This window comes from Streptomyces sp. NPDC100445 (assembly GCF_044759735.1).
Taxonomy (GTDB): Bacteria; Actinomycetota; Actinomycetes; order Streptomycetales; family Streptomycetaceae; genus Streptomyces.
The window spans coordinates 299,653-353,882 of sequence record NZ_JBIVZV010000010.1; the positions used below are offsets into that span (position 1 = coordinate 299,653).

The 54,230-nt window shown below is 72.9% G+C and carries 39 protein-coding genes, 8 tRNA genes and 1 riboswitch (1 of these 48 running past the window's edge); of the genes, 23 read left to right on the forward strand and 24 right to left on the reverse strand.

Going from position 1 to position 54,230, the window contains the following annotated elements:
• From ACIQVT_RS24210 to ACIQVT_RS24230, 5 genes are all read right to left on the reverse strand, one after another.
• On the reverse strand, positions 1–579 hold the 5' portion of the coding sequence (locus ACIQVT_RS24210; protein ID WP_403757598.1) for an ABC transporter permease. The gene continues 246 nt to the left of window position 1, outside the view; only the first 579 of its 825 coding nucleotides appear in the window; the start codon lies at positions 577–579; its stop codon lies off the left edge, out of view.
• Positions 576–1,514, reverse strand: coding sequence for an ABC transporter ATP-binding protein (locus tag ACIQVT_RS24215; protein WP_403757601.1), 939 nt, complete (start codon positions 1,512–1,514; stop codon positions 576–578). The genes ACIQVT_RS24210 and ACIQVT_RS24215 overlap by 4 nt, the downstream gene beginning before the upstream one ends.
• A 148-nt stretch (positions 1,515–1,662) precedes the next feature.
• Positions 1,663–1,735: transfer RNA gene (locus tag ACIQVT_RS24220), tRNA-Gly, on the reverse strand.
• Positions 1,736–1,814: 79 nt separating this feature from the next.
• Positions 1,815–1,886 (reverse strand) — tRNA-Gly (locus ACIQVT_RS24225).
• 167 nt (positions 1,887–2,053) lie between these two features.
• Complete coding sequence (locus tag ACIQVT_RS24230; RefSeq protein ID WP_403757605.1) at positions 2,054–2,371, reverse strand: Lsr2 family protein; 318 nt, start codon at positions 2,369–2,371, stop codon at positions 2,054–2,056.
• A gap of 333 nt (positions 2,372–2,704) precedes the next feature.
• Here ACIQVT_RS24230 and purS point away from each other — a divergent pair, with 333 nt between their 5' ends.
• The 7 genes from purS to purM all read left to right on the forward strand — a co-directional run bounded on the left by purS (position 2,705) and on the right by purM (position 10,272).
• A complete protein-coding gene (gene purS, locus ACIQVT_RS24235; RefSeq protein ID WP_014673609.1) occupies positions 2,705–2,968 on the forward strand; it encodes a phosphoribosylformylglycinamidine synthase subunit PurS in 264 nt (87 codons plus the stop codon).
• Positions 2,965–3,645 (forward strand): phosphoribosylformylglycinamidine synthase subunit PurQ, encoded by a 681-nt coding sequence (purQ, locus tag ACIQVT_RS24240; protein ID WP_403757609.1) that lies wholly within the window; start codon positions 2,965–2,967, stop codon positions 3,643–3,645. The genes purS and purQ overlap by 4 nt, the downstream gene beginning before the upstream one ends.
• Positions 3,642–5,900, forward strand: a complete 2,259-nt coding sequence (gene purL / locus ACIQVT_RS24245) for a phosphoribosylformylglycinamidine synthase subunit PurL (protein ID WP_403757612.1) — start codon at positions 3,642–3,644, stop codon at positions 5,898–5,900. Before purQ ends, purL begins: the two co-directional genes overlap by 4 nt.
• Before the next feature lie 116 nt (positions 5,901–6,016).
• Positions 6,017–6,814: a sterol carrier family protein gene (locus tag ACIQVT_RS24250; protein ID WP_403757615.1), complete on the forward strand. Its 798-nt coding sequence runs from the start codon at positions 6,017–6,019 to the stop codon at positions 6,812–6,814.
• 119 nt (positions 6,815–6,933) lie between these two features.
• Entirely contained in the window at positions 6,934–7,389 is a 456-nt protein-coding gene (locus ACIQVT_RS24255) for an META domain-containing protein (RefSeq protein WP_403757619.1), read from the forward strand.
• A gap of 200 nt (positions 7,390–7,589) precedes the next feature.
• Positions 7,590–9,119 (forward strand): amidophosphoribosyltransferase, encoded by a 1,530-nt coding sequence (gene purF, locus ACIQVT_RS24260; RefSeq protein WP_403757622.1) that lies wholly within the window; start codon positions 7,590–7,592, stop codon positions 9,117–9,119.
• Between the two features lie 43 nt (positions 9,120–9,162).
• Positions 9,163–10,272, forward strand: coding sequence for a phosphoribosylformylglycinamidine cyclo-ligase (gene purM / locus ACIQVT_RS24265; RefSeq protein ID WP_403757625.1), 1,110 nt, complete (start codon positions 9,163–9,165; stop codon positions 10,270–10,272).
• 66 nt (positions 10,273–10,338) lie between these two features.
• On the opposite strand, the gene ACIQVT_RS24270 is transcribed toward purM, so the two are convergent.
• Together ACIQVT_RS24270 and ACIQVT_RS24275 are read right to left on the reverse strand one after the other, a co-directional pair.
• Positions 10,339–10,587 (reverse strand): DUF3073 domain-containing protein, encoded by a 249-nt coding sequence (locus ACIQVT_RS24270; RefSeq protein WP_403757629.1) that lies wholly within the window; start codon positions 10,585–10,587, stop codon positions 10,339–10,341.
• Positions 10,588–10,877: 290 nt separating this feature from the next.
• On the reverse strand, positions 10,878–11,984 hold the full coding sequence (locus tag ACIQVT_RS24275) for a Leu/Phe/Val dehydrogenase (RefSeq protein ID WP_403757632.1): 1,107 nt from the start codon (positions 11,982–11,984) through the stop codon (positions 10,878–10,880).
• Positions 11,985–12,183: 199 nt separating this feature from the next.
• Between ACIQVT_RS24275 and ACIQVT_RS24280 the strand changes: the two genes are divergently transcribed.
• Both ACIQVT_RS24280 and bldC read left to right on the forward strand, forming a co-directional pair.
• Positions 12,184–13,026 carry a hypothetical protein gene (locus ACIQVT_RS24280; RefSeq protein ID WP_403757635.1) on the forward strand — a complete coding sequence of 281 codons (843 nt, stop codon included), beginning with the start codon at positions 12,184–12,186 and terminating at the stop codon, positions 13,024–13,026.
• Between the two features lie 541 nt (positions 13,027–13,567).
• Positions 13,568–13,774 (forward strand): developmental transcriptional regulator BldC, encoded by a 207-nt coding sequence (gene bldC / locus ACIQVT_RS24285; protein WP_003949541.1) that lies wholly within the window; start codon positions 13,568–13,570, stop codon positions 13,772–13,774.
• Positions 13,775–14,234: 460 nt separating this feature from the next.
• Here the strand turns inward: bldC and ACIQVT_RS24290 are convergent, their stop codons facing one another.
• The 3 genes from ACIQVT_RS24290 to hrpA all read right to left on the reverse strand — a co-directional run bounded on the left by ACIQVT_RS24290 (position 14,235) and on the right by hrpA (position 18,727).
• Entirely contained in the window at positions 14,235–14,438 is a 204-nt protein-coding gene (locus ACIQVT_RS24290; protein ID WP_403757638.1) for a DUF6274 family protein, read from the reverse strand.
• A gap of 175 nt (positions 14,439–14,613) precedes the next feature.
• Positions 14,614–14,688: transfer RNA gene (locus tag ACIQVT_RS24295), tRNA-Asp, on the reverse strand.
• Positions 14,689–14,782: 94 nt separating this feature from the next.
• Positions 14,783–18,727, reverse strand: coding sequence for an ATP-dependent RNA helicase HrpA (gene hrpA / locus ACIQVT_RS24300; protein ID WP_403757640.1), 3,945 nt, complete (start codon positions 18,725–18,727; stop codon positions 14,783–14,785).
• A gap of 147 nt (positions 18,728–18,874) precedes the next feature.
• Here hrpA and ACIQVT_RS24305 point away from each other — a divergent pair, with 147 nt between their 5' ends.
• Positions 18,875–19,933, forward strand: a complete 1,059-nt coding sequence (locus tag ACIQVT_RS24305) for an ABC transporter permease (RefSeq protein ID WP_403757643.1) — start codon at positions 18,875–18,877, stop codon at positions 19,931–19,933.
• On the opposite strand, the gene ACIQVT_RS24310 is transcribed toward ACIQVT_RS24305, so the two are convergent.
• The 6 genes from ACIQVT_RS24310 to ACIQVT_RS24335 form a co-directional block, all read right to left on the reverse strand.
• Positions 19,930–20,259 carry a hypothetical protein gene (locus ACIQVT_RS24310; protein ID WP_403757647.1) on the reverse strand — a complete coding sequence of 110 codons (330 nt, stop codon included), beginning with the start codon at positions 20,257–20,259 and terminating at the stop codon, positions 19,930–19,932. The two genes, ACIQVT_RS24305 and ACIQVT_RS24310, sit on opposite strands and share 4 nt — an antisense overlap.
• Before the next feature lie 69 nt (positions 20,260–20,328).
• On the reverse strand, positions 20,329–21,948 hold the full coding sequence (locus ACIQVT_RS24315) for a hypothetical protein (RefSeq protein WP_403757650.1): 1,620 nt from the start codon (positions 21,946–21,948) through the stop codon (positions 20,329–20,331).
• Between the two features lie 74 nt (positions 21,949–22,022).
• Positions 22,023–22,096, reverse strand: a tRNA-Phe gene (locus tag ACIQVT_RS24320).
• Between the two features lie 24 nt (positions 22,097–22,120).
• A tRNA-Asp gene (locus ACIQVT_RS24325) sits at positions 22,121–22,195 on the reverse strand.
• A 36-nt stretch (positions 22,196–22,231) separates the two neighbouring features.
• A tRNA-Glu gene (locus ACIQVT_RS24330) sits at positions 22,232–22,304 on the reverse strand.
• An 80-nt stretch (positions 22,305–22,384) separates the two neighbouring features.
• On the reverse strand, positions 22,385–23,947 hold the full coding sequence (locus tag ACIQVT_RS24335) for a metallophosphoesterase (RefSeq protein ID WP_403757653.1): 1,563 nt from the start codon (positions 23,945–23,947) through the stop codon (positions 22,385–22,387).
• An 83-nt stretch (positions 23,948–24,030) separates the two neighbouring features.
• On the opposite strand from ACIQVT_RS24335, the gene ACIQVT_RS24340 reads away from it, so the two are divergent.
• The 6 genes from ACIQVT_RS24340 to ACIQVT_RS24365 all read left to right on the forward strand — a co-directional run bounded on the left by ACIQVT_RS24340 (position 24,031) and on the right by ACIQVT_RS24365 (position 30,709).
• A complete protein-coding gene (locus ACIQVT_RS24340; RefSeq protein WP_403757756.1) occupies positions 24,031–24,381 on the forward strand; it encodes a metallopeptidase family protein in 351 nt (116 codons plus the stop codon).
• Between the two features lie 87 nt (positions 24,382–24,468).
• Entirely contained in the window at positions 24,469–24,978 is a 510-nt protein-coding gene (locus tag ACIQVT_RS24345) for a hypothetical protein (protein ID WP_403757656.1), read from the forward strand.
• A gap of 214 nt (positions 24,979–25,192) precedes the next feature.
• Complete coding sequence (locus ACIQVT_RS24350; protein WP_403757659.1) at positions 25,193–27,364, forward strand: DEAD/DEAH box helicase; 2,172 nt, start codon at positions 25,193–25,195, stop codon at positions 27,362–27,364.
• 164 nt (positions 27,365–27,528) lie between these two features.
• The gene (locus tag ACIQVT_RS24355; protein ID WP_403757662.1) at positions 27,529–29,112 is read left to right on the forward strand and encodes an amino acid permease; all 1,584 of its coding nucleotides are present in this window, start codon (positions 27,529–27,531) and stop codon (positions 29,110–29,112) included.
• A gap of 99 nt (positions 29,113–29,211) precedes the next feature.
• Positions 29,212–29,287: transfer RNA gene (locus ACIQVT_RS24360), tRNA-Lys, on the forward strand.
• Positions 29,288–29,575: 288 nt separating this feature from the next.
• Positions 29,576–30,709: a dihydrofolate reductase family protein gene (locus tag ACIQVT_RS24365; RefSeq protein WP_403757665.1), complete on the forward strand. Its 1,134-nt coding sequence runs from the start codon at positions 29,576–29,578 to the stop codon at positions 30,707–30,709.
• A gap of 47 nt (positions 30,710–30,756) precedes the next feature.
• Here ACIQVT_RS24365 and ACIQVT_RS24370 read toward each other — a convergent pair.
• Positions 30,757–30,830 (reverse strand) — tRNA-Met (locus ACIQVT_RS24370).
• 300 nt (positions 30,831–31,130) lie between these two features.
• A riboswitch (cyclic di-AMP (ydaO/yuaA leader) is annotated at positions 31,131–31,299 on the forward strand.
• A gap of 9 nt (positions 31,300–31,308) precedes the next feature.
• Between ACIQVT_RS24370 and ACIQVT_RS24375 the strand changes: the two genes are divergently transcribed.
• Both ACIQVT_RS24375 and ACIQVT_RS24380 read left to right on the forward strand, forming a co-directional pair.
• Positions 31,309–32,391: a M23 family metallopeptidase gene (locus tag ACIQVT_RS24375; RefSeq protein WP_403757668.1), complete on the forward strand. Its 1,083-nt coding sequence runs from the start codon at positions 31,309–31,311 to the stop codon at positions 32,389–32,391.
• A gap of 78 nt (positions 32,392–32,469) precedes the next feature.
• A complete protein-coding gene (locus ACIQVT_RS24380) occupies positions 32,470–33,420 on the forward strand; it encodes an aldo/keto reductase (protein ID WP_403757759.1) in 951 nt (316 codons plus the stop codon).
• Between the two features lie 25 nt (positions 33,421–33,445).
• On the opposite strand, the gene ACIQVT_RS24385 is transcribed toward ACIQVT_RS24380, so the two are convergent.
• The 4 genes from ACIQVT_RS24385 to ACIQVT_RS24400 form a co-directional block, all read right to left on the reverse strand.
• Positions 33,446–34,735: a PrsW family intramembrane metalloprotease gene (locus ACIQVT_RS24385; protein ID WP_403757671.1), complete on the reverse strand. Its 1,290-nt coding sequence runs from the start codon at positions 34,733–34,735 to the stop codon at positions 33,446–33,448.
• A gap of 68 nt (positions 34,736–34,803) precedes the next feature.
• The gene (gene trmB, locus ACIQVT_RS24390; RefSeq protein WP_403757674.1) at positions 34,804–35,628 is read right to left on the reverse strand and encodes a tRNA (guanosine(46)-N7)-methyltransferase TrmB; all 825 of its coding nucleotides are present in this window, start codon (positions 35,626–35,628) and stop codon (positions 34,804–34,806) included.
• A gap of 452 nt (positions 35,629–36,080) precedes the next feature.
• Positions 36,081–37,292 (reverse strand): L-2-hydroxyglutarate oxidase, encoded by a 1,212-nt coding sequence (gene lhgO / locus ACIQVT_RS24395; protein ID WP_403757677.1) that lies wholly within the window; start codon positions 37,290–37,292, stop codon positions 36,081–36,083.
• Positions 37,293–37,350: 58 nt separating this feature from the next.
• The gene (locus tag ACIQVT_RS24400) at positions 37,351–38,775 is read right to left on the reverse strand and encodes an MFS transporter (RefSeq protein ID WP_392197422.1); all 1,425 of its coding nucleotides are present in this window, start codon (positions 38,773–38,775) and stop codon (positions 37,351–37,353) included.
• A gap of 724 nt (positions 38,776–39,499) precedes the next feature.
• Here ACIQVT_RS24400 and ACIQVT_RS24405 point away from each other — a divergent pair.
• Both ACIQVT_RS24405 and ACIQVT_RS24410 read left to right on the forward strand, forming a co-directional pair.
• On the forward strand, positions 39,500–41,575 hold the full coding sequence (locus tag ACIQVT_RS24405) for an asparagine synthase-related protein (RefSeq protein ID WP_403757681.1): 2,076 nt from the start codon (positions 39,500–39,502) through the stop codon (positions 41,573–41,575).
• A gap of 207 nt (positions 41,576–41,782) precedes the next feature.
• Positions 41,783–45,052 carry a BTAD domain-containing putative transcriptional regulator gene (locus tag ACIQVT_RS24410; protein ID WP_403757684.1) on the forward strand — a complete coding sequence of 1,090 codons (3,270 nt, stop codon included), beginning with the start codon at positions 41,783–41,785 and terminating at the stop codon, positions 45,050–45,052.
• Between the two features lie 26 nt (positions 45,053–45,078).
• On the opposite strand, the gene ACIQVT_RS24415 is transcribed toward ACIQVT_RS24410, so the two are convergent.
• The gene (locus tag ACIQVT_RS24415) at positions 45,079–46,980 is read right to left on the reverse strand and encodes a sigma-70 family RNA polymerase sigma factor (protein ID WP_403757687.1); all 1,902 of its coding nucleotides are present in this window, start codon (positions 46,978–46,980) and stop codon (positions 45,079–45,081) included.
• A 403-nt stretch (positions 46,981–47,383) separates the two neighbouring features.
• Positions 47,384–48,184 carry a TetR/AcrR family transcriptional regulator gene (locus ACIQVT_RS24420; RefSeq protein WP_403757690.1) on the reverse strand — a complete coding sequence of 267 codons (801 nt, stop codon included), beginning with the start codon at positions 48,182–48,184 and terminating at the stop codon, positions 47,384–47,386.
• Between the two features lie 378 nt (positions 48,185–48,562).
• Here ACIQVT_RS24420 and ACIQVT_RS24425 point away from each other — a divergent pair, with 378 nt between their 5' ends.
• Together ACIQVT_RS24425 and ACIQVT_RS24430 are read left to right on the forward strand one after the other, a co-directional pair.
• Positions 48,563–49,939 (forward strand): NAD(P)/FAD-dependent oxidoreductase, encoded by a 1,377-nt coding sequence (locus ACIQVT_RS24425; RefSeq protein WP_403757695.1) that lies wholly within the window; start codon positions 48,563–48,565, stop codon positions 49,937–49,939.
• A 133-nt stretch (positions 49,940–50,072) separates the two neighbouring features.
• On the forward strand, positions 50,073–51,719 hold the full coding sequence (locus tag ACIQVT_RS24430) for a SpoIIE family protein phosphatase (protein WP_403757698.1): 1,647 nt from the start codon (positions 50,073–50,075) through the stop codon (positions 51,717–51,719).
• 69 nt (positions 51,720–51,788) lie between these two features.
• Here ACIQVT_RS24430 and ACIQVT_RS24435 read toward each other — a convergent pair whose 3' ends face one another.
• The gene (locus tag ACIQVT_RS24435) at positions 51,789–53,054 is read right to left on the reverse strand and encodes an MFS transporter (RefSeq protein WP_403757762.1); all 1,266 of its coding nucleotides are present in this window, start codon (positions 53,052–53,054) and stop codon (positions 51,789–51,791) included.
• A gap of 121 nt (positions 53,055–53,175) precedes the next feature.
• Here ACIQVT_RS24435 and ACIQVT_RS24440 point away from each other — a divergent pair, with 121 nt between their 5' ends.
• Positions 53,176–53,724 carry a MarR family winged helix-turn-helix transcriptional regulator gene (locus ACIQVT_RS24440; protein ID WP_403757701.1) on the forward strand — a complete coding sequence of 183 codons (549 nt, stop codon included), beginning with the start codon at positions 53,176–53,178 and terminating at the stop codon, positions 53,722–53,724.
• Positions 53,725–54,230 lie beyond the last annotated feature (506 nt).

The following is a 54,230-nucleotide window of genomic DNA, read 5'->3' on the forward strand; positions in this document are numbered from 1 at the left end:
CGAGGTGACCTGGGCGCTCTCCACGGACCGGGTGACGGAGGCGGTCAGCGCGGCGAGCGCGGCGGACAGCACCAGCCCGGCCGCGAGCCCCAGCGGGATCAGGTACGGCGCCCTGGGGGTCCCGGCGTGCAGCAGCACCGCGGCCCCGGCGCACAGCAGCAGCGCCTGCGTGAGGCCCACGGCCATGGCGGGCAGGGCGGTGCCGGTGAGGATCTCGGCGTCGGTCGGTTCGCCGGTGCGCAGCCGCTTGAGGACGAGTTCCTCGCGGCGGGCGACGTAGACGTTGACCAGCGCGGTGTAGACGGTGAAGAGCAGGGAGAAACCGACGGCGGCCGTGAGCATCGCCGTGCCGGCGTTCAGACCGTGTTTCTGCACGTCGAGCTGGTCCAGGGCCGGCCGCACGCTGAACGGCAGCGAGAGCGGCACGACGAGCGCGGTGAACAGCACACCGCGGTTGCGGCCGAGCAGGGTCAGCTCGGCCCGGGCCAGCGCGCGCAGCCGCCGGGACGCGGGCGCTGGGGCGACGGGGTACGGGGCGCGCGCGGGGGCGGCTCCGGTGCCGGGGGACACGCCGTTCACGCCGCCACCCCCGGGTCCCGCGCGATCTGGAGGAACGCCTCCTCCAGGGAGGCCGAGCGCACCTCCAGGCCGCGCAGTTCGACGCCGGTCCGCTCGGCCCAGGTGAGGACGGCGGTGGCGGTCCGCTGGACCTCGCGGGTGCTCAGCCGCACGACCCGGCCGTCGCTCTCGTGTCCGCAGACGCCGATACCGGGCAGGGGCGGCAGGTCGCCGGGGAAGTGGCCGGCGGGCAGTTCGAAGGAGATCCGGGACGGCCGGCCGGCGCTGACCTCGGCCGGGGTGCCGGAGGCGGCGACCCGCCCCGCGTGCAGGATGGCGAGCCGGTCGGCGAGGTCCTCGGCCTCCTCCAGGTAGTGCGTGGTGAGCAGCACCGTGGTGCCGGCGTCCCGCAGCTCCCGCACCAGCGTCCAGGTGTCCCGGCGGCCCTCCGCGTCGAGGCCGGTCGTCGGCTCGTCGAGGAACAGCACCTCGGGGTCGCCGAGCAGGCAGAGTGCCAGGTCCAGGCGCCGGCGCTCCCCGCCCGACAGCTGCTTGACCCGCACCCCCCGCTTGCCCGCGAGCCCGGCCCGGGCCAGGACGTCGTGCCCGGGCCGGGCCCCGCTGGTGCATCCCGCCCACATCCGGGTGGTCTCGGCGACGGTCAGCTCGGCGGGGAAGCCGCCCTCCTGGAGCATGACGCCGGTGCGGGGCCGTACGGCGGCCCGTTCGCGGTACGGGTCGTGGCCGAGCACCCGGACCCGGCCGGCGGCGGGCGGTGCGAGCCCTTCCAGCAGTTCGACCGTGGAGGTCTTCCCGGCACCGTTGGTGCCCAGCAGGGCGAAGATCTCCCCGCGCCGCACGGAGAGGGTGACGCCGCGTACGGCCTCGAACCCGTCCCCGTAGACACGCCTGAGGCCGGTGGCCTCGATCACGTGCTCGTGTCCGTCGATGTCCATGGAGCCAGCGTCCCGGCGGTCCGGCCCGGCGGGCAGTGCGCGGTGTCATCACTCGGCATGACACATGTCAGATGGCCGGACGCCGGACGCCGGGAGGGGACCGGACAACGAGAAGGCCCCGGTCCACTGGACCGGGGCCTTCTCACCGAGCGGACGACGAGGCTCGAACTCGCGACCTCAACCTTGGCAAGGTTGCGCTCTACCAACTGAGCTACGTCCGCACTGCCCCCGACCGGCTCCCACCGATCGGTGCGGCACCAGCCTACCCGATCCACCATGGTGGTCGTGTCGGCGGTGCAGAGCGGGTGACAGGAATTGCACACTGCGCCTTCCCCCTGGAAGGGGGATGTTCTACTACTGAACTACACCCGCGTGTCCTCGGGATCCGGCCTTTCGGCCTCGCCCCTCGGCGTGTCCCAGACATTAGCCGATCGGCGGGGGGGTAGCGCAAGTCGGCTCCCCTCGTGACCCGGTTCGCCCCAAGTGCCCGTTCCTCAGGACCCGCTGACGGACCCCGAGGACGCACCCCCCGCACGGGCTCACTGCGCGGCGCTGAACGCCTCGTAGACCTTCTTCGGGATGCGCCCGCGTGCGGGGACGTCCATCTTGTTGGCCTGGGCCCAGGCGCGGACGGCCGCCGGATCGGGGGCGACCTCCGTCTGCTTGTACGCCTTGCCGGACCGCGACCGCTTGCGGCCGGCCTCCACGTAGGGCGCGAGCGCCTTGCGCAGTTTCCTGGCGTTGGATTCGTTCAGGTCGATCTCGTACGACCGGCCGTCGAGTCCGAAGGCGATCGTCTCCGCCGCTTCCGAGCCGTCGATGTCGTCGAAGAGAGTGACCACGACCTTTTGCGCCACGAATATCGGTCCCTTCGTGCGGCACGTCGATACAGCTCATCGCCGACGACGTGCCGGGTATCGGCTATTGCCAATTCATTTGTATGGTGCCCGGCAATGCAAATGTACCGCGCCCGGCAATGCAAAGTGAAGCCCGACTAAATCCGCCCGCGTGTCCGAGCGCAATAGACGGATCGCGGGGATGGTCGAACTTTCCCAGAACTTTTCGCGGGCGGGTGGCTTCGACACCCGATCGTGATGCGCCTCACGTAGTTTCCTCCAACTCTACTCGCGTAGAAATTTTGTGCGGGTAGTCTGAAGGGACCTGCTCAGCACCACACACCGGGAGTGCCAGTGGCACGCGTCGTAGTCGACGTCATGCTCAAGCCGGAGATCCTCGACCCCCAGGGCCAGGCGGTCCAGCGTGCGCTGCCGCGCCTGGGTTTCGAGGGGATCTCGGACGTACGTCAGGGAAAGCGTTTCGAACTGGAAGTTGACGGGCCGGTCGACGAGGCCGCGCTCGCCCGCATCCGCGATCTTGCGGAATCCTTCCTCGCCAACACCGTGATCGAGGACTTCACCGTCCGGGTGGACGAAGTCGCGGAGGCGGCCAAGTGACCGCTCGTATTGGCGTCGTCACTTTCCCGGGCAGCCTGGACGACCAGGACACCCGGCGCGCGGTCCGTCTGGCGGGCGCCGAACCGGTCGCCCTGTGGCACAAGGACAAGGACCTCAAACAGGTCGACGCGGTCGTCCTGTGCGGCGGTTTCTCCTACGGCGACTATCTGCGGGCCGGCGCCATCGCCCGCTTCTCGCCGGTCATGGAGTCCGTGATCGAACAGGCCAGGGCCGGGCTGCCGGTGCTCGGCATCTGCAACGGCTTCCAGATCCTCACCGAGGCCCACCTCCTCCCGGGCGCCATGCTCGGCAACGACCACCTCCACTTCATCTGCCGCGACCAGAAGCTGCGGGTGGAGAACGCGGAGACGGCCTGGACCGGCGACTACCGCGCCGGCCAGGAGATCCACATCCCGCTGAAGAACATGGACGGCCGGTACGTCGCCGACACGTACACGCTGGACAAGCTGGAGGCGGAGGGCCGGGTCGCCTTCCGCTACCTGGACTTCAACCCGAACGGCTCGCTCCGCGACATCGCCGGCATCACCAACGAGGCCGGGAACGTCGTGGGGCTCATGCCGCACCCGGAGCACGCCGTGGAGCCGCTGGTCGGCACCGGCCGCACCGACGGCCTCCCCTTCTTCACCTCGATCCTCAAGAAGCTGGTCAACGCATGAGCCGGACGCCTCTGGACACGGTCGAGCACGCGGCCGAGACCCCCGACGTCGAGCTGCCCTGGGCCGAGCTGGGCCTGAAGAAGGACGAGTACGAGCGGGTGGTGGAGATCCTCGGCCGCCGCCCCACCGGCGCCGAACTCGCCATGTACTCGGTGATGTGGTCCGAGCACTGCTCGTACAAGTCCTCCAAGGTTCACCTGCGCCAGTTCGGCGAGAAGGCGCCCGAGTCGGACGCCATGCTCGTCGGCATCGGCGAGAACGCCGGTGTCGTGGACGTCGGCCAGGGCTACGCGGTCACCTTCAAGGTCGAGTCGCACAACCACCCGTCCTACGTCGAGCCCTACCAGGGCGCGGCCACGGGCGTCGGCGGCATCGTCCGCGACATCATCGCGATGGGCGCCCGCCCGGTCGCGGTCGTGGACCCGCTGCGCTTCGGCGCCGCCGACCACCCCGACACCAAGCGCGTCCTGCCGGGCGTGGTCGCGGGCATCGGCGGCTACGGCAACTGCCTGGGCCTGCCCAACATCGGTGGCGAGGTCGTCTTCGACGCCTGCTACCAGGGCAACCCGCTGGTCAACGCCGGTGCCATCGGAGTGATGCGGCACGAGGACATCCACCTCGCCAAGGCCTCCGGCACGGGCAACAAGGTCATCCTGTACGGCGCCCGGACCGGCGGCGACGGCATCGGCGGCGCCTCGATCCTGGCCTCCGAGACCTTCGACGACGCCAAGCCGTCCAAGCGGCCCGCGGTGCAGGTCGGCGACCCCTTCCAGGAGAAGCTGCTCATCGAGTGCACCCTGGAGGCGTTCAGCGAGAAGCTGGTCGTCGGCATCCAGGACCTGGGCGCGGCCGGCCTGTCCTGCGCCACCTCCGAGCTGGCCTCCAACGGCTCCGGCGGCATGCGCGTGACGCTGGACGACGTCCCGCTGCGCGACTCCACGCTCTCGCCCGAGGAGATCCTCATGAGCGAGTCGCAGGAGCGCATGTGCGCGGTCGTGGAGCCGGAGAAGGTCGGCCGGTTCCTGGAGATCTGCGAGAAGTGGGACGTCATCGCCACCGTCATCGGTGAGGTGACCGACGGCGACCGGCTGGAGATCTTCTGGCACGGTGAGAAGATCGTCGACGTCGACCCGCGCACGGTCGCGCACGAGGGCCCGGTCTACGAGCGCCCCTACGCGCGCCCCGACTGGCAGGACGCGCTCCAGGCGGACGACGCCAACAAGCTGCCCCGCCCGGAGACCGCCGAGGAGCTCAAGGACCAGGTCCTGCGGCTGGTCGGCTCCCCCAACCAGGCCTCCAAGAAGTGGATCACGTCCCAGTACGACCACTTCGTGCAGGGCAACACCGTCCTCGCCCAGCCGGAGGACTCCGGCATGATCCGCGTGGACGAGGAGACCGGGCTCGGCGTCGCGATCGCGACCGACGGCAACGGCCGCTACGCCAAGCTGGACCCGTACACCGGCGCCCAGCTGGCCCTGGCCGAGGCCTACCGGAACGTGGCGACCACCGGCGCCAAGCCGCTGGCCGTCTCCGACTGCCTGAACTTCGGCTCGCCGGAGGACCCGGCGGTCATGTGGCAGTTCGCGGAGGCCGTGCGCGGGCTCGCCGACGGCTGCCGTCAGCTCGGCACGCCCGTGACCGGCGGCAACGTCTCGCTGTACAACCAGACCGGTGAGGCCGCGATCCACCCGACCCCGGTCGTGGCCGTCCTCGGCGTGATCGACGACGTCGCCCGCCGCACCCCGGTCGCCTTCCAGGAGGAGGGCCAGCTGCTCTACCTCCTCGGCGACACCCGTGAGGAGTTCGGCGGCTCGGCCTGGTCCCAGGTGGTCCACGACCACCTGGGCGGCCTGCCGCCCAAGGTCGACCTGGAGCGGGAGCGGCTGCTGGCGGAGATCCTGATCTCCGCCTCCCGCGACGGCATGATCGACTCCGCGCACGACCTGTCCGACGGCGGCCTGGTCCAGGCCGTGGTCGAGTCGGCGCTGCTCGGCGGCAAGGGCGCCCGCCTGGTCGTCCCCGACGGCCTGGACGCCTTCACCTTCCTGCTGTCGGAGTCGGCCGGCCGCGCGGTCGTCGCCGTGCCGCGCTCGGAGGAGGTCCGCTTCAACGACATGTGCGGTGCGCGTGGCCTGCCGGTCACCCGGATCGGTGTCGTGGACGGGGACACCGTCGAGGTGCAGGGCGAGTTCACCCTCACCCTCGACGAACTCCGCGAGGCCCACGAGAACACCATCCCGGCGCTGCTGGCGTAGTACGGCCCCGGCGGACGCCCTGCCCGGCCCGGGCCGGGCGTCCGCACGCACTCCTGGGACGGCGGCCGCGGGAAACCCGCTGAAGTCCCGGTGCCGGCGGGTTTAGGGTCGCTCCCATGCCACCGGCCAGGAAGCGTGCCCGCAGTTACGACCCCGCCAGGACCCGCGCCGCGGTCCTCGCCCAGTTCGACGCCGTACGGGAGGCCGTGCGCGGTCTGGAGCCCGGGCGGCTCGCCCTGCCCACCCGGCTCGGCGACTGGACCGTACGGGACCTGATCGCGCACATCGGCATGGCCGTCACGGCCGTCCACCGCGCCCTGGACCGGCCCGCCCCGCCCCGGCAGGACGTCCAGGTGGTCCAGTGGCCCTTCGCCACCGCCGCGAACTCCGCGGCCATCGCCGACTTCACCCGGAACGTCGCCGCGGACCACCCCGACCTCGACGTCTACCTCGCCGACGTCGGGGACACCCTGCGCGCCCTGCTCGCCGCGCACCCCGGCGGCCGGCTCCTGGAGACCAACGCGGGCGCCCTGCCGCTGGACGACTACCTCGTCACCCGCGCCGTCGAGCTCGTCGTCCACACCGACGACCTCAACGCCGCCGTCCCGGGCCTGGAGGTGCCCCACGACCGGCAGGCCCTGGCCGCCGCCACCCGGCTGCTGGCCGACGCCCTCGCCGTGAAGGCGCCCGGCGGCTCCACCGAGGTGCGGGTGCCGCCGTTCGCCGTGGTGCAGTGCGTCGAGGGCCCCCGGCACACCCGCGGCACGCCGCCGAACGTCGTGGAGACCGATCCGCTGACCTGGATCAGGCTGGCCACCGGGCGGCTGTCCTGGGCCGACGCGCTGGCCGGGGCGAAGGTCGCCGCGAGCGGGGAGCGGGCGGACCTCGCGGGGCTCCTGCCGCTCATGTCGTAGCCCGGGCGTCCCCGGTCCACCGGAACGGGCGTCTGCCCGTCCACCGGCGCGAGCGTCCCCCGGTCCACCGGAGCGGGCCGAGCGGGGAACCGTCCGTGCCGTCCGGCCGTCGAAACGGTATGAACCGGTACAAGCGATACGCGTCCTCGATGGCGGTCGCCGTCCTGCTCCCGCTCACGGTGGCCTGTGGCGGCGCGGCGGGGGACAGTGGAGCGGTGAGCGCCCAGCAGCCGGTGACCGGGATCGACTGGCGGGTCGACGGCATCACCGTCGGCGGCACGACCCGGCACGCGCCCGCCACCGCCCGCCTCCGCGTCGACGAGGACGGCAGGGCGGCCGGCAACCTCGGCTGCAACCGTTTCAGCGCCCGCGCCACCGTGCACGGCGACCGGATCACCATCGGCGACCTGCGCACGACCCGGATGGCCTGCGCCCCGACCCGGATGGAGTTCGAGCGCGCCCTCGCGCGCGCCCTGACCACCGGCACGCTCGTCGCCCGGACCGACGGGGCGAAAGCCACGCTCACCGGCGGCGACGGCGACCGGGTCCACCTCAGCCGACACGCGCCGACCTGATGTGCGTCACCTCACTCGCGCACGGGGCGAAAAGCCGTCCGACGGCCCCCCGCGACCCGGCCCGCCCGGCCGGGCGCTGCTAGCCCACCGCTGTGACCTGGGGAAACGCGGAAACACCCAAAGTGATCGCATCCGCGTTCTCGGCAACCGACACGATCCCCAATTCGGACCAGTGGTCGATCTCGCCTACACTCGGTGGCGTGCCACGTGGTGACGGTCGACTCAATCACGATCTGCTTCCCGGCGAGAAGGGCCCCCAGGACGCTTGCGGCGTCTTCGGTGTCTGGGCGCCGGGTGAAGAGGTCGCAAAGCTCACGTACTTCGGGCTCTACGCCCTCCAGCACCGGGGTCAGGAATCCGCGGGTATCGCGGTCAGCAACGGCTCCCAGATCCTCGTCTTCAAGGACATGGGCCTGGTCTCCCAGGTCTTCGACGAGACCTCTCTCGGCTCCCTCCAGGGCCACATCGCGGTCGGACACGCCCGCTACTCGACCACCGGTGCCTCCGTGTGGGAGAACGCCCAGCCGACCTTCCGTGCCACCGCGCACGGTTCGATCGCGCTCGGGCACAACGGCAACCTGGTCAACACGGCGCAGCTCGCCGAGATGGTCGCCGCGCTGCCCAACGACAACAACAGCCGCTCCACCCGGGTCGCGGCCACCAACGACACCGACCTGCTGACGGCCCTGCTGGCCGCCCAGGTCGACGAGGACGGCAAGCCGCTGACCATCGAGGAGGCCGCCCACGCGGTCCTCCCGAAGGTCAAGGGCGCGTTCTCCCTCGTCTTCATGGACGAGCACACCCTCTACGCCGGCCGCGACCCGCAGGGCATCCGTCCGCTGGTCCTCGGCCGGCTGGAGCGCGGCTGGGTGGTCGCCTCGGAGTCCGCCGCCCTCGACATCTGCGGCGCCAGCTATGTGCGGGAGATCGAGCCGGGCGAGTTCGTCGCCATCGACGAGAACGGCCTGCGCAGCTCCCGGTTCGCCGAAGCGAAGCCCAAGGGCTGTGTCTTCGAGTACGTGTACCTGGCCCGTCCCGACACCGACATCGCCGGCCGGAACGTGTACCTCTCCCGGGTGGAGATGGGCCGCCGGCTGGCCAAGGAAGCGCCCGCCGAGGCCGATCTGGTCATAGCGACCCCGGAATCCGGGACTCCGGCCGCCATCGGCTACGCGGAGGCCTCCGGCATCCCCTTCGGCGCCGGTCTGGTGAAGAACGCCTATGTCGGCCGGACCTTCATCCAGCCCTCGCAGACCATCCGGCAGCTGGGCATCCGCCTGAAGCTGAACCCGCTGAAGGAAGTCATCAAGGGCAAGCGCCTGGTCGTCGTCGACGACTCGATCGTGCGCGGCAACACCCAGCGGGCCCTGGTCCGCATGCTCCGGGAGGCGGGCGCCGCCGAGGTCCACATCCGGATCTCCTCCCCGCCCGTGAAGTGGCCCTGCTTCTTCGGCATCGACTTCGCCACGCGCGCGGAGCTGATCGCCAACGGCATGACCATCGAGGAGATCGGCACCAGCCTGGGCGCCGACTCCCTGGCCTACATCTCCATCGACGGCATGATCGAGGCGACCACCATCGCCAAGCCGAACCTGTGCCGCGCCTGCTTCGACGGCGAGTACCCGATGGACCTGCCGGACCCGGAGCTGCTCGGCAAGCAGCTGCTGGAGACGGAGCTGGCCGCGGGCCCGGCCGCCACGGCCGCGACCGACGCGATCCGCCGCCCGTAATCCCCGCTGTTCCACGCGGTACGACACGAAAGTTCTCAAGGTCATGTCTTCTGGTGGTTTTCATCAGCGTGCCCCGCAGGCCGCCCCGTCCGCCGCGGACGGTGCCAGCTACGCGAGCGCCGGCGTCGACATCGAGGCGGGCGACCGCGCGGTGGAGCTGATGAAGGAGTGGGTGAAGAAGACCCGGCGCCCCGAGGTGCTGGGCGGCATCGGCGGCTTCGCCGGTCTCTTCGACGCCTCCGCCCTCAAGCGCTACGAGCGCCCGCTGCTGGCGTCCGCCACGGACGGCGTCGGCACCAAGGTCGACATCGCGCGCCGCCTGGGCGTCTACGACACCATCGGCCACGACCTGGTCGCCATGGTCATGGACGACATCGTGGTGTGCGGCGCCGAGCCGCTCTTCATGACCGACTACATCTGCGTCGGCAAGGTCCACCCCGAGCGGGTCGCCGCGATCGTCAAGGGCATCGCGGAGGGCTGTGTGCTGGCCGGCTGCGCCCTGGTGGGCGGCGAGACGGCCGAACACCCGGGTCTGCTGGGCGAGGACGACTTCGACGTCGCCGGCGCCGGTACGGGCGTCGTGGAGGCCGACCGGCTGCTCGGCGCGGACCGTATCCGCGACGGTGACGCCGTGATCGCCATCGCGTCCTCCGGACTTCACTCGAACGGGTACTCCCTGGTCCGGCACGTGCTGCTGGACCGCGCCGGGATGACCCTGGAGACCGAGGTCGCGGAGCTGGGCCGGAGCCTGGGCGAGGAGCTGCTGGAGCCCACGAAGATCTACTCGCTGGACTGCCTGGCGCTCACCCGCACCACCGATGTGCACGCCTTCAGCCACATCACCGGCGGCGGTCTGGCCGCCAACCTGGCCCGGGTGGTCCCGGACGGCCTGCACGCCGTGGTCGACCGCTCCACCTGGACCCCGGGCCCGGTCTTCTCTCTGGTCGGGGCGGCCGGCAACGTCGAGCGCCTGGAGCTGGAGAAGACCCTGAACATGGGCGTCGGCATGATGGCGATCGTCCCGCAGGACTCCGTGGACGTGGCGCTGGCGACCCTGGCCGACCGGGGCGTCGAGGCGTGGGTGGCCGGCGAGATCACCGGCCGCGACGGGCGGACGACCGGCGCGGAGCTGGTCGGGGACTACGCCGGCTGACCCCCGCGCGGACAGCACGAAATCCGGTCGGTGGCTGCGCCACCGACCGGACTGGTCCGTGCAAGGTCAAGCGCCGCGACGATGCTGGGAGGAGTCCTCGTCCTCTTCGTCGTCGTCGTCCTCATAGAGGTCGGCGTACCGTGCATACAGGTCGTCGTCGTGCTCATCGTCCGTGAAACGGTCGCCGTTCCGCGACTGGTTCGACGTCGATGCGCCCAGCTCCTCGGCCAGGCGTGAGAGGTCAGTCCCGCCGCTGTTGTACTTCAGCTGACGGGCAACCTTCGCCTGCTTGGCCTTGGCCCGGCCGCGCCCCATGGCTCGACCCCCTCAACGACGGGGCTCGACGGCCCCAGAGTCTGACACGCGTTCATGTTCCGGCACGGACTCTCCGCGGAGAACCCGGTCCGTAGGGCTTCCACGGTACCTGAGCCCGCGCCCATACGGTACGTCGCCCGCGGTACGCGTCGGTGCCCAGGACCGCCGAGGAGCCCTTTCCTCGCTGGTCAGTGACGATTTTAACCAGTTCTGAACGAACGACCCGCCGAGGGAAGTGACCGTTCTCTCCACGCCCCCACCGACGGGTACCGCTCATCCGTTCGATCGCCTCACTGTACGACGCCACCCGCGCGGGCCTCGGCCATGCGCTGCTCGGCGATCCGGTCGGCCGCGGCGGCCGGCGGGATGCCGTCCTCCTTCGCACGAGCGAATATGGCCAGCGTGGTGTCGAAGATCTTCGCCGCCTTCGCCCGGCACCGCTCGAAGTCGAACCCGTGCAGCTCGTCGGCGACCTGGATGACCCCGCCGGCGTTCACCACGTAGTCCGGCGCGTAGAGGATCCCGCGGTCGGCGAGGTCCTTCTCCACCCCGGGGTGGGCGAGCTGGTTGTTGGCGGCCCCGCAGACCACCCGGGCGGTGAGCACGCCCACGGAGTCGTCGTTCAGGGCCCCGCCGAGCGCGCAGGGGGCGTAGATGTCCAGGCCCTCGGTCCGGATCAGCGCCTCGGTGTCCCCGACGGCCGTCACGCCCTCGGGGTACTGGTCGAGGATCCGCCGGACGGCGTCCGCGCGCACGTCCGTGACCCAGACCTCGGCCCCCTCGTCACGCAGGTGCCGGACGAGGTGGTGACCGACCTTGCCGACCCCGGCGACGCCGACCCTGCGGCCCCGCAGCGACGGGTCGCCCCACAGGTGCTGGGCGGAGGCGCGCATGCCCTGGTAGACGCCGAAGGCGGTGAGCACGGAGGAGTCGCCGGCGCCGCCGTTCTCGGGGGAGCGGCCGGTGGTCCAGCGGCACTCGCGGGCCACCACGTCCATGTCGGCGACGTACGTGCCGACGTCGCACGCGGTGACGTAGCGCCCGCCGAGCGAGGCGACCATGCGGCCGTAGGCGAGGAGCAACGCCTCGCTCTTGTCGCGCTCGGGGTCACCGATGATCACGGCCTTGCCGCCGCCGTGGCCGAGACCGGCCATGGCGTTCTTGTACGACATGCCGCGGGCGAGGTTCAGGGCGTCGGCGACGGCCTCGGCCTCGCTGGCGTACGGGTAGAAGCGCGTGCCGCCGAGGGCGGGGCCCAGGGCGGTGTTGTGGATGGCGATCACGGCCTTGAGGCCGCTGGCGCGGTCCTGGCAGAGCACGACCTGCTCATGGCCGCCCTGGTCCGAGTGGAACAGGGTGTGCAGGACATCAGCAGACGCGCCGGTTACGTCGGTCACTGTGGTGACTCCTGTGAAAGAGCGGCGAGTGGGGTCGGACCCCGTACGGGTGGCGGGGTGCCGTGGCATGAGGGTAGAGCCTCCGCCCGAGCACCATCCGCGCAGTGTTCAGGATCACTCTGCCGGGTCCTCGGCGCACGCATCGGCGTGGCACGATGCGCAGTGGTTCCGAGCCGTACCCGCTGGGGAGGGAGCAGGCGTGGGCAAGGTGTACTCGGTGGACGTCCCCTACGCCACGTACCTGCGCGTGTACGAGCCGCTGGGCGCCTTCCCGGACGCGGAACGCGCCCACTGGGAGCGTTACGCCCGCCGCCCCGACCGCCCCTCCTACCAGGACGAGCTGCGCCGCTCCCTGGCCTCCCTGCTGCCCACCCCGCCGGTCGCGGTCCCGGTGCACGAGAGCGCCGACGCCTTCGTGCTGGAGGTGGACGGGGTGGTGTGCGTCTGCCCGTGGCGGACCCGGCTGCGCGGCTGGCAGGCCCTGGAGGAACTGCCCGGCGAGCTGCCGCCGACGGTGCTGGACGCCGTGCTGCCGCCCCTGGTGCGCCGCCAGGCCGCCCAGGACCACGAGCGCTGGCTCGCCCGCAACCCCGACGCCCGCCCGTGGATCCGGACGGCGACCTGGCAGGTGCCGCTGCACTGGTTCGTGCTGGTCTCCGACGCGGAGCGCCGGTACGACGAGGGGAGCGCCGAGGTGCCGCCGGTGCTGCGCTACCGCACGCCGATGGTGCAGGCCCGGCGCCGGGTGGCGCGGGCGCTGCGCACGCTGCGGGACACCGTCGAGGAGGGGCCGCTGATCGACGGCCTGCTGGACGTGGGCCGCTGGCTGGAGGAGTTCCACCCGCGCTCGCTGGTCGAGCTGGACTACGGCGGCCTGGTGCACGTGCTGCCCGCCGGCGAGCTGGAGTCCGACCGCTCGGCGGCGGACGTGGCCGCCGGGATCGAGGCGCTGCGCCGGGGCGACGGGGCGGCGGCCGGGGAGGCGTACGGGCGGCTGACGGAGCGGTGGCGGACGGTGCGGAGCCGGCGTTCCGCGAACTGAGCGTGGACCGAATTCGAACTGAGTGACGTAGGTCACGGCCCAAACCGCCGCGCACGACGTACGGTCTACGCACTTGGTCCATCTGACGGGACGTTGGTTCAGATCTGGACTTTCGTCCCAAGGGTGATGGACGGCACTTACCCGGCCCTTGCGCCTCTTGCCACTCCTCATGCCAAAATAGGACAAGGAGTCCGGGGAGGGCTCCTTCCGTCCAACTATGCTCGATCGTGGGCGGATTCTCCGCTTTGTAAGCTTTGGGGGGTCTGGTGACCTCTGATCGCCGCTGTGACTGATCGTCACAGTGGCGTGACTGTCCGCTATGGCACGGTCCATCGGCATCCGTCGCTGATGAACACCTGGGAGGGCAATTCCATCGGTTTGGCCGACGCGGCTGGACAGATGGTGTAGTTGTAGTGCCGAGGACAAGCCGTTCGTCCTATAACCGACTCGACTCGCGTCCGCCATTTCGGGCAACGCGGGTCAAGGTGCAGAATTTAGAGGAAAGAACCGAGAAGGTTCGGTTCTCCCGAGGAGGCCGCTCATGACCGCTCGCACCCCTGATGCCGAGCCGCTGCTGACCCCGGCTGAGGTCGCCACCATGTTCCGTGTCGACCCCAAGACGGTCACGCGGTGGGCGAAGGCCGGCAAGCTCACTTCCATCCGCACGCTCGGCGGGCACCGCCGCTACCGCGAGGCCGAGGTCCGCGCACTGCTCGCGGGCATCCCGCAGCAGCGCAGCGAGGCCTGAACAACTCCATAACCGGGCAAGACGGTCGGTCCCCCAACCGGCCGGGGCGCCCGGGGCCACAGCTACAAGCGACGCGGGACCTGCCCCAACAGGGCCCACGCCCCAGCCGAACAGAGCATCGCAGGCAAGCCGTACCGGGTGTGTCGTCGATCGCGCTGGACTCCGCCGAGTCCAGCGCGATTTTTTTGTGCGCGCGACGGGCCGGGGCGCGGGGTCGTGCGCGTCCTTGTCGGAGTCTGGGGAGGCCTGTCGGAACCGGCTGTGCGGGTCTCTCGGAGCCGGTGCAATTGCACATATTAAATCGACCCGTTGTATGAAGGGGTTAAGTACCGCCGTTTCAAAAACTCATGCGGTGACTCCCGTCACACGGCGGGACGCTTGTCGCTCCCGGCATGCGTGCGCTAGAGGCGGCGCGCGCCTCAGCGTCCCACGCCCGTACGGGGGTTGGGGTCGGCAGGCGTCAGGCGGGCCGGGGGTCCTCGTCCGCGACCGTCCGCCGGCCGCCCTCGTCCTCGCCCTCCCGGCCTCCCGGGCCCGAGTCCATCGCCAGCCGTAGCAGGCGGTGGCAGACGGCGCAGTGGCGGGTGAGATGCCCGAACGACGAGGCGGCCGCCAGGTGCGCCCTCAGGAGCGCCCGCGTCTCGTGCCTGACCGAAGCCGCCATACGCCACCTCCGGGGCCGCACGGGAGGACGGAACCCTGCTCCTTGGGTACCGAGGGAAGGCGGCGCCGTCAAGACCGCGCGCCGTTCGGGCCCGCGGCGGCCGGATCCGTACCGCGGACCCACGGAAACGGCCGAGGCCCGCCTCCCTCGCGGGAAACGGGCCTCGGCCTCGATGCGGTCCTGACGGGATTTGAACCCGCGGCCTCCACCTTGACAGGGTGGCGAGCACTCCAAACTGCTCCACAGGACCAGGTTTTGCGGCGCTTGCTGCTGCGTTGCGCTGCGAGAAGGACTGTACAGGAGGGTGAGGGTCCTGGTCGAACTCACCCTCCGCACGGGCGCCGTCACGGGGCGGCGGCGTCGATCGCCTTCAGGATCCGCTTGTCGGAGACCGGGTACGCCGTGCCCAGCGCGTGGGCGAAGTAGCTCACTCGCAACTCCTCCAGCATCCAGCGGATGTCCAGGACGGAGGACGGCACCGGGCGGCCCTTCGGGAGCTGTTCCAGGAGCCAGGCGTACTCGTCCTGCATCTCGTGGACCTTCTCCATGCGCGTGGTGTCCCGCTGGACACCCGTCGGCATCTGCTGGAGGCGCCGGTCGACGGCCACGAGGTAGCGCAGCACGTCCGGCAGCCGGCGTATGCCCGCCCACGTCACGAAGCCGGGCTTCACGAGGGCGTCCAACTGCTTGCGCACGTCCGTGAGGTTGGCGAGCAGCGCCGGGCTGGAGACGGCCTTCAGGCGGCGCTCACAGGCCTGCCAGGCGGCCAGGACCTGCTGCACCTGGGCGACCGTGCGGACGGTCGTGTCCACGATCTCCGCGCGCACCTTGTCGTACAGCTTGCGGTACGACTCCTCGTCCCACGCAGGCCCGCCGAAGTCCGCGACGAGCTTGTCCGCCGCGGCCGTCGCGCAGTCGTCGAACAGGGCCTGCACGGAACCGTGCGGATTCGCGGACAGGGCCAGCTTCTGCTGGTTCGTCAGCCGGTCCGAGGCGAACTTCCCGGGGTTGACCGGGATGTTGCGCAGGATCAGGCGGCGAGTGCCCTTCCACATGGCCTCCGCCTGCTCGGCCTCGGTGTCGAAGAGGCGGACCGAGACGGTGTCGCCGTCGTCCACCAGCGCCGGGTAGGCCTTGACGGGCTGTCCGGCCCGGCGGGTCTCGAAGACGCGGGTGAGCGTGCCGATCGTCCAGTCGGTCAGGCCCGAGCGCTCCAGCGACTCCCCGCCCTCGCGGGAGGCGGTCGCCGCGGCGGCCTGGGACAGCGCCTTCCTCGCCTTCGGCTTCAGCCGGAGCTTCAGCGCCTCCAGGTCCTTGTCCTCGGCCAGCTTCCGGCGCCGCTCGTCCACGATCCGGAAGGTGATCCTGAGGTGGTCGGGGACCTTGTCCCAGTCGAAGTCCTCCGCCTCGAAGGGGACGCCGACCATGCGCTTCAGCTCGCGGGCCATGGTCACCGTCAGCGGCTCCTGGAGGGGCACCGCACGCTCCAGGAACGCCTTCGCGTAGTTCGGCGCGGGCACGTAGTGGCGGCGGACCGGCTTGGGCAACGAGCGGATCAGCTCCGTCACCACCTCTTCGCGCAGGCCCGGGATCTGCCAGTCGAAGCCCTCGTCGGTGACCTGGTTGAGGACCTGGAGCGGCACGTGCACGGTCACGCCGTCGGCGTCCGCGCCGGGCTCGAACTGGTAGGTCACGCGGAAGGAGAGCTGGCCCTGCCGCCAGGTGTCCGGGTAGTCGGCCTTGGTGACCGCCTCCGCCGACTCCCGGATCAGCATCTCCCGCTCGAAGTCGAGGAAGTCCGGCTGCTCCTGCCGCTTGCGCTTCCACCAGGAGTCGAAGTGGGCGCCGGACACGACGTGCTGGGGCACCCGTTCGTCGTAGAAGTCGAACAGCGTCTCGTCGTCCACGACGATGTCCCGGCGCCGGGCGCGGTGCTCCAGCTCCTCGACCTCGCTGAGCAGCCGCCGGTTGTCGGCGAAGAACTTGTGGTGCGTGCGCCAGTCGCCCTCCACCAGCGCGTTGCGGATGAAGAGTTCCCGGGAGACCTCGGGGTCGACGCGGCCGTAGTTCACCTTGCGCTGGGCGACGATCGGCACGCCGTACAGCGTCACCTTCTCGTACGCCATGACGGCGGCCTGGTCCTTCTCCCAGTGCGGCTCGCTGTACGTCCGCTTCAGCAGGTGACCGGCGAGCGGCTCCACCCACTCGGGTTCGATCTTCGCGTTGACCCGCGCCCAGAGGCGGCTCGTCTCCACCAGCTCGGCCGACATCACGAACTTGGGCTGCTTCCGGAACAGCGCCGAACCCGGGAAGATCGCGAACTTGGCGCTGCGGGCGCCCAGGTACTCGTTCTTGTTGCCGTCCTTCACGTCCTTCATCCCGATGTGGGACAGCAGGCCGGCGAGGAGGGAGAGGTGGACGCGGTCGCCGGGCGCGTCCCCCTCGTCGAGGTGGATGCCCATCTGCTTGGCGACCGTGCGCAGCTGGCTGTAGATGTCCTGCCACTCGCGGATGCGCAGGAAGTTCAGGTACTCCTGCTTGCACATCCGCCGGAAGGACGACGACCCGCGCTCCTTCTGCTGCTCGCGGACGTACCGCCACAGGTTCAGGTAGGCGAGGAAGTCGCTGGTCTCGTCCTTGAACCGGGCGTGCTGCTGGTCGGCCTGGGCCTGCTTGTCGGCCGGGCGCTCGCGCGGGTCCTGGATGGACAGCGCGGCGGCGATGACCATGACCTCGCGGACACAGCCGTTCTTGTCGGCCTCCAGGACCATCCGGGCCAGGCGGGGGTCGACGGGCAGCTGGGCCAGCTTGCGGCCGGTCTCCGTGAGGCGCTTGCGCGCGTCCTTCTCGGCCGGGTCCAGCGCACCCAGCTCCTGGAGCAGCTGCACGCCGTCACGGATGTTGCGGTGGTCCGGCGGGTCGATGAAGGGGAACTTCTCGATGTCGCCGAGACCGGCCGCGGTCATCTGGAGGATGACGCTCGCCAGGTTCGTGCGCAGGATCTCCGCGTCGGTGAACTCCGGGCGGGCGAGGAAGTCGTCCTCGGAGTACAGCCGGATGCAGATGCCGTCGGACGTACGGCCGCAGCGGCCCTTGCGCTGGTTGGCGCTGGCCTGCGAGATCGCCTCGATGGGCAGCCGCTGGACCTTGGTGCGGTGGCTGTAGCGGCTGATCCGGGCGAAGCCGGGGTCGATGACGTACTTGATGCCGGGCACGGTCAGGGACGTCTCCGCGACGTTCGTCGCGAGCACGATCCGGCGCCCGGTGTGCTGCTGGAACACGCGGTGCTGCTCGGCGTGGGAGAGCCGCGCGTACAGCGGCAGCACCTCGGTGAACCGGTACCGCTTCTTCTCCAGCGCGTCCGCGGTGTCCCGGATCTCCCGCTCGCCGGAGAGGAACACGAGGATGTCGCCCTGGCCCTCCGCCATCAGCTCCTCGACGGCATCGGTGATCGCGGTGATCGGGTCCCGGTCGGCGTCCTCGGAATCGTCCTCCAGGAGCGGCCGGTAGCGCACCTCCACCGGGTACGTCCGGCCGCTGACCTCGACGATCGGCGCGTCGCCGAAGTGCCGGGAGAAACGCTCCGGATCGATGGTCGCCGAGGTGATGACGACCTTCAGGTCAGGGCGCTTGGGCAGCAGCTGCGCCAGGTAGCCCAGCAGGAAGTCGATGTTGAGGGACCGCTCGTGGGCCTCGTCGATGATGATCGTGTCGTAGGCGCGCAGCTCGCGGTCGGTCTGGATCTCGGCGAGCAGGATGCCGTCCGTCATCAGCTTGACGAAGGTGGCGTCCGGGTTCACCTGGTCGGTGAAGCGGACCTTCCAGCCGACGGTCTCGCCCAGGGGCGACTTCAGCTCGTCCGCGACGCGCTCGGCGACGGTCCGGGCGGCGATCCGCCGCGGCTGGGTGTGCCCGATCATGCCGCGCACGCCCCGGCCCAGTTCCAGACAGATCTTCGGGATCTGCGTCGTCTTGCCGGACCCGGTCTCACCGGCCACGATGACGACCTGGTGGTCGCGGATGGCGTCCGCGATCACGTCCTTCTTCTGGCTGACGGGCAGCTGCTCGGGGTAGGTGACGGCCGGCACGCGGGAGCGCCGCTCGGCCATCCGTACCTCGGCGCGGGCGATCTCGGTGTCGATCTCGGCGAGGACGGCGGCACGGGCCTCGGGCTTGCGGATCTTGCGCGCGCCCTCCAGCCGCCGGCCGATCCGGTGCGCGTCGCGCAGCGACAGCTCGGACAGGCGGGGGGCGAGGGTGCCGAGGGCGGGGGCGGGATGCGTAGACATACGGCATCCAGGATCGCACCTCGCCCGAAAGACACGCGAACGAATTGACCGGGACACGGGCGGTCGTGCCGCGGGGGGGCCGGCCGGGCCGGCATGCAGCCGACGTCGTCGCGGCGCGATGACGGGACATGACCTAGCGTGGTCGATATGCCCGATTCCCACCACGGCGGTCACGGCCGCCGCCCCACCCGCGCGGAGCGCTGGTCGGCGTTCCGGGAGTCGCCCTTCCTGCCGGCCGCGGTGCTGTTGCTGATCATCGCGGCCGCCGCCGGTCTCTTCGCCGGCTCCTACACGTACGCCATGGCCAACCCGACCCCGCACAACATCCCCACCGCGGTGACCGGCGCCTACGGCGGGCCGGCCGCCCGGCGGTTCCTGGACGGCATGGAGAAGGCCCTGGGCGCCTCCCTGAAGCTGCACCCGTACGGCAGCCGGCGAGCGGCGGTGCTGGCCGTGGACGAGCAGAAGGAGTTCGCGGTGGTGGAGGCGTCCGCCCACGGCCGCTCGATCGCTCTGGACGTGTCGGCCGCGTCCGGGGCGACGGTCGCCCAGCTGCTCGGGGAGGCCGCGCTGAAGGTCGGCGACGCCACGGGCACCACCGTGACCGTCCGCGACCTCAAGCCGTTGCAGCGGGGCGACCCGCGGGGCCTGGCGATCTTCTACATCTCACTGGCCGCCGTGATCATCGGCTTCGTCGGCTCCATCCAGCTCAGCGTGCACGCGCGGGCCCTGAACCCGCTGGAGCGGATCGCGTTCACCGTGGCCTACGCGGTGCTCGGCGGCTTCGTGATCGCCGCGGTGGTGGACTGGCTGCTGGCCGCGGTGAAGCTGCCGTTCCTGGAGTCCTGGGGGATCCTCGCCCTGACGATGTTCACCACGGGCATGGTGTTCACCATGTTCAACACCCTGGTCGGGCGGTGGGCGATGCTGCCGACCTGGGGGCTGATGGTTCTGCTGGGCAACCCGTCGTCGGGCGGTGCCGTCTCCTGGCCGCTGCTGCCCTCACCGCTCGGCACGATCGGCCGCTGGCTGCCGCCCGGCGCCTCGGTGAACGCCCAGCACACCGCGGTGTACTTCCGGGGACACCAGCACGCCTTCCCGTTCCTGGTGCTGACGGGCTGGGCGGTCGTGTCCTGCGCGGTCTTCCTGATCTGGCGGCACCGGCACCCCGGCGGCCGGCCGACCACTCCGGAACACGCCGCCTAAGGGGTGCGCTGGGCGGGCGCGGTCGGCGCGGCAGGCGGGGCCGGGTCGGTGTGGCGGGAAGCGGGGCCGTTGCCGAGGGCTATGGACCGCGCGGTGTTGGATACCGCCTTGATGCCCAGGTAGGCGGTGGTCATCCCGCTGACGGCGGTGAAGGCGGCGGTGAGGATGCCGACGATCACCGCCTTGTCGCCGTCGAGCCGCCACACCCCGAAGATCGCGACCGCGGCGATCGCCAGATTGCTGATGACGATCGCCAGCAGCCCGTACCTGGCCCGGATCTTCTCCAGGTCGGCGTCCCCGATGGCCTCGGTCCCGTTCCGACTCATGTCTCCCCCGCCTCGTGCGCACCACGCCCGTCGGCCCGAACGTAGCGGCGGACGGGCGTGGTGCCAAGGTCACCGGACGTCGACGTAGTCCTCCGCGCCCTCGCCCACGAAGTGCTTGCTGTCCGGGTAGCGGAAGACGGGCACCCAGGTGCCGTCCTGGCGGGCGGTGAAGCCCTTGGCGAAGGAGCCGTCCTTCCGGGCGGTGACCGTGGCCATCAGGTACCAGCCCTTCGCGCCCTTGGGCCGGAACAGGATGTCCACCTTCTTGGCGCCGTACGCCTTCCACGTGGTGGAGCCCGCCGCGCGCTCCTGGAGCACACCCTTGACGGTGATGGTCCGGCCCTTGGCCACCGGCTCGGGGGAGGCGTCGGCGCCCTTGACCCGGGTCAGGGCGCGGTTGCGGCGCAGGCTGCCACTGGTGCCGCCCTTGATGTCCTTGGTGGTGGAACCGGCGTACCGCAGCCGCCAGTAGCCGTCGGTGTACGCCGGCATCCGCTCGACGACGAACTGGGAGCCGTTGCTGGTCTGCACCGTCTTCTCGGTGGTCCAGCCGGTCCTGCCGTCGGGCGAGTACTGGATGTCGACGGCGATCCGGTCACTGGTGTCGCGTCCGACCAAATCCACGGTGCCGGTGACGTCGAGCCGCGCGTACTTGTCCAGCGCCGCGGTGAACCCGGTGAACTTCGTCGTCGCCGTGACCGCGACCGTCACGTCGGCCGTGCTGTGCCGCGCGAACGGGGTGTAGGAGGTGAAGGCGATCCGGTAGACGCTCTTGCTGCCGTAGGGGGCCCGCACGAAGGAGAAGCGGCCGTTCGCGTCCGTGGTCGAGTCGACCGGACTACAGGTGCTGCACTCCTTGTAGTCCATCTCCAGCGGGATGCCGGCGAGCGGTTTCCATTCCGCGCCGCTCTGGTACTGGAGCGTGCCGGTGACGGCGACCTTGTCGCCGGCGGTGACGTGGAAGCTGCTCCGGTCGAGGACCAGCCGGGTCGGCGCGGCCTGGGGCCTGACGTCGATCCACGGGCTCGCGGCGAAGCCCAGGGGGCCGTTGTGCTCGGCGAAGGTCCAGCCACCCGCCGTCGCCTCGTACGCCGAGGAGAAGTGCCCGGCGTCGTCCGTGACGGCGGTCGTCCGCTCGTTCTGGTCGTACGTGAGGTCCACGGTGGCGCCGGGCAACGGCGCGGTCTCGCGGGTCCTGGGGTCGCGGACGACCATGTCACCGGTGACGGCGACCGTCCGGTGCTCGATGTCCGGCTCGGCCGGCGTGACGGCGAAGCCGGTGATGACGGGCTGGTTCCGGTAGTGCAGCGTGCCCGCGTCCTTCCGGACGGTGGTCTCGCCGGAGGTCTCCGTCGCCTCGATGTCGACCGTGTAGTCGCCGAGGGCGGCCAGGTGGATCGGCTGGGAGGCCCAGACGGCGTCCCACGAGCTGTACTCGTACCCCTTGGTGAACTCGGTGACGGTGGCCACCGGTTCGTCGGTGTCGCTGCCACCGGCCGGGCGGAGCGTCGCGGTGATCTTGTCGATCCCGCCGCTGTAGTTGAGGCGCACGTCGAGCACCGACCAGTCGGCCTGGTCGCTCCGTGCTTCCTCGACGTTCGGTCCCGCGGCGTGAGCCGTGCCGGGCAGGACGAGCGCGGCGGCGACGACGGCACCGGCCGTCACCAGCCCCCTGGCGATCTGTCTCAAGAACCCCCCTCAGGTTCTCCGTGGACGACGAAAACCCCCCTCCGACGATGTCGGGAGGGGGGTTTTCGTTCTTGTGGCTGGGGCCGGGGTCGAACCGGCGACCTTCCGCTTTTCAGGCGGACGCTCGTACCAACTGAGCTACCCAGCCACGGTGTTTCACGTGAAACACCAGCGGTCCTGACGGGATTTGAACCCGCGGCCTCCACCTTGACAGGGTGGCGAGCACTCCAAACTGCTCCACAGGACCAAGCGTGTGTGCAACAGTGTCGCACACGGTAATGCGTGCCCCCAACGGGATTCGAACCCGTGCTACCGCCTTGAAAGGGCGGCGTCCTAGGCCGCTAGACGATGAGGGCTATCGGCCCGCCTGGGCGCTTCTCAGCGCGTCGGGGACGTGAGAAGCATATGGGATGGCGAGGGGTATCGCCAAAACGGTTTACGGCGAGGTGGCGGAACCGGCCGGGGAGGGGGTCGGTGAGGCGCCGGTGGCTCCCGGCCGGTTCTCGTCCGCCAGGTGCCGGCTGACCTCAGCCGTCGTCAGTCCCAGGCCGCCCAGCTTGATCGCGTCCCAGGCCTGGAGCGCGCGGCTGTCCCGGTCGAAGTAGAGGATCGAGGCCTCGATCGGCGCGGGGTCCCCGTGCTCCACCGCGCGCAGTCCGCTGCCGCCCGTCGAGCCCTCCATGCGCAGCCGGGTGCCGTACGGCAGCATCTGCGTGCCCTCGTGGTGGAGGTGACCGCAGAGCACCAGTGGCACCTCGCCGTCCGTCTCCCGCGCGGCGGACGGCTCGTGTGCGACGGCCACGTCCACCGGGGTGCGGGCCGTCCGCTGGTCGCGCAGGGAACTGGCCAGCCGGTCGCCCGCCAGCTCCTCGGACGCGTCCCGGCCGGGCACCGCCGAGCGGTCCGGGGTGAACTGCGGGTCGCCGATGCCCGCGAACCGCAGGCCCGCGACCGTCTCCGCGCGGCCGTCGTCCAGGACGTGCACGTTCCGCATGCGCTCCAGGTACCGCTGGGTGGCCCGGGAGTCGTGGTTGCCGCGCACCCACACGTACGGCACGCCCAGGTCCCGTACCGGGTCCAGGAAGCCGTTCTCGGCCGCCGTGCCGTGGTCCATCGTGTCGCCGGAGTCGACGATCACGTCCACCTTGTACTGGCGCACCAGCGACGCGACGATCTTCCAGCTGGCCGGGTTCAGGTGGATGTCCGACACGTGCAGGACCCGGATGGTGGAGGGGTCCGGGCGGTAGGCCGGGAGCGTGGAGGTGACGTCGTACAGCTTGGTCACGTTCGTCACCAGACGGGCCAGCTCCTTCTGGTAGACGTCGAACTCCGTGACGATGCTGCGGGCGTTGCCGACCACGGACGGCGCCGAGCTGAGCAGCCCGGAGAACCTGGGCTCCAGGACCGACTTCGGGTTCCAGGTGGCGTACGCCGACACACCCGAGGCGGCCAGCAGGACCAGCGCGAGACCGCCGGCGGCGAGGGCCGGGCGTGGGCGCCGGTAGACGGCGAGCCCGAGGGCCGTGGCCCCGGAGACCACGGCGACGCAGGAGCGCACCGCCAGGTCGAGGGTGCCGTGCTCGACGTCCCGGGCCACCTCGTCCTGGAGCCCGGAGAGCCGCTCGGGGTGGTCGACCAGGGCCTGGGAGCGCAGCGGGTCGAGTCGGTCGACGTTGACGTCCAGGCGGACCGGCGCCACATGGCTGTCCAGGGTGAGGGCGCCCAGCGGCGACACGTTGATCTTCGTGCCGCCGGTCAGGGAGGGCCGCAGCGCCATGGTCGTGTCCATCGGACCGACCGGCGTCCGCACGTTGCCGACGACCAGCAGACCCAGCCAGGCGCCGAGCAGCACCACCCCGGTCATCCCGAGGGCGCGCGGCCAGGGCCCGGGCCGCGCGGCGGGCCCGGGGGAGGGAAGCGGACGGGTGCGCGGTCGGGCGGGGCGGGCGCGGCCCGAGGTCCGGTTCCGCAGGGCGTTCAGGGCTGCGAGGCGGGCCATTGGTCCCGTATGCCCAGGTGCGGGCGCGGATATGCGGCGTTCCGGGACCCGCGTACGGGCGCCGCGTGCCGGACAATGACGGTGTGCTGGAGATGACGCGCGAGGAGTTCGAGGGACTGGTGGCCGAGGCGCTCGACCGGATCCCGCCGGAGCTGACGCGGCTCATGGACAACGTGGCCGTGTTCGTGGAGGACGAGCCGCCGGCCGACGATCCCGGGCTGCTCGGGCTGTACGAGGGCACTCCGCTGACCGATCGGGGCGAGTGGTACGCCGGCGTGCTGCCGGACCGGATCACCGTCTACCGGGGACCCACGCTGCGGATGTGCGACAGCCGCGAGGACGTCGTCGCGGAGACCGAGGTCACGGTGGTGCACGAGATCGCCCACCACTTCGGCATCGACGACGCCCGGCTGCACGCCCTGGGTTACGGCTGAGCGGCGATGGGCGCGGCGCGCGTGTCCTCTTGCGGGCGGCGGGAGTTGGGGTGGTTGACTCCGTCCCCGCCCCCGGAGGTGGCCGCCGTGCGCCCCTTGAACGTACCCGTCCGTCTCGCCGTCGCGGTGCTGGCCGTCACCGCCGCGGCGGGCTGTGTGAACGTGGGTGACGACGCGGGCCGGGCCCGGCCCGCCCATTCCGTGGGACGGCACGGCGGTGGTGCGCCCGGCGGCGGCCCGGTGGCCGGCGCGGGCGGCCTCGGCTTCGAGGAGCCGGCGGCGGACGGCAAGCACGGGCGCGGCGGCAGGGCGAAGCGCGGCGGGTCGCCGTCGGCGTCGGCCGGCCCGACCGGGGCGGACAGCGCCTCGGCGGTCCCGGCGAAGCCGGGCGGGAGCACCGCGCCGGGGGAGCCGGCGCCGAGCAAGGTGCCGCCGACGCCACCGGTCAGCTCCGCGCCGCCCGAGCCGCCCGCCACCACGCCGCCCCCGCCGGTGACGGAGCCGCCGTCCGCGGAGCCGTCGTCCTCGGCGCACGAGGAGACGGGACCGCAGCTGGTGCAGCGGGAGCCGGCGCCCGCCGCGGGCGTCGCCGCCTGACCTGAACTGGCCTTATGCACCCCGGTTTGCCTTCGGGGGCAGAGGGTGCGTATGGTAGTAGATCGTTTGATCCCATTTGCCCGGCGCCATCACAGAGAGCGCCGTGTGGCGCGTACTCTCCCCTTGCCGTGGCGGACCGCATTGAGGCGGTCGTGAGCGAATCACGGAGTTGACGGGCGCGTGCCGAAGAGACTCCGGAAGGTTTCGCATTCGCATGTCCGTGTCCAGTACTGACCAGATCGTCGTGTCCGAGAACGAGAACGAGAACGAACTCGTCGACGTGACGACCGAGGTCACCGAGGCCCCCGAGGCCGCTGACACCCCCCAGACCACCTTTGCCGACCTCGGTCTCCCCGAGGGCATCGTGCGCAAGCTCGCACAGAACGGCGTCACCACCCCCTTCCCGATCCAGGCCGCGACCATCCCGGACGCCCTGACCGGCAAGGACATCCTGGGCCGGGGCCGCACCGGCTCCGGCAAGACCCTCTCCTTCGGTCTGCCGACCCTGGCCACGCTGGCCGGCGGCCGCACCCAGAAGCACAAGCCGCGTGCCGTCATCCTCACGCCCACCCGTGAGCTCGCCATGCAGGTCGCCGACGCCCTCCAGCCGTACGGCGACGTGCTCGGCCTGAAGATGAAGGTCGTCTGCGGCGGCACCTCGATGGGCAACCAGATCTACGCCCTGGAGCGCGGCGTCGACGTCCTCGTCGCCACCCCGGGCCGGCTGCGCGACATCATCAACCGCGGCGCCTGCTCCCTGGACGACGTGCAGATCACGGTCCTCGACGAGGCCGACCAGATGTCGGACCTGGGCTTCCTGCCCGAGGTCACCGAGCTGCTCGACCAGGTCCCCTCCGGCGGCCAGCGGATGCTCTTCTCCGCCACCATGGAGAACGAGATCAAGACGCTCGTCGACCGCTACCTCAGCGAGCCGGTCCTGCACGAGGTGGACGCGGCCCAGGGCGCGGTGACGACCATGTCGCACCACATCCTCATCGTGAAGCCCAAGGACAAGGCTCCGGTCACCGCCGCGATCGCCTCCCGCAAGGGCCGCACGATCATCTTCGTCCGCACCCAGCTGGGCGCCGACCGCGTCGCCGAGCAGCTGCGCGACTCCGGCGTGAAGGCCGACGCGCTGCACGGCGGCATGACCCAGGGCGCGCGCACCCGCACCCTGGCCGACTTCAAGGACGGTTACGTCAACGTCCTCGTCGCCACGGACGTCGCCGCCCGCGGCATCCACGTCGACGGCATCGACCTGGTCCTGAACGTGGACCCGGCCGGCGACCACAAGGACTACCTGCACCGCGCCGGCCGCACCGCCCGCGCGGGCCGCACCGGCACGGTCGTCTCGCTGTCCCTGCCGCACCAGCGGCGCCAGATCTTCCGCCTCATGGAGGACGCCGGCGTCGACGCCGCGCGCCACATCATCCAGGGTGCCGGCGCCTTCGACCCGGAGGTCGCCGACATCACCGGCGCCCGCTCCATGACCGAGGTCCAGGCCGAGTCCGCGGCCAACGCAGCGCAGCAGGCCGAGCGCGAGGTCGCCCAGCTCACCAAGGAGCTGGAGCGCGCCCAGCGCCGCGCGACCGAGCTGCGCGAGGAGGCCGACCGCCTCGTCGTCCGGGCCGCCCGCGAACGCGGTGAGGACCCGGAGACCGCGGTGGCCGAGGCGCAGGCGACGGCCGCGCAGGAACTGGCCGTCGCCGTGGCCGCGGAGCCGGCGGAGCGGGAGACCGAGCGCGAGGAGCGCCCGGCCGCCGCCGCGCCGTACGAGCGCCGCGAGCGCCGTCCCTCCGACCGTGACCGTGGCGAGCGGGGCTTCGAGCGCCGTGACGACCGTGGTGGCCGTGGCTTCGAGCGCCGTGACGATCGCGGTGACCGCGGTGGCCGTTCCTTCGAGCGTCGTGACGACCGCGGTGACCGTGGTGGCCGTTCCTTCGAGCGTCGCGACGAGCGTCGTCCGTTCGACCGTGACCGTGGCGAGCGGGGCTTCGAGCGCCGTGACGACCGTGGTGGCCGTGGCTTCGAGCGCCGTGACGACCGCGGTGACCGCGGTGGCCGTTCCTTCGAGCGTCGCGACGACCGTGGTGACCGTGGTGGCCGTTCGTTCGAGCGTCGCGACGAGCGTCGTCCGTTCGACCGTGACCGTGGCGAGCGGGGCTTCGAGCGCCGTGACGACCGTGGTGACCGCGGTGGCTTCCGCCGGGACGAGCGCGGCGGACACCGGGGCAGCGACCGTCCGTTCAACCGCGACCGCCGCGACGACCGCCCGGGCTTCCGCTCCGGCGGCCACGAGCGCCCCAACGGCCGTCGTGACGACCACCGTGGCACCGGCTCCTTCGGGCGCCGCGAGGACAAGCCGCGCTGGAAGCGCAACAGCTGACATCCAGTGAGACGAGAAGGGCCCCTACGACTCCGGTCGTAGGGGCCCTTCCCGCTTTCCCGGGCCGCAGCGCCCAGCGCCCGCCGCACCGGCGCGGCGCCTCCACCCGGCCACGGGCCCCGCCCGGCGCATGCCGCGCCCCCGCGCAGGGCATTGCTGGGGGCATGACAGATGACGTGAGAGCGGGCGACGGCGCGGGTGAACCGCGGAAGGCGCCCGGCCGGTCCGGCCTGTCCGAGGCGCCCGCCCCGCCCGGCACACCCGCCCAGACCGGCCTGTCGGACGAGGAACGGCTGGCCGAGCTGGGATACACCCAGGTCCTGGCCCGCCGGATGTCGGCGTTCTCCAACTACGCCGTCTCCTTCACGATCATCTCGGTCCTCTCCGGCTGCCTGACCCTCTACCTGTTCGGCATGACCACCGGCGGGCCCGTCGTGATCACCTGGGGCTGGGTGGTGGTCGGCCTGATGACGCTGTCCGTGGGCCTGGCGATGGCCGAGATCTGCTCGGCCTACCCCACCTCGGCCGGCCTGTACTTCTGGTCCCACCGCCTGGCGCCCCCGCGTTCGGCGGCGGCCTGGGCGTGGTTCACCGGCTGGTTCAACGTGCTGGGCCAGGTGGCGGTGACCGCGGGCGTCGACTTCGGCGCGGCCTCCTTCCTCGGCGCCTACCTGAACCTCCAGTTCGGCTTCCGGGTGAGCCCGGGCCGCACGGTGGCGCTGTTCGCCGCGATCCTGGTCCTGCACGGCCTGCTGAACACCTTCGGCGTGCGGATCGTCGCGTTCCTGAACGGCGTGAGCGTGTGGTGGCACGTGCTCGGGGTGACGCTCATCGTCGGCGCGCTCGCCCTCGTGCCCGACCACCACCGGTCACCGGCGTTCGTCCTCACCGAGTTCGTCAACCGGACGGGCTGGAGCAGCGGCCCGTACGTGGTCCTGCTGGGCCTGCTGATGGCCCAGTACACCTTCACCGGCTACGACGCCTCCGCCCACATGACCGAGGAGACCCACGACGCGGCCACGGCGGGCCCCCGGGGCATCGTCCGCGCGATCTGGACGTCCTGGATCGCCGGGTTCGTCCTCCTCCTCGGTTTCACCTTCGCCATCCAGTCCTACGACGCGGAACTCGCCTCCCCCACCGGCGCCCCGCCCGCCCAGATCCTCCTGGACGCCCTCGGCGCCACGGCCGGCAAGCTCCTGCTGCTGGTCGTCATCGGCGCCCAGCTCTTCTGCGGCATGGCGTCCGTCACCGCCAACAGCCGCATGATCTACGCCTTCTCGCGGGACGGCGCGCTGCCCTTCTCCCGGGTCTGGCACACGGTCAGCCCGCGCACCCGCACCCCCGTGGCGGCGGTCTGGCTGGCCGCGCTCGGCGCCCTGGCCCTCGGCCTGCCCTACCTCATCAACACGACCGCGTACGCGGCGGTGACGTCCATCGCGGTCATCGGCCTGTACATCGCGTACGTCATCCCGACGTTCCTGCGCGTCCGCAAGGGCGCCGCCTTCACGCCCGGCCCCTGGCAACTGGGCCGGTGGTCACGCCCCGTCGGGATCGTCTCGGTGAGCTGGGTGGTGGCGATCACCGTCCTCTTCATGCTCCCGCAGGTCTCGCCGGTCACCTGGAGCACCTTCAACTACGCCCCGGTCGCCGTCCTGGCCGTCCTCGGCTTCGCCACCACCTGGTGGCTGGCGTCGGCCCGCCACTGGTTCCTGGCGCCCACCGACACCCCCATCCCGGCCGATAAGTGACGATCCCGCGCACTCCCGCCCCGCCGACACGGCCGTGTCCCCGATACCCGATCGGAGACCCGGCCTCCTCCGGCTATGCTCGGACAGGCAACATCGCCTGGGCCCTTAGCTCAATTGGCAGAGCAGTGGACTTTTAATCCATTGGTTGTGGGTTCGAGTCCCACAGGGCCTACCACCACCAGGCAGGGTTTCACCCCCCTGACCTGGCCCCAGCGCCCGGCCCGGGCCACCCCCGGCCCGGGCGCTGCCGCGTTCCCGGGTCGTCGCCGCGACCCGAACCACCGCGTCGGGAGCGCTTCGAGCGGCGGTGCGCCGCTGACGCGTGAACTCGTCGCCCGCGTCGCCGCGTGCGGGAGGACCGAGCGGGCGGCGGGAAGTGGGGCGGCGTGCCGCCGGGGTAGGTTCGCTGGGATGTGAACCATGACTTCGGCCGGTCCACGGGCCGCCGTGAGGGAGTGCGCCGATGCCCCTGCCGTACGTACTGCTGTCCGCCGCCGTCTCCCTCGACGGCTACCTGGACGACACCGGCCCGGAACGGCTGCTGCTGTCCGGGCCGGCCGACTTCGACCGGGTCGACGCGGTACGGGCCTCCGTCGACGCCATCCTGATCGGCGCCGGCACGATCCGCGCCGACAACCCGCGCCTGCTGGTCAACTCCGCCGAGCGGCGCGCGGCCCGGGTCGCGGCAGGTCGGCCGGCGTATCCGCTGAAGGTCACCGTCACGGCCTCCGGCGACCTGGACCCCGGCGCCCACTTCTGGCACACCGGCGGCGACAAACTCGTCTACACCACCGACGACGGCGCCGCCCGGGCCGCCCGTCTCCTCGGCGGCACCGCCGACGTCGTACCGCTCGGGCCCGCGCTGGACTGGCGGGCCCTGCTGGAGCACCTGCACGACGTGCGGGGCGTGGGGCGCCTGATGGTCGAGGGCGGCGGGCAGGTCCACACGCAGCTGCTCCGGCAGGACCTCGCCGACGAACTCCAGCTCGTCCTCGCCCCGCTCCTCGTCGGCGACCCCGCGGCCCCGCGCCTGTTCGGCCCCGGCGCCTACCAGGGCGGTCGCCTGCGTCTGACCGACACCCGGCGCATCGAGGACGTCGTCCTGATGCGCTACGAGCCCACGGCTCCCGGCGCCGGCCCGGTCCCCGTCCCCGCCGACCGCCACTGGCTGCGCGCCGCCTGCGAGCTGGCCGCGCTGTGCCCGCCGTCCCGGACCGCCTTCAGCGTGGGCGCGGTCGTGGTCGCCGCGGACGGTACGGAGCTGGCCCGGGGCCACTCCCGGGAGGGCGACGACGCCCTGGTCCACGCGGAGGAGGCGGCCCTCGCGAAGACCGACCCGGCCGACCCGCGCCTGCCCGGCGCCACGGTCTACAGCAGCCTCGAACCGTGCGCCCGCCGCGCCTCGCGGCCCACGCCCTGCGCCGAGCTGATCCTGCGCGCCGGGGTGCGCCGGGTGGTCACGGCGTGGCGCGAGCCCGACACGTTCGTCGCGGGCGCCGACGGCTCGGGTGTGCTGACCGGCGCGGGCGCCCGGGTCGTCGTACTGCCGGAGCTGGAGGCGCTGGCCAAGGCGCCGAACGGGCATCTGCTCGCCTGACAGCACTCAGGGCCGGAATCCAATGGATTCCGGCCCTGAGTCTTCAGTAGCGGGGACAGGATTTGAACCTGCGACCTCTGGGTTATGAGCCCAGCGAGCTACCGAGCTGCTCCACCCCGCGTCGTTGTGTCTCTACTGTACGCCATCCACGGGGTGCGATGCACATCGGTTCCCCGCGCCCCCCTGTCGTCGTCGCTCTGAGTGATGACGGGGGAGCTGTGCGATGACGACCGAGTCACCATCAAACGTGCGAGTGACTCCTGTACCTCGGCCAACTCGCCCGTTGTGCAGGCATCTTGACCGATTGATCCCCGGACGGAAACGTCAACGATCAAGACGAGACGGCTTGGAAAGTGACTGGCAGGTCTATTAACGTTCGATAACGCAGCGCGGTCGTCCCAGCCGTCACCAGCGACGGCTCCGTGCGCACGCGCCGAATCCCGCAAGGGAACCGGGGAACCACCACCCTGGGGTGAATCTCGCGAATGCCGCCGTGGAACCCATGCGGGTCCACGCCCGGTATACGCGCGTAGGAGACCTTCCCGCTCCGAACCCGTCAGCTAACCCGGTAGGCGGCGGAAGGAAAGGAGCGCGCCCGCGTGGCGTCCAACCGGCCTGCCCCCAGCACCCCGTTCCCGCCCGCCCAGCGCGAGGGCGAGACCTTCGGCTACGGCGACCGCCGGGCCGACGAGGGCCCCTGGGAGGAGTGGAACCCCACCGAGGACTCCGTCGTCCCGGTCCGCGGCCGGCACCGCGTCGCCAAGCAGCGCGGCGGCTTCGCGCGCAGCTCCACCGTCCTCGGCGTCGGCGTGATCGCCGCGGTCGGCGCCGGCGGCATGGCCAGCGCCAACACGGGCAAGCCGCCGGTCTCCATCTCCCTGCCCGACCTGCCCGACCTGCCGGAGATGCCTTCCGTCGGCTCCCTCTTCGGCGGCACCGCCACCGAGGCGCCGGAGACGGCCACGGCCACGACCGCGCTCAGCGCTGTCGGCGTCGCCGACGACCACGCGGGCACCGACGCGGGCGAGGCCCTGCGCACCCGGATCCTGGCCCAGGCCGAGCGGCAGCAGGGCCAGGCCGAGAGCAGGGCCACCGCCGCCGCGCTCGCCAGCGCCGAGCGGCAGAGCGCGGCCGGCGCCGCCCGGGCCGAGGAGGAAGCCGCCGCGCACGCGGCCGAGGCCAAGAGCAAGGCCGAGGCCGCCGCCGAGAAGGAGGCGGCGAAGAAGGCCGCGAAGCTGGCCGAGGAGAAGCGCCGGGCCGAGCAGGCGAAGCTCGCCGGGCAGTACACGCTGCCCACCTCCTCGTACACGATCACCTCGACGTTCGGCGAGGCCGGCAGCATGTGGTCCTCCGGCCACCACACCGGCCTCGACTTCGCCGCCCCCACCGGCACGCTCATCAAGGCGATCCACGGCGGCACGGTCACCGAGGCGGGCTGGGCCGGCTCCTACGGCTACCGGACGGTCCTCACCCTCGACGACGGCACCGAGCTGTGGTTCTGCCACCAGTCCTCGATCAACGTCACGGCCGGCCAGAAGGTCACCACCGGCGAGGTCATCGGCCGCGTCGGCGCCACCGGCAACGTCACCGGCCCGCACCTGCACCTGGAGGTCCACCCCGGCGGCCAGGCCACCGGCACCGACCCGATGACCTGGCTGCGGGGCAAGGGCCTCACCCCCTGAGCGGCATCCCGCGGGAACTCGGCGCCGGCCCCGGGATGTGATCTCCCGCCGCCGGCGTTGTAGTGACGTATGACCTCACTGACATCACCGCGCACACTCGGCTCCTCCGACCTCCGGGTCTTCCCGCTCGCCCTCGGTGGCAACGTCTTCGGCTGGACCGCCGACGAGCAGACCTCCTTCGCCGTCCTCGACGCCTACGCGGCCGTCGGCGGCAACTTCGTCGACACCGCCGACTCCTACTCCGCCTGGATCGAGGGCAACCGGGGCGGGGAGTCGGAGACGATCATCGGCAGGTGGGTCAAGGCCCGCGGCAACCGCGACGACGTCGTCATCGCCACCAAGGTCAGCCAGCACCCCGAGTACCGGGGCCTGTCCGCGGCCAACATCAAGGCCGCCGCCGACGCCTCGCTGCGCCGGCTGGACACCGACCGCATCGACCTCTACTACACCCACTTCGACCAGCCCGAGGTGCCGGTCGAGGAGATCATCGGCGCCCTCGACGACCTGGTGAAGGCGGGTAAGGTCCGGCACATCGCCGCCTCCAACATCAGCCCCGAGCGCCTGCGGGCCTCCCTCGACCACTCCGACCGCGAGGGCCTGGCCCGCTACGTCGCCCTCCAGCCCCACTACAACCTGGTCTCCCGCGACACGTACGAGGGCCCGCTCCAGGACCTCGCCGCCCGCGAGAACCTGGCCGCCGTCCCGTACTTCTCCCTCGCCGCGGGCTTCCTCACCGGCAAGTACCGCCCCGGTACGACCGTCGACAGCGCCCGCGCCGGTACGGCCCAGAAGTACGCGGACTCCGAGAACGGCCGGCGCGTTCTGGCGGCCCTGGACGACATCGCCGCCGCGCACGAGGTTCCGCTCGCCACGGTCGCCCTGGCCTGGCTGGCCGCCCAGCCGACCGTCGCGGCCCCGATCGCCTCGGCCCGCACCGTGGAACAGCTCCCGGCGCTGCTGGGCCTGGCCGACCTGAAGCTGTCCGACGAGGAGCTGGCCGCCCTGACCACCGCCTCCGCCCCCGCCTAGGCCACGGCCCGCGGCTCCGCCCCGGTCAGGTCCGGTACGGGTTGTACGCCGGCGCGCCGTGCCAGTACGGCGGCGCGGGCGCGTACACCGGCCGGGGCGGAGCGGCGGCCCGCGCCGCGTACTCCAGTGCCGGCCGCGCCGGTTCCCTGAGCCGCCACAGTTCGTCCAGCAGCTCCCGCTCCCGTACGACGAAGTCGGCCCCGGCCCGCCCCGCGCGCCCCCGGTGTCGCAGGAACGCCAGCGAGGTGGCGCACGCCTCGTACCGCGCGACGTCCCGCGCCGCCGGGCGGCCGAAGTGGTGCCGGGCGTAGTCCCGGGCCATCCGCCGCGCCCGCATCGAGCCGAGCGCGAACGGCTCGCCCGGGCCCAGCCACCCGGCCAGCACGTACGCGGGGAGCTCCGCGCGCACCGTCCGCAGCTCCCGCTGCCGCGTCCAGACCGCCAGCCAGGTCAGCAGCCCGAACGCGGGCAGCATGAAGGCGGCGTAGACGGCGAAGAACCCGTACCGGCCGAACGTGGCGGAGCCGTTCCAGAAGGCGTGCATGCCCATCGCGAGCAGCAGCCCGCCGAGCGGCAGCAGGGCCCGGCGCACGTGCTGCCGCTCGGCGGACAGCGCGGCGGCGCCGAAGCCGATGCCGGTGAGGACCGTGAACAGGGGGTGCGCGAACGGCGACATCACGATGCGCACGAAGAAGGTGGCGGCGGTGACCGAGGCGATGCCGCGGTCGCCGGTGAGCTGGTCGGTGCCGAACGCCGTGCCGAGGTACAGGATGTTCTCGGTGAACGCGAAGCCGGTGGCGGTGATCCCCGCTATCACCACGCCGTCCACGATCCCGGTGAAGTGGCGTCTGCGGAACAGGAAGACCAGCAGGACGGCCGCGGCCTTCGCGGACTCCTCCACGATCGGCGCTATCACCGTCGCCCCGAGGGTGTCGGCGCCGGCCGGGTCCGCGGTCGAGGTGGCGATCCAGCGGGTGGCGAAACTGTTGGCGACGATGGCTATCAGCGCCGCCGCGCACGCCCCCCAGGCGAAGGCGAACACCAGGTTCCGCCAGGGGCCCGGCTCCACCCGGTCCAGCCACCGGAACGCGGCTATCAGCCAGGGCACGGGCAGCACGGCCAGCCCCAGCCCGACGACGAAGCCCTCGGTGCCGGTCTGGCGTCGCACCAGCGCCAGGATGACCAGCCCCGACAGCGCCAGCAGCGTGCTCAGCGCCCCGTACCGCACCCACCTGCGCTGCCACCAGTGCGGATGGCGGAGCACACCGTCGCCGGGGCTCGGGGGACGCGTCGGGAACGGGGGACTGGTGGCCACGGCATCGACCCTAACGGTGTCGGGACGAGGGGCAGGAGCGGATTGCCGGTCCGGTGCGCGGACCGGGCTCAACGCTCCCGGTGCGGTACGCGCCGGAACAGCAGGTCGTTCACCACGTGACCCTTGTCCAGTCCCTGACCCTCGAAACGGGTCAGCGGCCGGAACCCGGGGCGCGGGGCGTACCCGCCCTCCGCCCGCGTGTTCTCGAAGTCGGGGTGCGCGCCGAGCACCTCGAGCATCTGTTCCGCGTACGGCTCCCAGTCGGTCGCGCAGTGCACGATCGCGCCGGGCCTCAGCCGGGTCGCGGCCAGGGTGAGGAACTCCGGCTGGATGAGGCGCCGCTTGTGGTGGCGCTTCTTGGGCCAGGGGTCGGGGAAGTAGACGCGCAGCCCGTCCAGCGCGTCGGGGCGGAGCATCTCCCCGAGCAGGATGATCGCGTCGCCGTTGCCGACGCGGACGTTGGACAGCCCGGCGCGGTCCGCCAGGTTGAGCAGGTTGCCCTGCCCGGGGGTGTGCACGTCCACAGCGAGGATGTTGGTGTCCGGATCGGCCGCGGCCATCCGCGCGGTCGCCTCGCCCATCCCGAATCCGATCTCCAGGACCACGGGACGGTCGTTGCCGAACAGCTCGGCGAGGTCGATCACCCGCTGTCCGTCGATGTCCAGCCCCCACGTGGGCCACAGCCGCTGGAGCGCGTCGGCCTGCCCGGTCGTCACCCGGCTGCGCCGCGGCTGGAAGCTCCGGATCCGCCGCTCGAAGTGCGAGCCGGCGGGGTCGGCCCGGGGACCGTCCGGGAACCGCGGCTCGCCCCGGGTCCGGGTGTGCCGGACGGAGCCACCGCAGTCGTGCGGTGCCGGAAGCGGGGCGTCGGGAGCGTTCAGGGAGTCAGACACAGTACGACCGATTTTACGGCGCCCCGAGCATCCCCCAGGGCCCCTACGGGGACGCCTCCGGCGCGGGCACCGCGCGACGACATGGTCCGACGCCGGCGCACCGGCCGGGCGTGACCGGTCCCACCAGCGGCACCGTGTGGCAGGCTCCGGACCGCCCGTGGAAAACGGCCCGGGCACCGGCCGGGGGTGCGGGGTCCTGGGCGAGGACTGCGGGGGATCGGGTGCCGGCCGTGTGCGCGGTTCCGGCGCGAGGCAATTTGGGCGGGGAGCCGGCGAGCGCTTTGCGAGGGGGTCCGCTGCTGGCGGGCTCAGCGCTTCCGGCGCGGTGTCCGGGCCGGCTGGGCGTCAGCGTCGGTCGGGTGCCGGACGCGCGGGTGCCGTTCCGTGTGGGCCTTGCGGGCAGGGAACCGGCGTGTGAGTGGGCCCGGGGCGCTTGTGCGGTGGTGCCGGGGTCACGCGAGCAGTTCCAGTGCCCGGCGGCCGACCTCCCGGCCGATCGGCAGGGACGCGGTGGCGGCGGGGGACGGCGCGTTGAGGACGTGCACGGTCCGTGCCCCCTCCTTGATGAGGAAGTCGTCCACCAGCGTGCCGTCCCGCAGCACCGCCTGCGCCCGCACCCCGGCGGGGGCCCGCACCAGATCACCGGCCTCCACCCCGGGCAGGAGTCTTCGCACGGCCTCCAGGAAGGCGCCCTTGGACACCGACCGCCGCAGCTCACCCGCCCCGTACCGCCAGTGGCGCCGGGCGATCGCCCACGATCCCGGCCACGCGACCGTCCCGGCCAGCTCCCGGGGCCGTACGACTCCCCAGCCGTACCCCTCGCGGGCCAGCGCCGGCACCGCGTTCGGCCCGACGTGCACGCTCCCGTCGACGCCGCGCGTCAGGTGCACCCCGAGGAACGGGAACGCCGGGTCCGGCACCGGGTACACCAGCCCTCGCACCAGCTCCGGCCGGGCCAGTTCGTAGTACTCGCCGCGGAACGGCACGATCCGCACCTCGGGGTCGTCCCCGGTGAGACGGGCCACCTCGTCGCAGTGCAGTCCGGCGCAGTTCACCAACACGCGCGCGCGGACGACGTCCCCGGTCGTGGTGAGCACGGCCACGCCACGCTCCGGGCGGCGGTCCACCCGGACGACCCGGGCGCCGTAGCGGATCTCCGCCCCGGACGCCCGCGCCAGCGCGCGGGCGACGCCCACGAAGTCGCACACGCCGGTCGTCCCCACGTGTATGGCGGCGAGACCGCGCACCTCCGGCTCGTACTCGCTGATCTGCGCGGGCCCCAGTTCGCGCACCGGGATGCCGTTCTCGCGGCCCCGCTGCACCAGTGCGTGGAGCCGCGGCAGCTCCTCCCGCGCGGTCGCGACGATCAGCTTGCCGGTGACGGCGTGGGCGATGCCGTACTCGGCGCAGAACTTGACCATCTCCGCAGCGCCCCGCACCGCGTACCGCGCCTTGAGCGAGCCCGGGCGGTAGTAGATGCCGCTGTGGATGACGCCGCTGTTGCGCCCCGTCTGGTGCCGCGCCGGGCCGGGCTCCTTCTCCAGCACCGTCACACGCGTGCCGGGCGCGGCGCGCGTGATCGCGTACGCCGTGGACAGCCCGACGATCCCGCCACCGATCACGAGCACATCACAGTCGTACGCCCCGGCCCGCACCTGCACCACCTCCGCCCTCGATAGTGCACTGCGCCACTGACAGCGGCTTCAAACGCCGCCGCTCCGCCTAGGCCGGCGTCACCAGCAGGGGCCGGGCCCGCTCCCGCAGCTCCACCACCCGGGGCTCGTCCCCGTACGGCTCCAGGCGGTGCAGCAGGTCCTTCACGTACTCGGTGGTGCGGGCGGAGGAGATCCGTCCGGCCACCTCCACGGCCCGCACGCCCTGCTCGCAGGCCGCGTCCAGGTTCCCCGACTCCAGTTCGGCCACGGCCGAGACGACGAGCCGCAGCCCGTGCGAGCGCACGAACTCCTCCGTCGGCTTCGACAGCGCCTGCTCGGTGAACCGCCGCACCTGCCGCGGCGCCTTCAGGTCGCGGTAGCACTCGGCGGCGTCGGCGGCGAACCGGTCGTAGCCGTAGAAACCGAGCCAGGAGGGATCGTTGTCGCCCTCCCTGGACCGCTCCAGCCACCCCTCGGCGGCCTTCAGCGCCGCGCCCGCCGCCTGCGCGTCCCCGGCGCGCGCGTGGGCCCGTGCCTCGATGAGCCGGAAGAAGCTCATGGTGCGGGCGGTCGCCAGCCCCCGGTTGCGCTCCAGGGCCGCCTGCGCGAGGTCCACGCCCTCGTCGCCGAAGCCCCGGTAGGTGGCCTGCAACGACATGGAGGCGAGGACGTACCCGCCCAGCGGGACGTCGGCCGCCGCGCGCGCGAGGCGCAGCGCCTGGATGTAGTACCGCTGGGCGGCCTCCTGCTGGCCGGTGTCGAAGGCCATCCAGCCGGCGAGCCGGGTGAGTTCGGCGGAGGCTCCGAACAGCGCGCGGCCGACCTCGTCGGAGTAGGAGCCGAGCAGCAGCGGTGCCGCCTCCACCCGCAGGCACTCCGGCACCATGGACGAACGCCAGTCGCCGCCTCCGTACTTGGAGTCCCAGCGCCTGGCGTCCTCGGCGGCTTCCCGCAGCTTCTGTACATCGCTGTGGCCGACTTTGATCGGTGCGCCGGACTCCTCCGCGGAGGCCGTCTCGCGCGCGACCGAGCTGTCGGCGGGGGTTATCAGCCAGCGCGAGGCGGGCGTGGCGTACGCGCTGACCGCGAACGACCCGGCCAGTGACTGCCAGATGCCGCCGGCGCCGGACCGGCGGCCGGCGAGGTCGAGCCGGTACAGCTCGGTGGCCGACCGCACCGCCTGTCCCACGTCCCGGGGGAAGGCGAGGCCCACCTCGGGGGCGGGGTCGGCGTCGGCCAGGCCGATCTCGTGGAGCGGCACCGGGCGGCCCAGTTTCTGCCCGATGGCGGCGGCGATGAGGTGCGGCGCCGCGCCCTGCGGCACCATGCCCTTCGACACCCACCGCGCCACCGACGTCTTGTCGTAGCGAAGCGTCAACCCGCGCTGGGCGCCGAGGTCGTTGACGCGCCGCGCGAGTCCTGCGTTGCTGATTCCCGCGAGGGCGAGAACGGCGCCGAGTTTCTCGTTCGGCCCGCGTTGCTCCCTGGACATGCGCCACCCCTCGACACAGACGGCTGCCGCGATGGCATAACCGCGCGGCATTCGTAAACCCAGCGTAGTTCGCCGCATCCCAAGCGTTAAGGGGCATTCTTCCGGATGGCGGGATTGTGGTCCGTACGGCAGTACGGTCCTGTACGCACCGTGCACGGCCCGCCGCCGCGTGCCCCCGGGTGTGTGGCCGTGCGCCCGTCCGTGCGCTCTTCTCCGGCCACCGGGCAAGCGGTTCCATGGCTTCTGCGTGGGTCGGCCCGCTGTACTGGATCCAGTGGGCTGGGGGACACCGCCACCTTCATCCCCGCGGGTGGCGGACCGGTCCGGGAGGCGATGCCCGCCTCCCGGACTGTGCGTGCGCGCGCGCCGCCGCGCGCTCCGCAGGCCTGTACGGAGCGTACTCATCGCCGTTGCCGCTCCGCGTAATTGGCCGAAAACCGACCCCCTTTCCGGACCCCGAATTCCCCTCTCCACCAAGCGACTTGAGGGCGCGGGGGGCGGTTTGGGGGCGCGCGTTGGGGGCGCATTCACGCCGTACCCGCCGGGCACCGCCCGGAACAGGTACCCCCCGCCCGCCCGCGCCACCGGCCAACCCCCCTGGCACGTGCCACCACTTCCGCCGGTCCGAGGCGGCGCCGCCGTCCCTCCCCGGCGCGTTCTTCATGGCAGCATGGGGATCCGGTTCGTACGGTGCAGTGGTTGTCCACAGCGTGTGGAGGCGTCGATGCGGTGGTTGGTGGGGTGGAGCAGCACCGCCGCGGGCACCGCCGGGATCGGCACCGCGGGCGCCACCGGGTACGACGGCGAGACCCTGCGCCCGGTCGGGTCGCAGCTCCTGTGGGGCGACCCGGACCCGTTGTGGGCCGTCGGCGACTGGCGCCCGGACGAGGTCCGCGTGGTCCACGCCGACCCGCAGCACCGCATCGCCGTCCTCGGCATCTGCGGCGCCACCGACGAGGAGCTGCGGCGCGGCCTGGTCACCGCGCGCGGGGGCGCCCTGCGCCACCTGACCGGCTGGTCCGGCAGCTACACGGCCGTCGTCCAGGCCGGCCGCCGCATCACCGTCTGCGGCGACCTCGCCGGCGCCCGGCCCGTGTTCCACACCCCCTGGGCCGGCGGCACGGCGTACGCCACCGCCGCCCTGCCCCTCGCCGACCTCGTCGAGGCCAACCTCGACTTCACCCACCTGGCCGCCCTGCTCGCCGCCCCCGACGTGCCGGCCGCGCTGCGCGACACCACCCCGTACGAGGGCGTACGGCGCATCCCCCCGGGGCACGCGCTGGTGCTGCGCGCCGGTGCGCGGGAGATCGCCGGGTACGAGCCGGTCGCCTCCCTCGCCGTGGCCGCGCCCCCGGCCGACGCCGACCGCGCCGTGGACGCCGTCCGGGACGCCCTCGTGGAGGCCGTGCGCACCCGGCTCTCCGCACCCCGGCACGTCCCCGACCTCGACCCCGGACCGGTGCCCGGCATGGGACCCGCCGAACGCCGGGCCGCGCGCGGGATGCCCGTCCCCGGCATCGGCGCCGACCTGTCCGGCGGCCCCGCCTCCGGCACCCTCGCGCTGCTGGCCGCCGGGCTGCCCGGCAGACCCGGCACGCTCCTGGGCCACGGCACGGGAGCGGGCGAGCGGCTCGTCGCCGTCACCTTCAACGACCTCGCCGTGGCCGGCCGCGAGGCCGAGCTCCAGCGCGCCGGCGCCCTCGCCGCCAACCCCCGCCTCCACCACGTCGTGGTCACCGGCGGCGAGGAGACCCTGCCCTACGCCGGTCTCGACGGCCCCCTGACCGACGAACCCGGCCCCTCCCTCGTCCTGGCCGCCCGGCACCGCGCCCGGCTCGCCGCCGGCAGCGCCGACCACTTCACCGGCCACGGCGCCCGTCAGGTCCTGGACGCCCACCCCGCCCGCCTCGCCGACCTCCTGATGGACCGCCGGCGGCGCAACCTGGTCCGGCCGGTCGCCGCGCTCGCCCGGGCCGACGGCTCGGTCATGGTCCCCGCGCGCGTGTACGGCGCGGCCCGCCGCCTCGCCCGCACCCCCTACCGGACGGGCCTGGAGGTGCTGGCCGAGCGGCTGATGCGGCGCCGCTTCGACGAGCCCAAGGGGGCGGTCGGCGCCTCGCTCGCCGCGCTGACCTGGGGCGGACCCGGCCCCGCCGCCCGCTGGCTGACTGGCGAGGCGCTGGCTGAAGTATCGGTTCTCCTCCAGGCGGAGGCCGACCGTTCCGGCAGTGGCGCGCTGCGGCCCGGCGACTACCGCGCGCGTGCGGCGCTCGCCCGGCACGCCGCCGACCTGCGCGTGCTGGAACAGGCGGCGGAGGTCCGCTCCCAGCGGCTGCACGCGCCGTTCCTGGACAACCAGGTCGTCCGCGCCTGCCGCGAGCTGCCCGAAGCCCTGCGGGTCCAGCCCGGCGCGCGGGCCGCCATCCTCCGTACGGTCCTGGCGGGCTCCGGCGTCACCGACCTCCCGCCCGGGTGGGGCACCCCCTCCCACGGGTCCTCGGCGGCGGCCGCCCGCGCGGGTCTCCGCGTCGCCGCCGATTCCCTCCTCGACCTCTTCTCCAGCCCGCTGCTGGCCGACGCCGGGCTGGTCGAGGCCCGCGTCGTCCGCAAGGCCCTGCGCGCCGCCGCGGCCGGCGACCCGCTGCCCCTGGACGGGCTGGCCGGTCTCGTCTCCCTCGAGCTCTGGCTCCACCGGCTGCTCGCTCGCCGGGGGACCTGCTGGACGGGGACCCCCTCCCGCTCCCGGGCGGTCCCCTCCGGCATCCAGCCGAGGCGCGGGGCGCTGACGCCCGGGGCGTGACGGCTCCGCCGGGTGCGTGCGGCTCCGCCGGGTGCCGGGTGCCGGGTGTTGTGGGGTTGGGGTGGGGAGCGGTGGTGTGGGCGGCTGACGGCCGGCGGGGGCCGGGCGCGCAGTTCCCCGCGCCCCTGAGGGGGTGCTGCGGGAAACCCCCGTGCCCCGTCCGGTGCTCACCGGGACAATGACCTGGTGCGGTACAGGATCCTGGGCGTGACCCAAGCGGCGGACGACCAGGGCACCCCCCTGCCCATCGGCGGGCCGCGCCTGCGTACGCTCCTCGCCGTCCTGGCCCTGAGCCCCGGCCGCACCACGACCCCCGACACCCTCATCGGGGACATCTGGGCGGACGATCCGCCCCAGGACGCCCCGGCCGCCCTCCAGGCGCTCGTCGGCCGGCTCCGCCGTACCCTCGGCAGACACGCGGTCGCCTCCGCACCCGGCGGCTACCGCCTGGAGGCGACCGAGGACGACGTGGACCTGCACGTCTTCGAGCGGCTCACCCGGGCCGGCACCCACGCCCTCGCCGCCGGCGACCCGGCCACCGCCCACCGCACCCTCACCGAGGCCCTCGCCCTGTGGCACGGCCCGGCCCTCGCCGACCTCCCCGACCGCACCGCCGCCACCCGAGCGAACGCCCTCCGCCTGGACGCGGCCCGTGCCCGCGCCGCCGCCGCGCTCGCCCTCGGCCGCGCCCGGGAGGCCGTACCGGAGCTGCGGGAACTGGCCGCGGCGTACCCGTACGACGAACCGGTGCACGCGCTCCTCGTCCGCGCGCTGCGGGACTCCGGCCGCACGGCCGACGCCCTCGCCGCCCACGAGTCCGTCCGCCGCGCCCTCGCCGACACCCTCGGCGCCGACCCCGGCCCGGAACTCCGCGCGCTGCACCTGGAGTTGTTGCGTGAGGGCGAGCCGGATGACCGGACGCGCCCGGAGGCGCCGCGGCCCGCCGAGCGCACCGGTAACCTCCGGCCCCGCCTGACGTCCTTCGTCGGACGGGAGCCGGAGCTGAAGGCCGTCCGCGCGGAACTGCGCGGGGCCCGCCTGGTCACGCTCACCGGGCCGGGCGGCTCCGGGAAGACCCGCCTGGCCGAGGAGGCCGCCGCCGCGTTCCCCTCGGCGTGGATGGCCGAGCTGGCCCCGCTGGACCGGCCGGATGCGGTGCCCGGCGCGGTGGTCAGCGCCCTCGGTCTGCGCGAGACCGTGCTGCTGGCCAACGACCTGGCGACGTCGCAGACCGACCCCACGGCCCTGCTGGTCGAGTACTGCGCCACGCGCGACCGGCTGCTGATCCTCGACAACTGCGAGCACGTCGTCGACGCGGCGGCCACTCTCGCCGAGACCCTCCTCACCCACTGCCCCGGTCTGACCATCCTCGCCACCAGCCGTGAACCCCTCGGCGTGCCGGGCGAGTCGGTGCGCCCGGTCGAGCCGCTCGCGCCGGAGCAGGCGCACCACCTCTTCGCCGAGCGCGCGAGGGCCGTCCGTCCCGACGCCGACGCCGTCCTCGGCGACACCGCCGCCGTCACGGAGATCTGCCGCCGTCTGGACGGACTGCCGCTCGCCATCGAACTGGCCGCCGCCCGGCTGAGGCTGCTCACCCCGCGCCAGATCGCCGACCGCCTGGACGACCGCTTCCGCCTGCTCACCTCCGGCAGCCGTACCGTCCTGCCCCGCCAGCAGACCCTCCGCGCGGTCGTCGACTGGTCCTGGGACCTGCTGGACGAACGGGAACGCACGGTCCTGTGCGAGGTGTCGGTGTTCGCCGGCGGCTGGGACCTCGCCGCGGCCGAGGCCGTGTGCAGCGGCCCGGCGGCGGAGCTGATCGGCGCGCTGGTCGACAAGTCCCTCGTGGTCGCCGCCCCGCACGACCCCGACGGCACCGCGCCCGGCATGCGCTACCGCATGCTGGAGACCATCCACGAGTACGCCACCGAGCGCGCCGCCGAGGTCCCCGGTCTGCGCGCGGCGGCCGAGCGGCGCCACGGCGCCTGGGTGCGGGCCCTGGTGGAGGAGGCGGAACCGCGACTGCGGTCGGCGGCCCAGCTCCCCTGGATCGCCCGCCTGGAGACCGAGCTGGACAATGTCCGCGCGGCCCTGGACCGCGCGGTGCGCGCGGGCGACGAGGCCGGCGCGGGCGCCGTCGTCCTGGCCGTCGGCTGGTTCTGGTGGCTGCGCAACCACCGCCAGGAGGCGGTGACCTGGGTACGGCTGGTCCTCCGGCTGGGCGTCGCCCTGGACGCCGTGTCCGCCGGCGCGCCGGCGGCCGCCCTGCCGGAGCTGATCGAGTCGGCGGACCCGGTGGGCGCCTTCCTCACCGGCCCCGAGGGGGAGACGGGGCATCCGCTCGGCGAGCTGCGCATGGACCTGCGCATGCTCGACCTTTTCCTGACCTCCGAGTCCCGCACGGACAGCCTCTCGGGCGACGACCGGGCACCGGAGTACATCGCGCGCGTACGCGCCGCCTACGAACCCGGCGGTCCCCGGGCCGCCCGGCTCCCCGGCCTGATCTGGCCGCTCACCGCCCACTACCTGGGCGGCTCGGCCGACGTCCAGCCGGACCTGACCCGGGTCGTCGCCAACTGCCGCCGTCACGGCGGGGCCTGGGAGGTCGGCGTGGTCCTGATGTTCCGCACCCACGTGGCCGTCGACTCGCCCGGCAACCTGGAGGGTGTCGACGAGGACCTGGCCGAGCTGCGGCAGCTGAGCCGGCGCGTCGGTGACCGTTGGATGCGCGCCCAGGTGTGCGGCGCGGCCGGCGAGGCGGCCATGGCACGCGGCCGGTTCGACGAGGCACGCGGCGAGTACGAGGAGGCCCTGCGGCTGGCCTACGAGGTCGGCGCGTACGCGGAGTCCCCGTTCCTGAAGGCCCGCCTCGCCGAGATCGCCTACCGCTCCGGTGACCGGCAGGCCGCGCTCACCGCCCTGGACGAGGCGGAGACGGCCGCCGACCGGTACGCGGTGCCGGAGTCCCGCGCCTTCGTCCTGCTGCTGCGCGCCCACATCGCCCTGCACGACGGCCGGGCCGCGCACGCCCGCGAGCTGTACGAGGCGACGTGCGCGCTGGTGCGGGACGGAACCCCGCCCCCGCAGTTCGTCGCGGCCCAGCGCACCGTCGAGGTGCTGCTCGAGGCCGACGAGTCGGGCCCGGAGCACGGCCTGCCGATCGCCGCGGAGGCCCTGCGCGAGGCCGTGGCACTGGGGTGCGCCGAGACGATCACGGCCGGACTGGTGGACATCGCCGCCGACCTGCTGGCCCGCGCCGGCGATCTGCCCGGCGCCGTCCGGCTGTTCGCCGCCGCCGACCACTGGCGGGACGGCCGCCGGCGGCCGGAGCCGGAGCGCGGCGTCGCCGCCCGGGTGCTCGCCGGCGCCCGCGCGGCCCTGCCGGCCGACCGCTACGCGGCCGAGAGCGCCCGCGGCGCGTCCCTCGGCGTCACGGACGTCCTGCGGGAACTGGGCGTCCCGGCGGCCGTCGACTGACCTTCGCCGACGGGCGCCGGCCCGGGCTAGCGGCAGGTGAACCCGGACTCCGCCCAGTCGGCGAGCGCCGTCCGGTCGAAGGCGGTGCCGGACGGCTCCACGACCAGCCGTACGGTCGCGCGGCCGGTCAGATCCACATGGACGGGGACGGCCCGGTCGCCGCCCTCGACCGGGGCGGACCGCCAGAGCCGGTCCCCGTCGGCGTACACGGAGAACGAGACCCGGCCGAGGCCGAGGGTGAGGTCGTCGACGCCGGCCAGGGCGTCGTAGGCGGTGCAGCGGCGGTTGAGGGCGACGGTGACCGAGGACCGGCCGGACACGGTCACCCCGTGCGCGTACCGGCTGCCGCCGACCGACACGCCGTAGCGCTGCCACACCCAGCCGCTCCCGGCGAGGGAAATCTCCGGCCGGGTGCCGTCGCCGTCGAGGTCGTAGCGCAGGGCGCTCAGCCGGTAGACGGCGGACGCCGGAGGTGGAGCGGGAGCCGGCGGCGGCGTGGGGGCGGGCTTCGGGGCGGGGGGTGGCGTGGGCCTGGGGGTGGGTGTGGGGGTGGCGGTCGATGACGGGGGCGGGAGTGGGGGCGTTTTTGGGGCCGGTGCCGCCGGCTCAGGGGTGAGGCGCACGGGCCGGGGGGTCGGCCTGGGCGCGGCAGGCGTCGGCCTCGCCGGGGCCCGCCGGGCGGGTGGGGTCGGTGTGGGGCTCGGTGTGGCGGGCCGTACGGCCGGCGTGGGCGGTCGAGGCCGGGCCACTTCCTTCGCCGGACGACCGTCGTTCACCAGAGCCAGCGCCACCGCGGCGGCGGCCACCGCGACGAGACCGGCCGCGATGCCCGCCTTCACCGGCGCCCCGAGCCCCTCCGAGGCCGCTGACCCGCCCGCCCCGCCGGGCGACCCGCCGGCCGCGGCGGCACCGGCACCGGCCCCGGCGCCGCCGGACACGATCCCGAGCGCCTTGGCGTACCCGGTGGCCCCGAACCAGCCGAGGACCGCGACCGGTACGACGGCGGGGATGCCGTCGGCCACCTCCTCGATCTGCGCCGCCGCCAGCCGGCACCGTGCGCACTCCGCCAGGTGCTTGCGCAGCCCCCGCTCGGCGCGGACCCGCAGTTTGCGGCGGGCGTACGTGCCGAGCTGGTCGGCGTAGCGGGCGCACTCCTCGTCGTGGACCAGGGCGGCGCTGACGTGGGCCTGGAGGTAGGCCTGCCGCAGCCCTTCCCGGGCGCGGCTGGCCAGCACCCGGGTGCCGTTGGCGTCCAGGCCGAACAGGACGGCGACCTCGCTGGGCGACTCGTCCTCGACCTCGGTGTGCCACAGCACGGCCTGCCAGCGTTCGGGCAGCGAACGGAAGGCCCGCATGGCCATGGACTGCTCGGCCTCGTGCAGGGCGCGCACGTCGGCGCCGGGCGCCACGGTGCCGTCACCGGGTGCCTCCGTGCTCCGCGCGGCCTGCTGGGCGAAGGCGGCGAAGTCGTCGACGAGCTGCTCACGCCGGGCGGACCGGGCCCAGTGCGCGGCGACGCGCCGCACGGAGGTCAGCAGATAGGCCCGTACGGCGTGCTGCGGACCCGAGCCGCCGCGCACCGCTTGCAGCATCCGCGCGAACACCTCGGCGGTCAGGTCGTCGGCGGTGTGCGCGTCCCGGCAGCAGCCGCGCGCGTACCGCCGCACCGCGTCGGCGTGGCGCCGGTACAGCTCCTCGTAGGCCGAGTCGTCACCGGAGCGCATCCGTCCGATCAGCTCGCCGTCGGCGGGGGGCCTCTCCCGGGGCGGTGGCAGGACGCTCCCGGCGCGCTGGACCGGTACGGTCCCGTCCGCCGGGCCGTCGGCGCCCGGCGGGCGGCCGCCCTGGCTCGGCACGTGGGGTGAGGTCAGCTCGCGGGCCTCGGTGTCCTCGTCGTCGCGTGGCTCGCCCCACCCGTCAACGCCCATCGCGGAAAGCCCCCGGCACCGGCCCAGCCCAACCCGTCACCGGGTCAGGGTGGCACAGGGCGTGCGCCCCAGGGCCGCGTACCGGAGCGCATCCACTCGTCCGGGCGGACTTCCCTCCGCCCACTCGAACACCCCTGCCCTACAAGGGTGTCGGCGCGGGGCGAGTCGACGCGGCCGGCGGCGCGCCACCCGGCACCCGCGCACGAGCGACGCGCGCATGAGCGACCCATGTACGAGCCGCCCCGCGTACGAGCGCCCGCGCGGGAGCCCGTAACGGCCGCACCCCGCGCACCACACCCGCGTCCGCGCGACGGTGACAGCCGCACACGCACCGCCACAGGCACGGGTAGGGACGCCGGACGCCGTCCCACCGGTGGTGGGACGGGGGCGTGCGGCGTGCCGGTCACACCGGCCGGGACCGGAGTCCCTCCAGCAGGATGTCCAGCAGCCGCGTGGACGCCGCCGCCTGCTGTGCCGCGTCCGGCAGCGACGGGGCCGCCGTGGCGATCACCAGGAGCACGTCGCCCACGGAGACGTCCCCCCGCAGCTCGCCCGCCGACCGTGCCCGGTCGACAAGCTGCCCGACCACCTCCAGCAACGCCCCGGCCCCGGTGTCGTCGGCCGTCAGCGGGGTCTCGTCCGCCACCAGCCGCAGCTCACCGCCGCCCGACTGCACCCGCTGCTGGGGCATCCGGGTCTCCTCGGCCAGGGCGACCGGCGCGACGGTCCCCACCGGGCCGCCCGCACCAACCGGCTCGTCCCCGGTGGTGGAGCCGACCCGCAGCACCTGTGGCGGCAGCAGCCGTCCGGCCCCCGACGCCACGGACGTCCGCAGGAAGCGCGACAGCGCCGACCACGGCTCCTCCTCCTGCCCGAGCGCGGTCCGCGCCTGCTCGGTCAGGCGTGCCGTCTCCTCCTGGGCGATCCGCCGGACCAGCACGTCCTTGCTCGGGAAGCGCCGGTACACCGTGCCGACCCCGACCCGCGCGCGCCGCGCCACGTCCTCCATCGGCGCGCCGTAGCCCAGCTCGCCGAACACCTCGCGCGCCGCACGCAGCACGTGCTCCAGATTGCGCTGCGCGTCCACCCGCAGCGGTGTCGTGCGCGCCCCGTCCGCGCGCCCGTCGTCCCTCGTCGCGGTCATCGTCCCGCCACCCGGTGTGATGGTGGCCGCAGATGCCCAACGCGTGTCCTGAACATGCATGTCGTTCCCCCGGTGATGACGTCTCCCCCCGGAGACTCCCCGCCACTGAATGCGGAGTGCGCGGATGTGGCATCGGTCCCGACCGGACCGCCCGTCGCGGACCCGTTCGACCACAGTCCCTACACCCCGTCGACACACGAACATAGTTGAGAGACCGTCAATTCAGAAGGGGCAGGTTCCGCACAGTGCGCCCCCCGATCGGAGTACGGAGCACGTACGCCCCGATTGCGCCCCTTCGTGCACTGTCGCCCGCCCCCGCTGACCTGCCCCGATTCGTCCTGCGGAGACACAGCGGCCGACCCCGGGCCCACCGGGCCGCCGGTCACACAAATTGTCGGGGCTGTGGACAAACAACAGCGCCGGGTGCGTCATGGGACAGTGAAGGAACGTGCGCGCATTCTGGTTGTCGGCGGCGGCTACGTCGGGATGTACACGGCCCTGCGCCTCCAGCGGAAGCTGAAGGGCGAGCTGCGGAGGGGTGAGGTCGCCGTCACGGTCGTCACACCGGACCCGTACATGACGTACCAGCCGTTCCTCCCGGAGGCCGCCGCGGGCTCGATCTCCCCGCGCCACGTCGTCGTCCCGCTGCGCCGCGTCCTGGACCGCTGCCACGTGATCGTCGGCGAGGTGACGTCCGTCGACCACACCACCCGCACCGCCGCCGTCACCACGCTGGCCACCGCCGAGGAGGGCAGGCCCGCCGAGCTCCTCGGCTACGACGAACTCGTGCTCGCCCCCGGATCCGTCTCCCGCGCCCTGCCCGTCCCCGGCCTCGCGGAGTACGGCATCGGTTTCAAGACCGTCGAAGAGGCCATCGGCCTGCGCAATCACGTCATCGAACAGATGGACATCGCCTCCTCCACCCGCGACCCCGCCGTCCGCGACGCCGCCCTCACCTTCGTGTTCGTCGGCGGCGGCTACGCGGGCGTGGAGGCCCTCGGCGAGCTGGAGGACATGGCCCGCTACACCGCCCGCTACTACCACAACATCCGCCCCGAGGACATGCGGTGGATCCTCGTCGAGGCCACCGACCGCATCCTCCCCGAGGTCGGCGCGGAGCTGGGCCGGTACACCGTCACCCAGCTGCGCCGCCGCAACATCCAGGTGCTGCTCGACACCCGCCTGGAGTCCTGCGCGGGCCGCGTCGCCGTCCTCAGCGACGGCCAGCGCTTCCCGACCCGTACGGTCGTGTGGACCGCCGGCGTCCGGCCGCACCCGCTGCTCGCCGCCACCGGCCTGCCGCGCACCGACCGCGGTCGGCTCAGGTGCACGGCCCAGCTGACCGTCGCCGGCACCGAGCACGCCTGGGCCGCGGGCGACGCCGCCGCCGTACCCGACGTCACGGCCGCCGCACCCGGCACCGAGACCGCCCCCAACGCCCAGCACGCCGTCCGCCAGGCCCGCACCCTCGGCGACAACATCGCGCACGCCCTGCGCGGCGAGCCCCTGGAGACGTACGCGCACAAGTACGTCGGCTCCGTCGCCTCCCTCGGCCTGCACAAGGGCGTCGCCCAGGTCTACGGGCGCCGGCTGAAGGGCTACCCTGCCTGGTTCATGCACCGCGTGTACCACCTCAGCCGGGTGCCCACCGTCAACCGCAAGGCCCGGGTGCTCGCCGAATGGACCCTCGCCGGACTCTTCAAACGGGAGATCGTCTCGCTCGGCTCACTCGAACACCCCCGTGCGGAGTTCGAACTGGCGGCCGGTGGAAAACCGCCGCGCGGTCCCTCCGACGACCCGAAGGGGTCGTCCTGACCCGGTCCGGGAACTCCACGGCACACCCCGGCGTCTGACGGTTGTCGCCCGCCGCGGCCCGCTCCCTGCCACACTGCCCCACGACGTCGGACGGGCCACCCGCCCGCCCCAGCACCCACGAGGCCTTCCCCAAGTGAACTTCACGCGCTGGAGCGCCCGGCTCCCCGGAACACAGCGCCGCGCCGCCGCGCGGACCGAGACGGCGGTCCCCCAGGACCGGCGGGGAGAAGGCTCCGTGCCCGCGGCCCGCGGCGAACGGCCGGCCGACGGCACTGCCCCGGTGCCCGCGGTCGACGAACTGCCCGCGCGTGAGGTCCTCGACCGCGTCCCGGCCCTCGTCTGCCTCGTCCACGGCCCGGACCACCGCATCGCCTACGTCAACGACGCCTACACCGCGGCCTTCGGCGCCCGGCCCACCGGCGCCCCCGCCCGCGAGGCCCTGCCGGAACTCGCCGAACTGGGCCTGCTCCCGCTGCTCGACCAGGTCCTGCGCAGCGGCAGGCCCCGCACCCTGAAGTCCCGCAAGGCCGTCGACGGCCGCTCGTACACCTTCACCTGCACCCCCGTCGCCGAGGGCGGCGAACGCGGCGCCGGCGTGCTGGTCTTCGCCACGGACGTCACCGACCACGCCGAGGCCGCCGAACGCCTGCGCGCCAGCGAACGCAGCCAGCGCGAGACCGCCGTCACCCTCCAGCGCTCCCTGCTCCCGCAGGAACTGGAACAACCCGACGACCTGCGCATCGCCGCCACCTACCAGCCCGGCGGCACCGAGGCGGCGGTCGGCGGCGACTGGTACGACGTGATCACCCTCGGCGGCGGCCGCACCGCCCTGGTCATCGGCGACGTCATGGGCCGCGGGGTGCGCGCCGCCGCCGTCATGGGCCAGCTCCGCACGGCCGTCCGCGCCTACGCCCGCCTGGACCTGCCCCCGCACGAGGTGCTCCAGCTCCTGGACGGCCTCGCCACCGAGATCGACCCCCAGCAGATCGCCACCTGCTGCTACGCCGTCCACGACCCCAACGAGGGCCGCCTGGTGTACGCCTCCGCGGGCCACCTGCCGATCCTGGTCCGCGACGAGAACGGCACCGTCTCCCGCACCGAGGAGCCCACCGGTCCGCCCCTCGGCACCGGCGGCTGGATGCACTCCTCCGGCTCCATCGCCCTCGGCCCCGGCGCCACGGCCGTCCTGTACACCGACGGCCTGGTCGAACGCCGCGACGCCGACCTCGACGAGGGCATCGCCTCGCTCGCCGGCGCCCTCGCCGGGGCCACCGGCAGCCCGCAGGTTGTCTGCGACCGCCTGGTCCGCTCGGCCGGCGTCACCGCCGACCACGACGACGACGTGGCCGTCCTCGTCCTCCAGCACCCCGCCCGTACGGGCCCCGACGGCGACCTCTTCCGCAACGCGGCCCTGGAGCTCCTCGGCGGGGTCGAGGCGGCCCCCCGCGCGCGTGCCTTCGCCTCCGGCGTCCTCACCAGCTGGCGCTTCCCGGCCGAGCTGCACGACCTCGGGGTCCTCGCCGCCAGCGAACTGGTCGCCAACAGCCTCCAGCACGGCACCCCGCCCATGCGGCTCAGACTCCGCCGCACCGACCGCCGCCTCATCGTGGAGGTCACCGACGGAGACGACCACCTGCCCCGACGCCGCCGCGCCGAACCCGGCGACGAGTCCGGCCGGGGAATCGCCATCGTGGCGACCATCGCCACCAGCTGGGGCAGCCGCCGCACCCCGGGCGGCGGCAAAGCGGTGTGGTGCGAGTTCGTCCTCCCCAAGCGCTGACCACCGGCACGCGCCCGGAGACACCTGTGCCGGGACGGGTGACCCGCCCCGGCACAGATGACGGGCGTCCTACGCCTCCGCGGCCACCGGCTCCGCCGGCGCCCCGCCGCGCGTGACCACCCGGCTGCTCCGTGCCGTGAACGGCTGGTCCTGGACGGCGGTGAGCTGCCGCCCCAGCCGCAGCGCCAGGTAGGTGATCCCCAGCGAGAACAGCAGGAAGGTCACCACGTACGGCGCGGGCAGCGAGGCCGCCAGGGGCCCGCCGACCGCCGGGCCGACCGCCAGCGCCAACTGCTTGACCAGCGCGAACGCCGAGTTGTACTGCCCGGCCAGGCCCTCCGGCGCCAGATCGGCGACCAGCGGCGCGACCGTCGGCGACAGCATGGCCTCACCCAGCCCGAACAGCGCGTACGTCACGACGAACGCGGCCGTGGCCATCTCCCGGCTGCCGTGGCCCAGCCCCGCGTACCCGGCGGCCAGCCAGGCCACGGCCCAGATCAGCCCGACCGCGGCGATCACCCGGGACCGGCGCCGCCGCTCCACGAACTTCAGCACGGCGAACTGGGCCACCACGATCATCAGGGTGTTCGCGGCCAGCGCCGTCCCCAGCGCCGAGGTCGATATCCCGGCCGCCTCCACGCCGTACGCGCTCAGCCCCGACTCGAACTGGCCGTAGCAGGCGAAGAACAGCACGAAGCCCAGCACGCACAGCCGCACCATCGTCCGGTTCCCCAGCAGCTGCTTCCAGCCGCCCTTCGCCGACCGGGCGGGCGCGTCCTCGATCCGCGGCGAGTGCGGCATCCGCACCGTCGCCATCACACCGACCAGCAGCAGGAACATGGCCGCCTCGATCGCGAACAGCAGCGTGAACGAGGACACGCGGGTGGTGTCGACGAGGTGGCCGCCGATGAGACCGCCGACGCCGAGACCCAGGTTCTGGAGGAAGAACTGCGAAGCGAACGCCCGCGAGCGGGTGTCCGCCGTCGAGCAGTCCACGATCATCGTCGCCAGCGCCGGCTGCATCACGGCCTGTCCGGCGCCGAGCGCCGCCGCGGACAGCAGCACGGTGGCCGCGCCGCCGGCGAGACCGAGGCTCAGCGAGCCCAGGGCGGCGGTCACCAGAGCGGCGACCAGGACCGGCAGCGGGCCGCGCCGCACGATCGCCCGGCCGGCGAACGGCAGAACTATCAGCGCGGCCACGGCGAACACGGCGAGCACCAGTCCCGCCGTCATGGCTCCCAGTCCCCGCACCTGCGCCACATAGACGTACAGGTAGGGGACCGTGAAGCCGAGCCCGAACGCGCTGAGTGCGTTACCCACGTGGATCCGGCGCATCGCTGCGCCCATCGCCCTGGTCACGTTCACCTCTTCCACTAGTTAGACCTGAAGACTTCGAAGCTAAAGAGTACACATCGAAGGACTTCGAGGCAAAGGCGGTGCGTGCGATACTGCGTCCATGGCCGACACCCCCGGCGTCGCAGAGCCGACACTCGACGAACAGATCGCGGCGTACCAGCGTGAGTTCCAGGACCTCGACCCCCAGGTCGAGCAGATCGTGTCGGCGCTCTCCCGGCTGAACCGCCGCATGAACGTCGCCTACGGCCGCCAGACCGCCGCCCTCGGGATCAGCAACGCCGAGTGGGAGGTCCTCAAGGCCCTCGTCCTGTCCGGCGTCCCGTACCGCATGGGCCCCGGCGAGCTGGCCAAGCGGCTCGGCCTCACACCGGCCGCGATGACCCACCGGATCGACCGCATGGTCGCCGAGGGCCTGGTCACCCGGGAACGGGACGAGTCCAACCGCGTCCGGGTCATCGTGGAGCTGACCCCCGGCGGCCGTGAGAAGTGGCTGGAGGCGATGCGCATGGCGACCGTCTTCGAGGAGGACCTGCTCCAGGACCTCACCCCCGTGGAGCGCGTGGTGCTCGGCGAGGTCCTCACCCGGCTCCTGCGCAGGGTGGAGCACGCCCAGCCGGACGCCGGCGGTCGGCTCAGCGACCTGGACTGAGGCGCCACCGACACCGACGTAAAAGATCTTGACAGCGGGGTGTTGACACGCCCCTGTGCGATCCGTAAGGTTCTTCGGGTTGCCGCAGAGCCGTAACGGTTCTGCGACGGCGCCTCAGCCGCCCCGAGCGGCACCCTCAAACACCAGCACGATCTCCTGACCGGGTTGATTTCGGCATGCTCGAATTCAATTCGAATAGGGACCCGGCCGCCCGATTGGGAATCGCCGGACGGATCCGCTAAGGTTTGAGACGTCGGAACGGCCCAACGGCCGGGAGGACAAGCCCCACTGACTGGGAGTCAGACACCGAAAGGGTCTGATAGAGTCGGAACCGCCGGAAAGGGAAACGCGGAAGCGGGAACCTGGAAAGCACCGAGGAAATCGGATCGGAAAGATCTGATAGAGTCGGAAACGCAAGACCGAAGGGAAGCGCCCGGAGGAAAGCCCGAGAGGGTGAGTACAAAGGAAGCGACCGTTCCTTGAGAACTCAACAGCGTGCCAAAAGT

Bases quoted from the DNA above. Each gene is read 5' to 3' on its own strand.
- ACIQVT_RS24215 (WP_403757601.1), bottom strand. From the start codon at position 1,514: ATGGACATCGACGGACACGAGCACGTGATCGAGGCCACCGGCCTCAGG.
- purL (WP_403757612.1), top strand. From the start codon at position 3,642: ATGAGCCGGACGCCTCTGGACACGGTCGAGCACGCGGCCGAGACCCCC.
- ACIQVT_RS24250 (WP_403757615.1), top strand. From the start codon at position 6,017: ATGCCACCGGCCAGGAAGCGTGCCCGCAGTTACGACCCCGCCAGGACC.
- ACIQVT_RS24255 (WP_403757619.1), top strand. From the start codon at position 6,934: ATGAACCGGTACAAGCGATACGCGTCCTCGATGGCGGTCGCCGTCCTG.
- purM (WP_403757625.1), top strand. From the start codon at position 9,163: ATGTCTTCTGGTGGTTTTCATCAGCGTGCCCCGCAGGCCGCCCCGTCC.
- ACIQVT_RS24270 (WP_403757629.1), bottom strand. From the start codon at position 10,587: ATGGGGCGCGGCCGGGCCAAGGCCAAGCAGGCGAAGGTTGCCCGTCAG.
- bldC (WP_003949541.1), top strand. From the start codon at position 13,568: ATGACCGCTCGCACCCCTGATGCCGAGCCGCTGCTGACCCCGGCTGAG.
- ACIQVT_RS24290 (WP_403757638.1), bottom strand. From the start codon at position 14,438: ATGGCGGCTTCGGTCAGGCACGAGACGCGGGCGCTCCTGAGGGCGCAC.
- hrpA (WP_403757640.1), bottom strand. From the start codon at position 18,727: ATGTCTACGCATCCCGCCCCCGCCCTCGGCACCCTCGCCCCCCGCCTG.
- ACIQVT_RS24305 (WP_403757643.1), top strand. From the start codon at position 18,875: ATGCCCGATTCCCACCACGGCGGTCACGGCCGCCGCCCCACCCGCGCG.
- ACIQVT_RS24310 (WP_403757647.1), bottom strand. From the start codon at position 20,259: ATGAGTCGGAACGGGACCGAGGCCATCGGGGACGCCGACCTGGAGAAG.
- ACIQVT_RS24335 (WP_403757653.1), bottom strand. From the start codon at position 23,947: ATGGCCCGCCTCGCAGCCCTGAACGCCCTGCGGAACCGGACCTCGGGC.
- ACIQVT_RS24350 (WP_403757659.1), top strand. From the start codon at position 25,193: ATGTCCGTGTCCAGTACTGACCAGATCGTCGTGTCCGAGAACGAGAAC.
- ACIQVT_RS24355 (WP_403757662.1), top strand. From the start codon at position 27,529: ATGACAGATGACGTGAGAGCGGGCGACGGCGCGGGTGAACCGCGGAAG.
- ACIQVT_RS24365 (WP_403757665.1), top strand. From the start codon at position 29,576: ATGCCCCTGCCGTACGTACTGCTGTCCGCCGCCGTCTCCCTCGACGGC.
- ACIQVT_RS24400 (WP_392197422.1), bottom strand. From the start codon at position 38,775: ATGTCCAGGGAGCAACGCGGGCCGAACGAGAAACTCGGCGCCGTTCTC.
- ACIQVT_RS24405 (WP_403757681.1), top strand. From the start codon at position 39,500: ATGCGGTGGTTGGTGGGGTGGAGCAGCACCGCCGCGGGCACCGCCGGG.
- ACIQVT_RS24415 (WP_403757687.1), bottom strand. From the start codon at position 46,980: ATGGGCGTTGACGGGTGGGGCGAGCCACGCGACGACGAGGACACCGAG.
- ACIQVT_RS24420 (WP_403757690.1), bottom strand. From the start codon at position 48,184: ATGCATGTTCAGGACACGCGTTGGGCATCTGCGGCCACCATCACACCG.
- ACIQVT_RS24435 (WP_403757762.1), bottom strand. From the start codon at position 53,054: ATGCGCCGGATCCACGTGGGTAACGCACTCAGCGCGTTCGGGCTCGGC.
- ACIQVT_RS24440 (WP_403757701.1), top strand. From the start codon at position 53,176: ATGGCCGACACCCCCGGCGTCGCAGAGCCGACACTCGACGAACAGATC.